Origin of the sequence: Variovorax guangxiensis (genome assembly GCF_003952165.1) — a bacterium.
GTDB classification, from domain to species: Bacteria; Pseudomonadota; Gammaproteobacteria; order Burkholderiales; family Burkholderiaceae_C; genus Variovorax; species Variovorax guangxiensis.
Genome location: NZ_RXFT01000008.1, coordinates 113,187 through 169,644 on the forward strand (window position 1 = coordinate 113,187; position 56,458 = coordinate 169,644).

The window sequence follows — 56,458 nt, forward strand, 5'->3', positions numbered from 1 at the left end:
GGCGTGGCCTATGTGGCTGGCGAGCGGCTCGAGGAGAACCTGGCCGGCTCGATGAGCGTGCTGGAGAACCTGTTTCCCAATTCGACGCTGCGCGGCGACCGCGGCCTGGCCTTCGACCGGCCACGCCGCGAGACCGAGGGCGCGCTCGCGCTCATCCGCCGCTTCGACATCAACCCGCCCGCGCCGTCGGCCGAAGTGCAGCAGCTCTCGGGCGGCAACCAGCAGAAGGTGGTGTTGGCGCGCTGGTTCCATCTCGACAAGCCGCTGGTGGTGCTCGAGGAGCCCACCGCGGGCGTCGACGTGGGCGCCAAGCGGCAGATCTACGGCGTGCTGCGCGAGCGCGCCGAGGCCGGCACCGCGCTGGTCGTCGTCTCCACCGACTTCGAGGAGATCGCGACCGTGTGCACCCGCGTGCTCGTCTTCCGCGACGGGCTGATCGCGGCCGAGCTCACCGGCGAGGCGATCACCGTCGAAAGACTCCTGGCATTGGCAGCAGGCGCGGCGACGCGCGAGGAAGTTTCAGCATGAGCAGCTCTATCAAGTCCACGGCGCTGGAGCCCGACAAGTCCCTCGATGGCGAGGCTGTCTCCCTCGCGCAGAGCCTCGGGCGCGCGATGCCGGTGTACGGCCTCGTCGTGCTCACGGTGGCGCTCGCGCTGCTGTTCTCGGTGCTGCTGCCCGAGACCTTTCCGACGCTGTTCAACCTGCGCGCGATCCTGGCCGACAAGTCGGTGATCGCGCTGCTGGCGCTGGCCGCGACCATCCCGATGATCACCGGCAAGATCGACCTCACCGTGGGCTACGGCATCGTGCTGTGGCACATCCTCGCCATCAGCCTGCAGACGCAGCTGGGCCTGCCGTGGCCGGCGGCGGTGCTGGTGGTGTTGCTGTGCGCGGCGCTGTTCGGGGTGCTCAACGGACTGCTGGTCGAGCTCGCGCAGATCGACTCGTTCATCGCCACGCTGGGTACGGGCACGGTGATCTACGCGGTGGCCATGTGGCACAGCGGCGGGCGGCAGGTGGTGGGCGAGCTGCCCGATGGCTTCGTGGGCATCGCGGGCGGCAGCCTGCTGGGGCTGCCGGTGGGCGCGTTCTACGTGCTGGCGGTGAGCCTCACGCTGTGGGTGGTCACCGAGTTCACGCCGCTGGGCCGGGCGCTGTACGTGATCGGCGCGAACCCGAAGGCGGCGCAGCTCAACGGCATTTCGGTGCGCAGGCATGTGATGGGCGCCTTCGTCGCCTCGGGTCTGCTGTCGGGCTTTGCTGGCGTGCTGCTGGCCTCGCGGCTGCAGATCGGGCAGGCGAGCGTGGGGCTCGAATTCCTGCTGCCGGCGCTGGTGGGCGCCTTTCTCGGCTCCACCACCATCCGGCCCGGCCGCGTGAACGTGTGGGGCACGCTGGTGGGCGTGGCGATTCTCGCCATCGGCATCTCGGGCATCCAGCAGTTCGGCGGTGCCTTCTACGTGGAGCCGCTCTTCAATGGCCTGACGCTGCTGGTCTCCATCGGCATCGCGGGCTGGGCGCAGCAGCGGCGCAACCGCTCGATCAAGCGGCGCATCGCCGAGCGGCAGCTCGATCACGCGCAACCGGTTCCCTCAACGCCGTCGGAATGACGGCCCACTACGACGACTGGAGACAAGCATGAAGAAGAGTGTTCCCGCGCGCGCCGCTGCTGCCGCGGTGCTGGCGCTGTGCACAGCCGCGCTGGCGCCGAAGGCCATGGCCGACGACTTTCTGGACGCCGCGAAGAAGAAGGTCGAGGTCGCAACCATGACCAAGGAGAAGTGGGACGGCCCCACCGCCGGCCCGAAGGCGGCGGCCGGCAAGACCATCGTCTTCGTCGCGGGCGACATGAAGAACGGCGGCATCGTCGGTGTCAGCAAGGGCGTGGAGGAAGCGGGCCGGGCCATCGGCTGGACGGTGCGCGTCATCGACGGGCAGGGGACGGTGAGCGGACGCACCGCCGCACTCAACCAGGCGCTGGCGGTGAAGCCGGCGGGCATCGTGGTCGGCGGCTTCGACACCACCGAGCAGAAGGCCGCGTTCGCGGGTGCCGCCAAGTCGGGCATTCCGCTGGTCGGCTGGCACTCGGGCGAGCAGCCGGGCCCGAACGACAAGGCGGGCCTCTTCGCCAACGTGACCACGGTGACCGACGACGTGGCCGACGTCGCGGCCTCGTGGGTGGTGGCCGACTCCAACGGCAAGGCCGGCGTGGTGATCTTCACCGACTCGCAGTACGCCATCGCGCTCTACAAGGCGAGGGCCATGGAGGCGGTCATCAAGAAGTGCGGCGGCTGCACCGTGCTGAGCTTCGAGGACAGCCCGATCGCCGAAAGCTCCACCCGCATGCCGCAGCTCACCACCGCGCTGCTGCAGCGCTTCGGCGACAAGTGGACGCACTCGCTGGCCATCAACGACCTGTACTTCGACTTCATGGGCCCTTCGCTCACCGCAGCGGGCAAGAAGGGCGACGGCGCGCCCAAGGCTGTGTCGGCCGGCGACGGCTCCGAGGCCGCGTACCAGCGCATCCGCACGCAGCGCTTCCAGGCCGGCACCGTGCCCGAGCCGCTGAACATGCAGGGCTGGCAGATCGTCGACGAGCTCAACCGCGCCTTCGCCAAGGAGAAGTGGTCGGGCTACGTGCCCAAGGTGCACCTGGTGACCGTGGGCAACGTCGGCAAGGACGGCGGGCCGAGGAACGTGTTCGACCCGGACAACGGCTACCGCAACCAGTACAAGGCGATCTGGGGCAAGTAGGCCGCAGCCCGCGGGAAGGCCTTCAGCGGATCTCCTGGTGCATGAAGGTGGCGTTGTCGATGACGTTGTGCATCTCCAGCCCCCGCTTGTCGAACAGCTTGATGTCGGTGCTCCCGGGCGTGTATTCGAGGATGCCGAAGTTCTCGCGCTCGCCCGTGAGGTAGTACTTGGTGACGAAGGCGCCCGACGAGACCACCTCGAACATCTTCGTCTCTCCGGCCGGCGGCAGGAATGCGTTCTCGTGGATGTCGCCGGTCAGGAAGATCGACTTGCGCCCCTGGATGATCGCGCGGAACCTGGCGTAGTCGTCGCGGTAGCGCATCCATCCGTTGCCGGTCGCGCGAATGGGCATGCCGGCGCAGATCAGCACGTAGCCCTGCTCGTCGGCCAGTTCCTGCTTCAGGTAGTCGAGCTGCTTCTGGCCGAGCAGGGGCTTGGAGTCGCCGGGGGCGGTGCTGTACCAGCGGGTGTCGAGGAAGATGGCCTTGCCGATGCGCTGCTGCTGGTGCATCAGCGGAATCGAGTAGTAGATGCCGTCGACGGCCGGGTCGAGATGCGCCGGGTTCTTCAGTTGCTCGATCTGCATGTACTGGGTGAAGAGCCTGCGGGTCTGCTGCTTCACCGGCGCGCTGACGTCCGAGCCCTGCGCGTTGTTCCAGGCGAAGTCGTGGTCGTCCCAGGTGCCGTACACACCGCCGCCGTTGCCCTGCTTCTGGCGCAGCGCGTCGCGCAGGGCCTTGAAGTTCGGCACGCTCCACTGCGCTTCGTACTTGCCCTGCATCACGTCGGCGAACTTCGCCGCGTCCCATCCGGACGGCTCGCCCAGCCTGGGAAAGAAGTCCATGTAGATCTGGTCGCCCAGGAGGAACAGGTAGTCGGGCTGCTCCTGCGCGATGCGGTTCCACACGCGCTGGTAGCCGTCGGGGCCGGGCTTGAAGTTCATGCACGACGTGAAGGCGATCTTCATGGGGGCTCCTCGTTCCGCCGGTCTGGGCGCCGGGGTGAGGCGGATCATAGGCAGCGGCCGCGCGCTGTCCCTCCGCAGAATATGGGATGGCGCCCGGGCTCAGGCCTGCTCTTTCTTCAGCTGGCGCAGCGCGGTCTGGGCATGGGCGACGAAGCGGTTCGCCAGCAGCGAGGCCGCGAAGTTCTCGTTGGTCACGGCGAAGATGTCGAAGGAAGGCGCGTTGCGGATCGGCCGGAAGCTGAGCCTGTCGGTCATGCAGCCGCGCGCGGTGAGGTCGTCGACGATGGCCACGCCCGCGCCCGCCGCCGCCATGGCGCAGGCGCTCTGGCCGGCGCGCACCTCGACGCGGGCGTCGGGCTGCAGCCGGTGCTGCACGCACCAGTCGGCAATGATGCGGCCCTGCGGCGTGTCGGGGCTGAAGGAGATCATGCGTTCCTTCAGGATGTCGGCAGGCGCCAGCGTGCGCCGCGCCTCCAGCGCATGGCCGCGCGGGAACACGCCGGCCAGCGTCCACTGGCCGATGGGGCGGGAGGTGAGCAGCGGGTCGTCGATGGCCAGCGTGGAGATCGCCACGTCGGCCTCGTGCGCCGCGAGGCGCTTGACCATCTCCCTCGCGAGCAGTACCTCGAAGTAGATGCGCGCGGAGGGAAACTCCTCGCCCAGCGCGGTGAGCGCACGCGGCACCATGTCCAGCCCGGTGCTGGGGCTGCACAGCACGCGCAGCGTGAGCATCTTGCCGTCCTTCAGCGCCTGAGCGCAGTCGTCGATGCGGGCCACGCCCCGGTACACCTGCTCGACTTCGGCGAAGAGCGCCTGCGCCTCGGGCGTGGCCAGCAGCCTGCCCTTGCGCCGCTCGAAGAGGCGCAGCCCCAGCTGCAGCTCGATGTGCGAGAGCATGCGGCTGATGCCCGGCTGCGAGACGTGCAGCGAGCGCGCGGCATCGGTGACGGAGCCTGCCAACATGACGGCGCGGAAGACTTCGATCTGTCGGAGGTTCATGACATCGCCCGTTCCATCGGCGTGATTCGATAACGCGATGCTATGGCGTTGCCACATGTTGGTATTTGCCGGGCCGACGGCCGCTTCCTAGCATCGGGCTTCTTTTCAAGAACAACCAGATCAAGAGGCAAACAGGACATGGCTACAGCCACCGCCGCGGCGCGCGGCATCACGCGCAGGCATGCGATCTCCGCAATCTCGGCAGCGACGCTCGCGGCGGCCCTCGGTCGCCGCGCGCATGCCGCCGACGCCTGGCCCACGAAGCCGGTGCGCATCATCGTGCCCTTCGCACCCGGTGGCGGTGCCGATGGCTCGGCCCGCGTGCTGGCCGAGGTGCTGGCGCCGCAGCTCGGCCAGCCGGTGATCGTGGAGAACAAGCCCGGCGCGGGCAGCGCCATCGGCGTGATGGCGGCGTTGCAGAGCCGCGACGGCCATACGCTGCTGATGGGCAGCAACAGCATGGTGATCAACCCCTCGCTCAACCCGAAGCTGAGCTACGACGTGGCGCGCGACTTCGACGCCGTCGGCATGGTCTCGCGGCAGCCGCTGGTGCTGGTGGTGCCGGCCGACTCGAAGGCGAAGACGCTGGCCGATCTCGTCGCGCTGGCCAAGGCGCAGCCAGGCAAGCTCAGCGCAGGCAACAGCGGCACCGGCACGCTGGCGCACCTGACGGCGGAACTGTTCGCGCAGGAGACAGGCACCTCGCTGGTCAGCGTGCCCTACAAGGGAGAGAGCGCGCTGATGCCCGACCTGATCTCGGGGCTGGTGTCGATGGGCTTCCTGAACCTGCCGAGCGTGATCGTGCACATCCGCTCGGGCCGGCTGCGCGCGCTGGCCGTGTCGTCGGCGCAGCCGGTGGCGGAACTGGCCGACGTGCCCACGCTGCGCAGCCTGAAGCTGCAGAGCCTGGAGGTCGAGGGCTGGGCCACGCTGGTGGCGCCCAAGGGCAGCATTCCGGCCGAAGGACTGGCGCGGCTCGAGAAGCTGCTGACCTCGGCGCTGCAGTCCGATGCGGTGAAGAAGCGCTTCGACGCGCTGAGCCTCGAGACCTTCATCCGTGGCCGAGAGGCCACCGCGCAGTACCTCAAGGCCGAAGGCAGCCGATGGGGGCAGGTTGTGAAGAGCCGTGGCATCCAGGTCGAGAACTAGGATGAGCAACGAGAACATCGGAACGAGCCATGCGGTCGAGGCCGACGTGGTGGTGTGCGGCGGCGGCGTCGCGGGCACCATGGCCGCGGTGGCGGCGGCGCGGCAGGGCGCTTCGGTCGTGCTGGTCGAGCGCTATGGCTTCCTGGGCGGCAACGCCACGGCCGGGGCGGTGGCGCAGTTCAACAGCTGGCAGACCGGCAACGGCCGCGCGGTGGTGGCCGGACTGGCCGACGAGGTGGTCCGGCGGCTGCGCGCCTACGGTGGCGCGCGCGCGCACGACCGCTTCGTGATGTCCACCGGCCATCACATGGACCGCGTCGAGTACGAGCCCGAGGTGCTCAAGCTGGTGCTCGACGACATGGTGGCCGAGGCCGGCGTGCGGCCGCTGCTGCATGCCAGCCTGCTGGATGTGCAGTGCGAGGGGCGGCGCATTGCCGGGTTGCGTGTGTTGACGAAGGGCGGCGTGTTGTCTGTGCGCCCCGGCGTGCTGATCGATGCCTCGGGCGACATGGATGCGCTGAAGCAGGCGGGCGCGCGCTTCCTCGAACTGGACGGCGGCGAGGCGCTGCAGCCGGCCACGATGATGTTCCGCTTCGGTCCGATCGATTTCGGGCGCTTCGGCGCGCTTTCGAAAGCCGAGCTTGCCGAACTGGCCGCCAGGGGCTATGCGCAGGGCGGGCTCGCGCGGGCGGCGCTGCATTCGAGCCGCGTGCCGCATTCGGACGATGCGTGGTTCAACATCAGCCGCCTGGCCATCGATGCCACCGATCCGATGGCGCTCGGCGGCGCCGAGATCGAAGGCCGGCGCCAGGCATGGAAGGCGGCGGAGTTCATTGCGGCCCACGTGCCCGGCTGCGGCGACGGGCGGCTGCGCGCCTTCGCCACGCAGGTGGGCGTGCGCGAGACGCGCCGGGTGGAAGGCGACCATGTGCTCACAGCCGCCGAGCTGCTGGAGCCGGTGCAGTTCGCCGACGCGATCGCAGCGGGCGCGTACCCGATCGACATCCACCCCGCGAAGGGCGGCTCGCTGCACTACGTGCCCATGGGCGACGACCACGCCTACCGGATCCCGTACCGCAGCCTGATCCCGTCCACGCTCGACAACGCGCTGGGCGTGGGCCGGGGCATCTCGGCCAGCCACGAGGCGCTGGCGGCCATCCGGGTCATGACGATCTCGATGGCCGTGGGGCATGCGGCCGGCATCGCCGCGGCCATGGCGGCGCGGTCGGCCGGCGAGGGCATGGGGGCGCAGGTGCGGGCGGTTGCCGTGCCGGCGCTGCGCGAGGCGCTGCTGCGCGAGGGCGCAGTGCTCGCCTAGCCGTTCACAGCCAGTTGCCGCTCTGCGGCATCTGCACCTTCTCGGCGGGGTCGCTGCCGGTCACGAACGATCCGATGACCACGCTCAGCAGCGAGATGAAGATGCTCGCGAAGAGCGCGGTCCAGAAGCCGGACACCCTCAAGCCCTTCACCAGCGCGGCCACCAGCAGGATCATCAGCGCGTTGATCACCAGCAGGAAGAGCCCGAAGGTCACCAGCGTCAGCGGCAGCGTGAGCACGATCAGCAGCGGCTTGACGATGGCATTGGCCAGGCCCAGCAGCAGCGCCGAGACGACCAGCGCACCGGTGCTGTCGAACTTGAGCCCGCGGAAAAGATGGCTGGCCACCCACAGCGAGATGCCGGTGATGGCCCAGTGGACGAGGAAGGGAGTCAGGTTGTCGAGCATCGGTTAATTCTTCCGGGTTATCGCCCGCATTTTGGGGGCGGCGATCGATTGTTACCCGGTGAAACATTGCCGGATGGGCCGTTAAGATCGCCGGCTTATGGCCAATGCGTCGATCGCCAGCATGACCCCCGCCCCGGCTTCGGCCGATGAAGCCGAATCGTGGGTACGCGGCGAGCTCATCCGCAGCCTGATGCGCTCGGCGAAGGGCTCGTACTTTGTCTCCGCCGCGCTGATGCCGGCGATGGTCGGCCTGAACTGGGCCTATGTGCCGCGCTGGGAACTGCTGATCTGGCTCCTGGCCGGCGTCATCGCCACCGCCTGCCGTGCCTGGGGGGCGCGCGTCTATGCGCTGCGCTATGCCGGGCGCAGCGCGGCCGCCCAGCAGCAGTTCACCGAGCGCTACGGCTTCGTCTGGAGCACCAGCGCTGTGGTGTGGGGCTTGTCGGTGCTGCTCTTCTTCGAGCGCACGCCGCAGGTCAATCAGTTCATGAGCTGGCTCATCGTGGCCGGCGTGGGCACCTTTCCGCTCAACGGGCTGGCGCTGCATCCGCCGCTGCTCAAGCGCTACGTCAACACGCTGTTCATCACGATGCTGGGCGCGGTGCTGATACGGCTGGTGTCCATCACGCTGCAGCATCCGCAGTTCCAGTACGGCTACCTGATGCCGATATTGCCGATCCTCCACTGGTTCCTGCTGCTGCGGGCCGGGCGGCACATCCACGAGACGGCGCGCAACAGCCTGGAGCTGCTGTTCCACAACCACATCCTCATCAAGTCGCTGACCCAGCAGCGGCAGGCGGCGGTATCGGCCGTGGCCATGAAGAACCGCTTCCTCGCCAGCGCCGCGCACGACATGCGCCAACCCGTGCTGGCACTTTCGTTGTACGCCGACTGGTTGCGCAATGAGCCCGAACTGGTTCTGGAACTCGCGCCGAAGATCGTGCGCGCCACGCACGCGGTGAATGCGCTCTTCGATTCGATGTTCGACCTGGCGCGCATCGATTCGGGCCAGGTGCGCCTGCACGTCGAGCGGGTCGACGTGCCCGAGCTGCTGCACGACCTGGAACTGCAATACCGCCCCGTGGCCGAGAGCCGCGGCCTCGACTTCCGCGTGCACATGTGCGAGGGCTCCTTCCTCACCGACCCGATCCGCGTGCGCCGCATGATCGGCAACCTGCTGGCCAACGCGATCAAGTACACGACCGAAGGCGGCGTGCTGCTGGCCGCCCGCCAGACCCGCGACGGCCTGCGCGTGGAGGTGTGGGACACCGGCATCGGCATCGCGCCCGAGCATCTGCGCGACGTGTTCCTGGAGTTCTACAAGGTCGCCGACCACGCCGGTACCTCGGACGGCTTCGGCCTGGGCCTCGCCATCGTCGCGCGCCTCTCGCACGTGCTGGGGCACCCGGTGAGCGTGCGTTCGCGCCTGGGCAGCGGCAGCGTGTTCCGCGTGGCGCTGCACGATGCCGATGAAGCGGTGGCGCAGGCGCGGGTGACGGCTTCCGGCGGTTAAGGACGAACTGCCGCTGCGTCCATCCCAATGAAAAAACCGCGCCAAGCGCGGTTTTTTCAATTCGGGAACACCGAGGAGCCGGCTTTGCCGGTCCTCAGGTGTTGCCCCCTGCAAGGGGGTTGGCGCAGCGACACGAAGTGCGCGAAGCCTGGGGGTCAGCCGGACAACAAGCCGTTGGTGCGCGCGTAGTGCAGCGCCTGGGTGCGGCTCTTCACGCCCAGCCTGCGGAACAGGCGCCACAGGTGAACCTTCACCGTGTGTTCGCTGATCTCCAGGTCGGTCGCGATGTCGCGGTTGCTCATGCCCTTGTCGAGCATGGCGATCAGCTGCGTCTGGCGCTTGGAGAGCTTGCCGCTGTTGGCGGCCGGCATCTCGTCGGCTTCGTCTTCCGAGCCGGCCATCAGGAGGCCGCGAAGGGCGGCCGCCAGCTCGTTGGAGCTGGCCGACTTCTCGATGTAGGTGTCGGCGCCGGCCTCGATGCAGGCGTCTTCCATGTCGGCGGACGGCGCGGCCGAGTACACGGCGATCGGCACGTTCGGATAAACCTGCTTGACCGCGATCACGCCCGACACGCCGTTGGTGTCCGGCAGCTTCAGGTCCAGGCAGAAAAGCGTAGGCGCACCACGCTGCTGCACGGAGCCTGCGAGCTTGTCGAGGCGTTCGAGCTCGACGATGTTCTCGGCCGGGCGCAAGCGCCGCAGGACCATCACGATCGCGTCGCGCATCAGGGGGTGGTCGTCGATGACATAAATGCTCATGTTTTCTTCCTTTGTGATCGCACCGTCTTCTCTCGTCGTGCTCACCGGCCGATAAGCCGATGGGCGTTGCCGGATCAACTCCCGCTGGTTGTGCCGGGTGTCGCTTCCGTCAGTGCCTCCAGCGCCTCTTCGACGGCGCGTATTCCTTCTGTACCGATGGGCTCCATCTGGCTGGCCAGCGCGGGCAATGCTTCGCCGCGCTGCGCCTGCAGGATTGCGATGGTACGGCCCGCTTCCTGCGGCGAGGCGAATCCACGGCTTTGCAGCAGGGTTTCGCCGCGCGCATCCAACAGCTTGAAATAGAAAAGTCCGTCCGCCTTCTCGCGGTACTGCTTGAAACTGGGTTTGGCGACCTTGGCCGCCTTGGCGACGCCCTTGTCCTTGCCGGCCGCCAGGTTGCGCAGGCCGACCGCGTGGCGCAGGCTGGCCATGAAAGGCTTCGACAGCGCCTGCGCCTTCTCGGCGCCCAGCAGCAGGGTGCGCTCGATCTGGGCCGGGTCGTTCATCAGCGCCTCGTAGCGCTCGCGCAGCGGCGCCACTTCGAGGTCGATGCGCTCGAACAGCATCTGCTTGGCGTCGCCCCAGCCGATGCCATCGGCGTACGCCTTGCGCAGCGTGTCGGTTTCCTCGGCGCTGGCGAAGGCCTGGTAGATCTGGAAGAGCGCCGAGCCTTCGGTTTCCTTGGGCTCGCCGGGGGCGCGCGAGTCGGTCACGATGCTGGAGATCTGCTTTTGCAGCTGCGCGCGCGGCGCGAACAGCGGGATCGTATTGCCGTAGCTCTTGCTCATCTTGCGGCCGTCGAGGCCGGGCAGGGTGGCGACCGCGTCGTCGATCTCGGCCTCGGGCAGCGTGAAATGCTCGCCGTAGAGGTGGTTGAAGCGCTGCGCCATGTCGCGCGCCATCTCGATGTGCTGCACCTGGTCGCGGCCCACGGGCACCTTGTGGGCGTTGAACATCAGGATGTCGGCGCCCATGAGCACCGGGTACATGAAGAGGCCGGCCGTCACGTCGGCGTCGGGGTCCTCGCCCTTGGCCACGTTCTTGTCGAGCTGCGCCTTGTAGGCATGCGCGCGGTTGAGCACGCCTTTGCCGGTCACGCAGGTGAGGAACCAGGTCAGCTCGGGAATCTCGACGATGTCCGACTGGCGGTAGAAGGTGACGCGCTCGGGGTCGAGCCCGCAGGCCAGCCAGCTGGCGGCGATCTCGAGGGTGGAGCGCTGGATCAGGGCCGGCTCCTGCACCTTGATGAGCGCGTGGTAGTCGGCCAGGAAGAAGAAGCTCTGCACGCCGGGCGCGACGCTTTGCCGCACCGAGTGGCGGATCGAGCCGACATAGTTGCCGAGGTGCGGCGTGCCCGAAGGCGTGATGCCGGTCAGGACGCGCAGGGGAGCTTTGGAAGACGGAGCCATGGGACGGAGAGACGAAGAATTACTTAAAGCAATCTAGAGCAGGAGTGCCTTGAGCGGAGTGATCAGCAGGTTGATGACGAAGTAGCCCACGTCCATCAGCGGCCGCAGCCAGTATGTGCTGACGATGCCCGCGAGGACGAGGCCCATCACGATGAAAAAGCCGTATGGCTCGATGCGTGCCAGGAACATCTGGGCCTGGCCGCTGGGAAGAAGGCCGGCCAGCACGCGCCCGCCGTCGAGCGGCGGCAGCGGGAACAGGTTGAAGGCCCACATCACGAGGTTGACCAGGATGCCGCCTTGCGCCATCTTGATGAAAAAGGTTTCAGTGACGCCCGCCGCGACCAGCGCCACCAGCAGCAGAGCCCACAGGATCGCCTGGACGAAATTGGAAAGAGGCCCTGCCAGAGCCACCCAGACCATGTCGCGCTTCGGATGGCGCAGCCGCCCGAAGTTGACCGGCACCGGTTTGGCATAGCCGAACAGGAAGGCACCGGAGGTCGCGAAGTACAGCATCAGCGGCATCAGGATGGTCCCGATGGGATCGATGTGCTTCACCGGGTTGAGCGTGACGCGCCCCATGACCTCGGCCGTGTTGTCGCCGAAGTGGCGAGCGACGTAGCCGTGCGCCGCCTCGTGCACTGTGATCGCGAAGATCACGGGCAGCGCATAGATCAGTACTGTCTGTATGAGGTTGGAAATATCCACTGGGCGATTGTGTCAGACGGGGCGTGTTTCTCTGCCCGATTTCAGAGGCCCAGAACGGCCAGTTGGCCGCGCCCTTGCCGCACCACGACAGGGTCGTCGCCGCTGCCCATGGGCGTGAGGTCGACCACCGTGGTCGGCTGCGAAGGGCAGGCGCCGGCGTCGATGACCGCGGCGATCTGCTTCTCGAAACGCTCGCGGATGGTCTGCGCGTCGTTCAGCGCCTCGGTCTCGCCCGGGGCGATCAGCGTGGTGGCCAGCAACGGCGCGCCGTGCAGCGACAGGAGCTCCAGCAAGACCTTGTGGTCGGGCACGCGCAGGCCGATGGTCTTGCGCTGCGGATGGCTCACGCGGCGCGGCACTTCCTTGGTGGCTTCGAGCAGGAAGGTGTAGGGGCCGGGCGTGGCCGCCTTCAGCAGGCGGTATTGCTTGTTGTCGACGCGCGCGTAGTTGGCCAACTCGCTGAGGTCGCGGCACAGCAGCGTGAGGTGGTGCTTCTCGTCGACCTGGCGGATGCGGCGCAACTGGTCGACCGCGTCCTTGTCGTCGAGGTGGCAGGCCAGCGCGTAGCTGGAGTCGGTGGGCACGGCCACGATATCGCCGCGCTCCAGCAGCGTGACGGCCTGCTTCAGCAGCCGCTGCTGCGGGTTCTCTGGGTGGACTTCGAAGTACTGGGCCATGATGAAGAAAGGTTTCCTGGTCAGGATTCGGCGGGCTCGATGGGCACGCGGCGCTCGCGCACCGTGAGCCACGCGCCGGCCGCGCCGCAGACCGCGATCATCCCCATGCCGATGAGCGAGAAGCGGTCCGGCACGTGGGAAAAGACGATCCAGCCGCCAAGCATGGCGAACGCGATCTGCGCATAGAGATAAGGCGTGAGCGTGGACGCCGGCGCGCGCTGGTAGGCCAGGATCAGCATGAAGTGCCCCACCGTGCCCATGAAGCCCATGAGGCACAGCAGCGCCCACCATTCCCAGGAGGGCAGCGAGGTCCACACGAAGGGCACGACGAGCGAGACGATCAGCGTGCCCACCCAGCCGGTGTAGAAGTGCATGGTCAGCGGGTTCTCGGTCTGCGCCAGCTTGCTCGTGAGCACCTGGAACCAGGCGTTGCTCAGCACCAGCCCCAGCGGCAGCAGAACGGCCCAGCTGAACGCGCCGCCGCCTGGCCGCAGGATGACCAGCGTGCCGATGAAGCCGCCCGCCACCAGCGTCCAGCGCAGCGGCGAGACGTGCTCCTTGAGCGTGGTGGCCGCCAGCAGCGTGATGACTAGCGGCGCGATCAGCACGATCGAGGTGAACTCCGCCAGCGGCATGTAGCGCAGGCTCAGGAAGGCGAAGATGCTCGATGCCAGCAGCAGCGCACCGCGCAGCGCCTGGTAGCGGGGATGCTTCGTGTGCAACAGCGCCGTGCCGCGCAGCGGCAGCAGCACCAGCGTGGTCGCCACCGCCTGGAAGGCATAGCGGAACCACACGCCCATCAGGATGGGCACGCCCAGCGTGGAGTACTTGGTAGCGGTGTCGAGCGTGGCGAAGCAGGCCACGGCCAGTATCACGAGGCCGATGCCGGCGAGGATGCGTTCCGATTCCTTGCCGAGGCTTCGCTGCTGCGCCACGCGAGCGGCTGCCAGCGCAACGGTCGCCGCGTTGTCGTTGCTGGTCCCGGGGCTTGGGCTCACTGCTGGATACGGTCGCCGAGCAGTTCCCACACGGGAGTGAGCGCGCCGGGCAGGGGCGGCAGCTTGCCGAGATCGCAGTGGCTCTCGTCGGGGCTGTGGAAATCGCTGCCGCGCGAGGCGGCGAAATCGAACTCGAGCGCCTTGTCGGCGTACTCGACGAACTCGGCCGGCGTGTGGCTGCCGGTGACGACCTCGATCGCCTTGCCGCCATGTGCCTTGAATTCGAGGAACAGCGCGTACTCCTCGTTGGCCGTGAACTTGTAGCGGCCCGGGTGGGCGATCACGGCCAGGCCCTTGGCGGCGGTGATCCAGTGCACTGCATCTTTCAGCGTGGCCCAGCGGTGCGGCACGTAGCCGGGCTTGCCTTCGGTGAGGAACTTGCGGAACACCTCGGGCGTGTCGCGGCAGTGGCCCTGTTCGACGAGAAAGCGCGCGAAGTGCGTGCGCGAGATGAGTTCGGGATTGCCGACGAACTTGAGCGCGCCTTCATAGGCGCCGTGGATGCCGACCTTGGCCAGCCCCTCGGACATTTCCTGCGCCCGCTTGCCGCGGCCGCCGCGCGTGTCGTACAGGCCCTGCGAGATGGCCGCGTCGTCGGGGTCGAAGCCCAGGCCGACGATGTGCACCGTCTCGCCCGCGAAGGTCACGGAAATCTCGGTGCCGGTGAGGTAGCGCATGCCGTTGGCACGGGCCGCGGCCGCTGCGCGGTGCTGCCCGCCGATCTCGTCATGGTCGGTGAGGGCCCAGAGTTCCACCCCGTTGGCTGCGGCGCGCGCCGCCAGTTCTTCGGGCGTCAGCGTGCCGTCGGAGACCACGGAGTGGCAATGAAGATCGGCATTGAGAATGGAGGACACCCCCGCATTCTATGGGGTCTGGAACCCTGTTGCGGGCGCGTGGATACTGCAAAAGATGCTATTAAATAAATAGCATTAATGCGCCGCTGCATGCGCCTCAGCGCTGCTTGCGGAAAGCCGCCCAGGCCGCCACCGCGGTGAAGGTGGCCACGATCGCCACCACGATCCAGAAGCCGTGCTTGTGGTCCGCCAGCGGGATGCCGCCCACGTTCATGCCGAACAGGCCGGCCAGGATGTTGATCGGCAGCGCAAGCACCGTGACCACCGTCAGAACGAACAGGCTGCGGTTGTTGTCCTCGTTGACGTTGGCGGCGATCTCTTCCTGCAGCAGCTTGATGCGCTCCTGCAGCGCCTGCATGTCGCGCAGCACCACCGAGAACTCCTCGGTCGAGCCGCGCAGCGCCTGCGCGTCAGGCTCGGACATCCAGCCCGGCGGCCCCTGCAGCAGCCGGAACAGCGCCGCCGGCTCGGGCGCCAGCAGCCGCTGCAGCCGCACCAGCAGCCGGCGCAGCACGCCCAGGCGCGCGCGCTTGTGGTCGAGGCGGCCGGCGAGCAGTTCGTCCTCGATGCGGTCGATGCGCGAGGTGACGCCGCGCACGATCTTCACCAGCACATCGGCCTGCGCGCGCAGCAGGTGTTCGAGCAGTTCGGTGCTGGAGCGCGGCGCGTCGCCCGCCTTCACCGCGGTGCGCAGCGCATCGACCGAGCGCAGCGGCTTGGTGCGGGCCGTGACCACGAGGCGCGGGCCGACGCTGATCCACAGCGTGGAGATGTCCGAGGGCTCGAAGCTGAACTCGAAGTGCACGTCGTTGATGACGGCGATCAGCGAGTCGTCGTCGCGCTCGATGCGCGTGGAGGGCAGGCCCTCGTGCAGCGTCTCGTAGAAGGTGTCGGAGAGGTTTGCGTGCCGCACCAGCCAGCGCTCGGCGTGCGCGTGGCTCAGGTTGAAGTGCAGCCAGACGTAGGGCGGGTTCTGCTGCGCGTCCTCGCCTTCGCAGCCGGCCTGGGCCTCGCTGGTTTCGACATCGCGCTGCTCGGCCAGCCAGGCGGCGGCCTGTGCCGAGTCGATGGCCCGTGCGGGCTCGGCCGCGCGGGCGTCGAAGAGGTAGCCGCAGATCAGCCCGGCTTCGTCGCCCCCGTACGACTGGGCTGCGAGATCATGGAATGCCGACAAGATGTTAGGAGCGCGAGTTCAGAAGATGCGGGTGAAGAGCCAGTAGAGCGATCCCGACAGCAGCATGGCCACCGGCAGCGTCAGCACCCAGGCCAGCGCGAGGTTGCGCAGCGTGGACATCTGCAGGCCCGAGCCGCTCGCCGTCATCGTGCCGGCCACGCCCGAAGACAGCACGTGAGTGGTCGACACCGGCAGCCCGTACATGTCGGCCGCGCCGATGGTGACCATGGCCACCACCTCGGCCGATGCCCCCTGCGCGTAGCTCAGGTGCGTCTTGCCGATCTTCTCGCCGACCGTGACCACGATGCGCTTCCAGCCGATCATCGTGCCGAGGCCCAGCGCGATGGCCACCGCCACCTTGACCCACAGCGGGATGAAGCGCGTGGCGCTGTCGAGTTCCTGGCGGAACGTGTTCACGCGCAGCTTCGTCTCGTCGTCAAACCTGGCCGCGCCGCTCTTGTCGAGGTGGCGGATGGCCTCGGAGGCCAGGTACATGTCGTTGCGCACGTTGGCGACGGCCTCCGCCGGAACGCCAGCCAGCGAGCCATGCTGGCGCACCTGCGTGCCGATGCTGCCGGCCGTCGCGGCCAGGGCCGGCACAACGGCCAGCGTGAACTCGCGGGTGCGCACGTAGGTGGAGAGCGTGTCGCGCGCGGCAGCGGGTGCCATGGCCGGCAGCGAAGTCGGCACGCTGCGGTTCAGCGCGTTCTGCGCCATCTCGGCCACGGCCACGAACTTGACGTTCTCGTCGGCGGGCATCGCGCGGTTCAGCGCATAGGCCATCGGCACCGTGCCCACCAGGATCAGCATGATCAGGCCCATGCCCTTCTGTCCATCGTTCGAGCCGTGCGCGAACGACACACCCGTGCAGGTGAGGATCAGCAGGCCGCGGATCCACCACGGCGGCGGCTCGGTTCCCTTGGGCTCTTCATACAGGGCGCGGTTCTTCACGAAGGCGCGCAGCGCCAGCAGCAGCAGGGCGGCGCAGCCGAAGCCGACCATCGGCGACAGCAGCAGCGAGTAGCCCACCTTGGTGGCCTGCGCCCAGTCGACCCCGCTGGTGCCGTCGCGCCCATGCATCAGCGCGTTGGCCACGCCCACGCCGATGATCGAGCCGATCAGCGTGTGCGACGACGATGCCGGCAGGCCCAGCCACCAGGTGCCCAGGTTCCAGATGATGGCGGCGATCAGCAGCGCGAACACCATCGCGAAGCCGGCGCCCGAGCCCACCTGCAGGATGAGCTCCACCGGCAGCAGCGCGATGATGCCGAAGGCCACCGCGCCGCTGGACACCATCACGCCCAGGAAGTTGAAGAAGCCCGACCAGACCACCGCGAAGTTCGGCGGCAGCGAGTGGGTGTAGATGACGGTCGCGACCGCGTTGGCGGTGTCGTGGAAGCCGTTGACGAACTCGAAGCCCAGTGCGATCAGCAGTGCCACGCCAAGAAGTATGTAGGGCACCCAGGTGGTGACGGGCGCGCCGGAGGCGGTGACGTCGCCGACCAGGCTCCAGGCCGTGAAGAGCAGGCCGGCGGCCAGCAGGCCCACGAAGGTGATCAGCGTGAGCGGACCGGGCTTGGCGTCGAGCTTGGGCCGTTGCGCGGCGGACGCCGACGGCAACTCGGCATGCGGGGCTGCGAGCGTGTTCATGGGATTCTGGGGTGTTGGAATGGCTCCAGATGGTGTTCGCCGCGTATGACAACTACATGTCAACGGCGTCAAAACTGTCACGTAGTCGTCATTTGGGGCGAGCAGCATGCTTTTTCGTCTCCCTCTTCAATCCTTTCTCCTGCCGCCCCACCATGCTGACGAGCGCACTTCCCGACCATGAAGACCTGATGCAACGCATCGCCCGCGACCTGATCGACAGCTACGACGAAGAGCTCGAGCTGGAGATCGAGGACCGCAACATCGACGGCCTCGACCCCGCTTCGGTCACCGCGGCATCCTCCGCCGACAAGGCCGCCCGCCAGGCCTACTTCAAGGAGCTGTTCCGCCTGCAGGGCGAGCTGGTCAAGCTGCAGGACTGGGTGCAGCACAGCAAGCAGAAGGTCGTCATCCTGTTCGAAGGCCGCGACGCGGCGGGCAAGGGCGGCGTCATCAAGCGCATCACCCAGCGGCTGAACCCGCGCGTGGCCCGCGTGGCCGCGCTGCCGGCGCCCAACGACCGCGAACGCACCCAGTGGTATTTCCAGCGCTACGTGGCGCACCTGCCGGCGGCCGGCGAGATGGTGCTTTTCGACCGCAGCTGGTACAACCGCGCCGGCGTCGAGCGCGTGATGGGCTTCTGCTCCGACGACGAGTACGAGGAGTTCTTCCGCACCGTTCCCGAGTTCGAGAAGATGCTCGTGCGCTCGGGCATCAAGCTCATCAAGTACTGGTTCTCCATCACCGACGACGAGCAGCACATGCGCTTCCTCGGCCGCATCCACGACCCGCTCAAGCAATGGAAGCTGAGCCCCATGGACCTCGAGAGCCGCCGCCGCTGGGAGGAATACACCAAGGCGAAGGAAATCATGCTGGAGCGCACGCACATTCCGGAGGCGCCGTGGTGGGTGGTGCAGGCGGTCGACAAGAAGAAGGCGCGCCTGAACTGCATCAGCCACCTGCTGGGCCAGCTGCCCTACCAGGAAGTGCCGCATCCCCCGGTCGAGCTGCCCGAGCGCGTGCGCCATGCCGACTACCTGCGCCAGCCCGTGCCGGCGAACATGATCGTTCCTGAAATCTACTGAGGCACGCGCGGTCCTTGCGGCCGGCCAAGGGTAGGCCGGCCGGCGCTTTGCGGTCACACTGCGCGCCATGGCTCGTCGTTCCACAGCTTCAGTCTTTGCCCGCGCCTACGAGCGCAACCTGCGTGCGCTCACCAAGGCCACCCTGAGCAACAGCAAGCGCATTGCGGGACAGGTCCAGCGCGCGACCGCCAAACGGCTCAAGCCGCCGCCCGGCAGGGGCGACTGGCTCAGCGGGGTGGCCGTCGGGCCGGGCGGCGCGCGCGGCTATCACCTGTTCCGGCCGGCCGGTCTCGAACTGAAGCCGGGCGAGCGCCTGCCGCTCATGGTGATGCTGCACGGCTGTGGCCAGACCGGCCGTGACTTCGCCGCGAGTACCCGCATGAACGCACTGGCCGTGCGCCAGCGCTTCCTGGTGCTCTACCCCGAACAGGACCGGATCGCCCATCCGCAGGGCTGCTGGAACTGGTACGAGCGCCGCTCCGGCAAGGCCGATGCCGAGGCCGCCACGCTGATGGCCGCCATCGACCAGGCCTGCCTGCTCTATCCCGTCGACCGCGACCGCGTGGCGCTGGCCGGCCTTTCCGCCGGCGCGAGCATGGCGGCGCTGCTCGCGACGCGCTACCCGAACCGCTTCCGCGCCGTCGTCATGCATTCGGGCGTGGCGCCCGGCGCGGCGAAGTCGCCCGCCACCGCCCTGGGCGCGATGCGCGGCGAGCACGTGCCGCCCATGCCCACCACGGCCGTCGGCAAGGCGATGGGCGCGGCGGCGGTCTTCACCACCCTGCCGCCGATGCTCGTGTTGCACGGCGATGCCGACGCGGTGGTCGCGCCGAGCAATGCCGCCAGCAGCGCTGCTGTATGGGCGACCGCCGTGGGCGCGCGGCCAGGGTTGACGCGCGAGGTGCAGCGCGGCAAGCGCCGTGCGATGCGGGTGACCGACTTCAGGCGCAAGGGGCGCACGCTCGTCACGCTGTGCGAGATCGCGGGACTCGGCCATTCGTGGAGCGGCGGAGCGCCGAAGCTGCTGTTCAGCGACCCCGAGGGGCCCGATGCCACGCGCATGGCCTGGGCGTTTGCCGCCGCGCAATTCAAGGCCGCTGGAGGCCCGAAGAAGGTCTAGCGGAAGGGGCGGCTATGCGGCGACCGCTCCTTCGCGCGCAGCAGCCCGCCACGCGCTGGGCGCCATCCCCTTGCTGCGCTTGAAGGCCTTGCTGAACGCCGCCTCCGACTCGTAGCCCACTGCCGCGGCGATCGCCCCCAGGGCGGCGTTGCCTTGTCCCAGCATGTTGCCGGCCTTGAACATGCGCCATTGCGTGAGGTACTCCAGAGGCGCCTGTCCCACCCGCTCGCGAAAACGCTGTGCGAAGGCCGAGCGCGAGAGGTTCGCGACGGCGGCGAGCGCCTCCACCGTCCAGTCGTGCGCAATCTCCTTGTGCATCGCGCGCAGCGCGGGGCCGATGCGGGCATCGGCCAGAGCGGCCAGCCACCCCGTCTGCGATTCGGCGTTGGCCGCGACGTGCGCGCGCACCGCCTGGACGAACACGATGTCGGCCAGCCGGCTCACGAGCAGGCTCGAACCCAGGCCCGGCTCGCCGGTTTCCATGGCCAGCAGCTGCAGCGTGCCCTGCAGCGCAAGGGCGCGGGCCTGTTCCATCTTCACGTGGAGCAGCACCGGCAGCAGATCGAGCAGCGGCCGCGCGGCGCGCTGGTCGAAGTGGAACCAGCCGCAGATCACCGACGCCGCCGTGCCCGTGCCGCCGAGCTCCACCAGCCCGCCGATGCGGTCGCGCACGACGGAAGCGCAGCTCACGGTCGGCGTATTCGGATGGTCGCGCAGGATGTAAGGCGTGCCGTGCGCCAGCACATAGCAGTCGCCAGCCGCCAGTGCCACCGGCTGCGCCATGCCCTCGACCTCCAGCAGGCAGCCGCCGCGCACCACGAGCCCGAAGCGTGCGCTCTCGCCGCCCGCCAGGCTCACGCCCCAGGGCGCGCCGGCCTCGAGGCGGGCATACAGCGCGCTGCGCACCCTCATGGCGGCAAAGATGTCGTCTAGCGGGTCCATCGAAGGCTCCTTAAGTGGTGGACGAATGGACAAGATTTTCGGCCGCCTGGTCATTCACTGTCCAGTGTAGGCGACAGAAACTGCGGCCTCACTCATTCACGAACCAGCAGGAGCAGGCCATGAACACCAGAACCGCCTTCACCGATTTCTCCGAACTCGCCGACCGCTACGTCGCCGTCTGGAACGAACCCGATGCCGAGGCGAGGCGCGCCGCCATCGCCGGCCTCTGGGTGCCCGACGGCGAGCACTACGTGCGCACGCTGCAGGCCAGGGGCCACGAGGCGCTGCAGCAGCGCGTCACCGGCTCGCATGAGAAGAACGTGCGCGACGCCGGCTTTCGCTTCGTCCGTGCAGGAGACGCCCAGTTCCTGCATGGCGCGGTGATGTTCCATTGGCACATGGTCCCGGCCGCGGGCGGCCCGGTGGCCGCGCTCGGGCTGGAGTTCCTGGTGTTGGCCGAAGACGGCCGCATCGCCACGGACTACCAGTTCATCCTGCCCACGCCCACCGCCTGAGCCCGGCCGATGACCTCCGAGGTCATTGCCTTCACGCCGCTTCCTTCCAACACTCGAATCCATCATGACGCAGTCAAACATCGCTTCGGCAGCATCGCTTTCTTCCACCGGCAGCCAGAGTCCGGACGCGACACGTCCCGGCCGGCTGGGCCTGTGGGTCATGCTCAGCGGCACCTTCCTCGTGGTGCTGGACTTCTTCATCGTCAACGTCGCGCTGCCCTCGATGCAGCGCGAACTGCGGGCGAGCGCGGGCACCCTGCAGCTGGTGGTGGCCGGCTACGGCCTCGCTACCGCCGCGGGCCTGATCACCGGCGGCCGGCTCGGCGACCTGTTCGGGCGCCGTCGCATGTTCATGCTGGGCCTGCTGCTGTTCACGCTCGCTTCGGCCGCCTGCGGCCTGGCGCCGAACGCCGAACTGCTGGTGGCGGCACGCGTGCTGCAGGGACTGGCCGGCGCGCTGCTGCAGCCGCAGGTGCTGGCGATGATCGGCCTGGCCTACACCGGGGAAGACCGGGCGCGCGCCTTCGCGGCCTATGGACTCACGCTGGGGCTGGGCGCCACGCTCGGGCAGCTGGTCGGCGGCCTGTTGATCCATGCCGACCTGGCGGGTCTTGGCTGGCGCAGCTGCTTTCTCATCAACGTGCCGATCGGCCTGTTGGCGCTGACGCTTGCACCGCGCGTCATTGCGCCGCTGGCGAACAGCGGCAACAGCCGCCTCGACCTCGTCGGCATGCTGCTCGTGGCCGCGGGCTCGGCGGCAGTGGTGCTGCCGCTGGTGGAAGGCCGCGAACAGGGCTGGCCGCTCTGGAGCTGGCTGTGCCTTGCTGCGGCGCTGCCGCTGCTCGCAGCCTTTGCACACCAGCAGCGCCGGCTCGCAGTGCGTGGCGGTGCGCCGCTCGTAGCTCCGGTGCTGCTCGCCAACGGCCGCTTCGGCATGGGCCTGCTCACGACGCTGGCCTTCTACGTGGGCAACGCCTCGCTCTACTTCGTGCTCGCGCTCTACCTGCAGCAGGGCCTGGCCCTCGACCCGCTCAGCTCGGGCATCGTCTTCACGGCGCTGGCGGCCGGCTTCTTCGCGACGTCGATGATGGGTGCGCGCCTCGCGCGCCGCTTCGGCGGCAAGCCGCCCATCGCGCTCGGTGCCCTTGTGCTCGCCGCGGGGCATGCGCTGCAGTTCGTCAACGTGGCCGTCTGGCCCGGGCACTCGCACCTCGTGGCGTGCATGGTGCCGTTGCTTCTGGTGCAGGGCGCGGGGCTCGGCATGGTGATGGCGCCGCTGGTGTCCACCGTACTGGCCGGCCTGCCGCCGCAGCATGCGGGCGTGGCCTCGGGCGTGATCTCGATGGTGCAGCAGGCGAGCAACGCGCTGGGCGTGGCGCTGATCGGCATTCTTTTCTACGGGCGGCTCGGCCATGCGCCGGATGCGGGGGCGTATGCGAGCGCCTTCGGGGTGGCGCTGCTGTATCTGACGGTGTCGGCGCTGCTTGTGGCTGTGCTGCATCGGCGCGGAAGCCGGGCAACGCCGGCCCGATCGTGAGTGCCTGCCCAATCCGGGCATTCGCATGCCCAGATTGGGTTTGTTCCCGAAGCCCATGCCACACTCGCCGCACAACGACAGGTGTGCCATGGAATCCGATCTGCAATCGCTCATCCAAGCCCTTCGCGACTTCGCCCAGGCCCGCGACTGGGAGCAGTTCCACTCCCCCAAGAACCTTGCCTGCGCACTTTCGGTGGAGGCCGCCGAGCTGCTCGAACACTTCCAGTGGCTCACCGAGGCCCAGAGCCGCGACCTGCCGGCCGACAAGCGCGCAGAGATCGGCACCGAGGTCGCCGACGTCTTCCTCTACCTGCTGCAGCTCGCCGACAAGCTCGGCATCGACGTGATCGAGGCGGCGCGCAGCAAGATGCTCCTCAACGCCCGCAAGTACCCTGCGCCGCCGGCCTGAGTACGTCCGTGTACGCCACCCGGCGTATTTCCCCTTTGTGGTGCATTCCGCAGACTCCCTCCCACGCCAGCCAAGGCTGTCGAAAAGGTTCAACCAACCCCGGAGCAGGAGTCCACATGCAACGTCGTTTCACCCTCAAGGCGCTCACCGCCGCCGTCGCGCTGGCCAGCATTTCTGCTGCGCCCGCATTCGCAGCCGACACCATCAAGGTCGGCGTGCTGCACTCGCTGTCGGGCACGATGGCCATCTCGGAAACCGTGTTGAAGGACACGGTGCTGATGGCGATCGACGACATCAACAAGAAGGGCGGCGTGCTGGGCAAGCAGCTCGAGCCCGTGGTGGTCGACCCGGCCTCCAACTGGCCGCTGTTCGCCGAGAAGACCAAGCAGCTGCTCGGCCAGGACAAGGTTTCGGTCATCTTCGGCTGCTGGACCTCGGTGTCGCGCAAGTCGGTGCTGCCGGTGGTCGAGGAAATGAACGGCCTGCTGTTCTACCCCGTGCAGTACGAGGGTGAAGAGCTCTCCAAGAACGTGTTCTACACGGGCGCCGCGCCCAACCAGCAGGCCATTCCGGCCGTCGACTACCTGATGAGTAAGGAAGGCGGCGGCGCCAAGCGCTGGGTGCTGCTGGGCACCGACTACGTGTACCCCCGCACCACCAACAAGATCCTGCGCGCCTACCTGAAGAGCAAGGGCGTGAAGGAATCCGACATCGACGAGAAGTACACCCCCTTCGGCCACAGCGACTACCAGACCATCGTGGCCGACATCAAGAAGTTCTCGGCCGGCGGCAAGACGGCGGTGGTCTCGACCATCAACGGCGACTCCAACGTGCCCTTCTACAAGGAACTGGGCAACGCCGGCCTGAAGGCCAAGGACGTGCCGGTGGTCGCCTTCTCGGTGGGCGAGGAAGAACTGCGCGGCGTCGACACCAAGCCGCTGGTGGGCCACCTGGCCGCATGGAACTACTTCATGTCGATCAAGAACCCGACCAACACCGCCTTCATCAAGCAGTGGAGCGAGTACGCCAAGGCCAAGAACATCGCCGGCCACAAGGACAAGCCGCTCACCAACGACCCGATGGAAGCCACCTGGATCGGCATCCACATGTGGAAGCAGGCGGTCGAGAAGGCCAAGTCGACGGACACCGACAAGGTGATCGCCGCCATGGCCGGCCAGACCTTCACGGCGCCTTCGGGCATTGTCTCGAAGATGGACGAGAAGAACCACCACCTGCACAAGAGCGTGTTCATCGGCGAGATCAAGGCCGACGGCCAGTTCAACGTGGTGTGGAAGACGCCGGGTCCGGTCAAGGCCAAGCCGTGGAGCCCGTATATCGAAGGCAACGACAAGAAGCCTGACTATCCGGCTGGCAAATCGATGTAAGTGTGTTTCTCCCTCCCCCGCTGGGGGAGGGCCGGGGTGGGGGCTGACGGCGGTCGATTCGAGCACTGCGCTTGTTCAGACGCCGCGTGCCCCCACCCCAACCCTCCCCCAGCGGGGGAGGGAGCCGATCCAACTTCCAGTTTCATGATGCTTCGACGATCCCTTCACTGCGCACTCGCCGCCATGCTCCTCATGGCATCGGCCGTCCACGCGCTGACCGCCGACGAAGCCCGGGCCATCGCCTCCGGCGATTCCGAAGCCCGCATCGCCGCGCTCAACAAGGCCGTGCTCACGGCAGACGACAAGACGGCAGCCTTCATCCAGGCCATGTCCGACGACGCGGTCAAGTACACCGAAGACAAGGTCTTCGTGATGAAGGACGACAAAGGCTACGACCCGGTCACCGGCACCGAGCTGAAGGTGCCCGACACCGCCGAGGACGTCGTCAACAACAACCTCATGCGCGGCGCGCTCGATGCCGCGCAGGCCGCGCTCAAGCTCACGAGCAAGGACGACGCGGTGCGCGCCGAGGCCGCGCAGGCGCTCTTCAAGGAGCCCGACGAGTCGCGCCTGCCGATGGTCGAGAAGGCGCTGGCCGCCGAGACCAACCCCAAGATCAAGTCCCAGCTGGAGCTGGTGCGCGCCGCCAGCATGCTCGGCAGCGCCGACAAGGCCAAGCGCCTCGCCGCGGCGAAGGAGCTTGGCAACAACCGCAACCCAGACACCAAGCTGCTGCTCAACCAGCGCCTGGCCGACGAGACCGAGGCCGACGTCAAGGCCGCCATCGTCGCGTCCATTTCGAGCATCGACGGCGCGCTGGTCTGGGGCGATCGCATCAACGCCGTGTTCAGCGGCGTCAGCCTGGGCTCGGTGCTGCTGCTGGCCGCGCTGGGCCTGGCCATCACCTACGGGCTGATGGGCGTGATCAACATGGCCCATGGCGAGCTGATGATGATCGGCGCCTACGCCACCTACGTGATGCAGGGCATCTTCCAGAAGTACATGCCCGAGGCGGCGTTCGGCTGGTACCTGGTGGCCGCCATTCCCGTGTCGTTCCTCGCATCGGCGCTTGTCGGCGCGGTGCTGGAGCGCGGCGTGATCCGCTTCCTCTACGGCCGCCCGCTCGAGACGCTGCTGGCCACCTGGGGCATCAGCCTGATGCTGCAGCAGCTGGTGCGCTCCATCTTCGGCGCGCAGAACGTCGGCGTGGAAAACCCGGGCTGGATGAGCGGCGGCTTCACCATGCTGAGCAACGTCACGCTGCCGTGGAACCGCATCTGCATCATCGTCTTCGCCGCGTTGGTGCTGCTGGCCATGGGCTGGCTCATCGGCCGCACGCGGCTGGGCCTGTTCGTGCGCGGCGTCACGCAGAACCGTCCGATCGCCTCGTGCATGGGCGTGAACACAGCGCGCATCGACACCTATGCCTTCGCGCTCGGCTCCGGCATCGCCGGGCTTGCCGGCTGCGCCTTGAGCCAGATCGGCAATGTCGGCCCCGACCTGGGCCAGAGCTACATCGTCGACAGCTTCATGGTGGTCGTGATGGGCGGCGTCGGCCAGCTCGCGGGCACCGTGTACGCGGCGCTGGGGCTGGGCATTCTCAACAAGTTCATCGAGGGCTGGGCGGGCGCGGTGCTCGCGAAGATCGCGGTGCTCGTTTTCATCATCATCTTCATCCAGAAGCGGCCTCAAGGCATCTTCGCAATGAAAGGCCGGAGCGCAGAGGCATGAGCAAGGTCGTACTTCCAACCAAGGGGCCGCTGCTGAGCGGCAAGGGCTGGACGGCCTTCTTCGTCGCGCTCATCGTGGTGTGCGCGCTGGCGCCCGTGCTGAACATGTGGGTGCCCGTCGACAGCCCGCTGCACATGAGCGACTACGCGGTGGCGCTGGTCGGCAAGATCATGTGCTACGCGATCTGCGCGCTGGCCATGGACCTGATCTGGGGCTACACCGGCATCCTCTCGCTGGGCCACGGCCTCTTCTTCGCACTGGGCGGCTACATGATGGGCATGTACCTCATGCGCCAGATCGGCCGCGACGGCAACTACAAGAGCGACCTGCCGGACTTCATGGTGTTCCTCGACTGGAAGACGCTGCCCTGGCACTGGACCTTCAGCGACAGCTTCATCGCCACGCTGGTGCTGATCGTCGCGGTGCCGGGCCTCATCGCCTTCGTGTTCGGCTTCTTCGCGTTCCGCTCGCGCATCAAGGGCGTGTACTTCTCGATCATCACGCAGGCCATGACCTTCGCTGCCATGCTGCTCTTCTTCCGCAACGAGACGGGCTTCGGCGGCAACAACGGCTTCACCGACTTCAAGCGCATCCTGGGCATCCCGATCGCCACGCAGGAAATGCGCATGACGCTCTTCGCGCTCACCGGCGCCACGCTGCTGGGCTTCTTCCTGTTCGCCAAGTGGCTCATCGGCAGCAAGTTCGGCCGCGTGCTGCAGGCCATCCGCGATGCCGAGACGCGCGTGATGTTCTCGGGCTACAACCCGCTGCCGTACAAGCTCACGATCTGGGTGATCTCGGCCGTCATGTGCGGCGTGGCCGGCGCGCTGTACGTGCCGCAGGTCGGCATCATCAATCCGGGTGAGATGAGCGCCGCCAACTCCATCGAGATCGCCATCTGGGCAGCGGTGGGCGGGCGCGCGACGCTGATCGGGCCGATCATCGGTGCCTTCATCGTCAACGGTGCGAAGAGCTGGCTCACGGTGGCCTATCCGGAATACTGGCTGTACTTCCTGGGCGCCTTGTTCATTGCTGTCACGCTGTTCCTGCCGAACGGCATCGTGGGGCTGGTGCGCAAGTGGTTGTCGAGGGAGAAAAAGAAGACCACGCCGCCCGAGCCTGCGCAGGATGCACGCCGCGCCGTCGCGGCGGAGCAGGGCGTAGAGCCCGACGCGCTGGCCTCGCTGCCGGTGGATGCGAAGGGAGCGCGAGCATGACGCCAGACCTGATGGAAGCCGGCGCCGAGCGCGCCGCACGCGCCAGCGGCATCCACTACGTGAGCGGCAGCACCGAGTCGGGTGGGCGCACCGCCGACTTCGGCCGCCACGTCACGCCGGGCGAGGTCGACGTCACGCACGGCCGCATCCTCTACCTCGAAGACGTGAGCGTGAGCTTCGATGGCTTCAAGGCCATCAACAAGCTTTCGCTGGACATCGCGCCGGGCGAGTTGCGCTGCATCATCGGACCGAACGGCGCCGGCAAGACGACGATGATGGACATCATCACCGGCAAGACCCGGCCCGACGAAGGCACGGTGTTCTTCGGCAGCACCATCGACCTGCTGCGCCACCGCGAGGCGGAAATCGCGCAGCTGGGCATCGGGCGCAAGTTCCAGAAGCCGACGGTGTTCGAGCACCTGACCGTGTTCGAGAACCTGGAACTGGCGCTGAAGACCGACAAGGGCGTGCGCTCGTCGATGCTCTTCCGGCTCGACTCTGCGCAGAGCGACCGGCTCGCCGAGGTGCTGGAGACCATCCACCTCGCCGACAGCGTCTCGCGCCTGGCCGGCAACCTGAGCCATGGGCAGAAGCAGTGGCTGGAAATCGGCATGCTGCTGATGCAGGACCCGAAGCTGCTGCTGCTCGACGAGCCCGTGGCCGGCATGACCGACGAGGAAACGGCCCGCACTGCCGAGCTCTTCCTTTCGCTCAAGGGCAAGCACTCGCTGATGGTGGTGGAGCACGACATGAGCTTCATCCGCACCATCTCCGAGATCGTCACCGTGCTGTGCGACGGCTCCGTGCTCGCGCAGGGCACGCTGGACGAGGTGCAGGCCGACGAGCGGGTGATCGAGGTCTACCTGGGCCGCTGAGGGGGAACGAACCATGCTGACAGTCAAGAACATCCACCAGTACTACGGCGGCTCCCACATCCTGCGCGACGTGAGCTTCGAGGCGAAGCTCGGCAAGGTCACCGTGCTGCTGGGCCGCAATGGCGTGGGCAAGACCACGCTGCTGAAGTCGCTCATGGGCCTGGTGCCCATCAAGAGCGGCAGCATCGAGCTCGAAGGCAAGCCGATCCACAAGGCCACGCCCTATGAGCGGGCCAGGGCCGGCATCGGCTTCGTGCCGCAGGGCCGCGAGATCTTCGCGCGGCTCACGGTCGAGGAGAACCTGCGCATGGGCCTGGCCTACAAGAGCGGCGGCACGCCCATACCGGCGGAGCTGTACGAGCTCTTCCCCGTGCTCAGGCAGATGATGAACAGAAGGGGCGGCGACCTCTCCGGCGGCCAGCAGCAGCAGCTGGCGATTGCCCGGGCGCTGGCGCCCAAGCCGCGCCTGCTGATCCTCGACGAGCCCACCGAGGGCATCCAGCCCAGCATCATCAAGGACATCGGCCGCGTCATCCGCATGCTGGCCGACCGGGGCGACATGGCCATCGTGCTGTGCGAGCAGTACTACGACTTCGCCCAGGAACTGGCCGACGACTACCTCGTGATGGAGCGCGGCGAAGTCATTGCGCGCGGCCTCGGCAAGGACATGGAAGCGCAGGGCGTGCGGCAGCTGGTGGCCATCTGAGTCCACGGGCAAGGCCCTCGCGGCCCTGCCAGTACAAGGTCTTCGGCATCTGCGTATCGGTGCGATTTCAGGGTTTACCCTAAAATCGCGCCTTGCCCGCTGCCGCCGGGCACCCCTCCCAGGAGCCTGGCCTTGAACGCCTCCCCACCCGCGCAGGACAGCGCGGCCACCGACATTTCTTCCTTCAAGCTGCCTTCGGGCGCGCCCGCCAACTTCCTGCGCGCGGTGCTCGCGCTCGGGGTCGGCGGCTTCGCCATCGGCACTGGCGAGTTCGTCATCATGGGCCTGCTGCCCGAGGTCGCACGCGACATCGGCGTGAGCATCCCGCAGGCCGGCCACGTCATCAGCGCCTATGCGCTCGGCGTGGTCATCGGCGCTCCGGTGCTCGCGGTGCTGGCCGCCGGCTGGCGCCGCCGCGCGCTGCTGATCGCGCTCATGGCCGTGTTCGCGGCGGGCAACTTCGCCAGCGCCGCCGCTCCCAACTACCTGCTGCTGAACCTGCTGCGCTTCGCGGCGGGGCTGCCGCACGGCACCTACTTCGGCGTGGCCGCGCTGGTGGCCGCCACGCTGGCGCCGCCGGGGCGCCGCGCGCGGGCCGTGGGGCTCGTGATGCTGGGGCTCACCGGCGCCACGCTGGTGGGCGTGCCCATCGCGGCGTGGCTGGGCCAGTTCTTCGGCTGGCGCGCGGCATTCGTGTTCGTGGGCCTCATCGCGCTGGTGGCCATCGCGCTGCTTCGCCGCGACATCCCCGACATGGCGCCCGCCGCCGGCGCCAGCCCCTGGCGCGAACTCGGCGCACTCAAGCGCAAGCAGGTGTGGTTCACGCTCGGCATCGCCGCCATCGGCTTCGGCGGCATGTTCTCGGTGTTCAGCTACATCAAGCCCTCGCTGATCGAGGTGGCCGGCATGCCGGTGGGCGGCGTGCCCATCGTGCTCGCGCTCTTCGGCCTCGGCATGGTGGTGGGCAACCTCGTGGGCTCGCGGCTGGCCGACAAGTCGGTGATGCGCACCATCGGCGGCGTGATGGTCTACGCGGCGCTGGTGCTCGCGGTGTTCACCTTCGCGGCGCACAACGTCGTCGCGGCCGCCGTCAACGTGTTCCTCATCGGCTCGACCGTGGCCATCGGCCCGGCACTGCAGATCCGCCTGATGGACGTGGCGGGCGACGCGCAGACGCTCGCGGCCGCGCTCAACCACTCGGCCTTCAACATGGCCAACGCGCTGGGCGCATGGCTCGGCGGCGTCGCGATCGCGGCAGGCCTGGGCTGGACTTCGACCGGCTGGGTCGGCGCGCTTCTGGCGCTGGCGGGGCTCAGCATCTTCGGCTGGGCGGTGGCCAGCGCACGCGCCGCGGCGCGCCGGCCTGCAGCCGTCGCCTGCTGATCTTCGGGCCGCGGCCGTTTCGCAGGGCCCCGGTTGACAGGGGTGAGCGAAGCGGACGACATTGCCGTGGATGACCTCGCCCATCACCCTGGCATGCGAAGAATGAGCTCGCGGCCTTTCCTGCCCTCGTTCTCGCGCCGGCGTCTGCTGGGCGCCGGCCTTGCGGCCGCATTCGTCGGCCACCCCTTGCTGCGGCTGCATGCACAGCCGGCAGGCGCCACACCAGACTATCCGTTCACGCTGGGCGTCGCCTCTGGCGCGCCCCGTGCCGACGGCTTCGTGCTCTGGACGCGGCTCGCGCCGGAGCCGCTGCACGGCGGCGGCATGGGCGATGCGCCTGTCGAAGTGAACTGGGAGGTCGCCGACGACGAGAGCTTCAGGCGCATCGTCGCCAAGGGCAGGGCCGTCGCGACAGCGGAGCTGGCGCACTCGGTGCACGTCGAGGTGCAAGGCCTGCCGCCGGCGCGCTGGTACTGGTATCGCTTCACCGCTGGCGGTGCGCGCAGCCCTGCCGGCCGCACGCGCACCACGCCGGCCGACAACGACGAAGCCCTGCAACAGCTGTGCTTCGCCTTCGCCTCCTGCCAGCACTACGAGCATGGCTACTACGCCGCCTACCGCGACATGGCCGCGCAGCCGCTCGACTTCGTGGTGCACCTGGGCGACTACATCTACGAAAGCTCCCGCAAGTCGCACCAGGTGCGCCGGCACGAGGGTGGCATTCCCACGCAGCTCGGCGAGTTCCGCGACCGCTACGCGCTCTACAAGGCCGATGCGCAGTTGCAGGCCGCACACGCCGCCTTCCCGTGGCTCGTGACCTGGGACGACCACGAAGTGGCGAACGACTACACGAACGACGAGTCGCCGCGCACGGCGGATCCAGCGCAGTTCCTCGCGATCCGCGCCGCCGCCTACCAGGCCTGGTACGAGCACATGCCCGTGCCCGCCAGCATGCGCCCGCGCGGCCCCGATGCGCTCATCTACGGCCGCCACCGTTTCGGCCGCATGCTCGACCTGCTGCTGACCGACGGGCGCCAGTACCGCTCGCACCACGCCTGCCTTTCGGGTCGCAGCGCCTCGCCGCTGGCCGATTGCGCCGACCGGCTCGCGCCCGGGCGCAGCTTCTTCGGCGCGCAGCAGCAGGCCTGGCTGGAGCGCGAGTTGGCCGCGCCGCCCGCGCGCTGGACCGTGCTCGCCCAGCCCACGCTGCTGGCCGAGGCCGACCGCAAGCGCGGCGCAGAACACGGCTACTGGATGGACGGCTGGGACGGCTATGCCGCCGCCCGCGCGCGCCTGCTCGACGCGCTGGCCGAACACAAGGCGCGCGGCGGCAATGCGCTGGTCGCCAGCGGCGACGTGCACGCCTTTTGGGCCGCCGACCTGCGGCGCGGCGATGCGCAGCAGGGCCCGCTGGTCGCGACCGAGTTCGTCGGCGGCGCCATCACTTCCGAGGGGCCCAGCGCCGCCAGCGTGGCGAACATGCTCGCGAAGAACCCGCAGCTGCGCTATGGCCGGGCCGACAGGCGCGGCTATGCGCTCGCCACGCTCGATGCACGCGGCTGCTCGGTCGAGTTCCGCGCGGTGGAAGACGAGAAGACGGCCGATTCGCCGGTCGGCACCATGGCGCGCTTCTCAGTCGAGCACGGCGCGCCCGGCGTGCACGCCGAAGCCAGCTGAAACGCCCGCCCGCCTGCAGGGTCGCGCGGCCGTGCCTATGATGGCCGCCGCTCCCTCCCTTCCATCTCATCTCCTTCCCTCCAGAGCGAGAACCGAACACCATGAGCATTCCCTCCACCCGTCTCGGCCGCACCGGCCTCACCGTCTCCCGCCTTGCGCTCGGCACCATGACCTTCGGCCTGCAGACCGACGAGGCCGTGTCGCACCAGATCCTCGACAAGGCGGCCGAGGGCGGCATCAACTTCCTCGACACCGCCGACGTCTACCCGCTCGGCGGCACCATCGAGACGGCCGGCCGCACCGAGGAAATCATCGGCAACTGGCTCGAGAAGCAGGGCCCCGCCGGCCGCCGCCGCTTCGTGCTGGCGACCAAGGCGGTCAACAAGGTCGGCCCCAACAGCTGGGACCAAGGCGCATCGCGCAAGCACCTGCTCGACGCCATCGATGCCTCGCTCAAGCGGCTGAAGACCGACCACGTCGACCTCTACCAGCTGCACATGGACGACCGCGAGACGCCGCTCGAAGAGAGCCTGGAGGCGCTCGACACCATCGTGAAGTCGGGCCGCGCGCGCTACATCGGCGTGTCGAACTTCCTGGCCTACCGCCTGGCCCGCGCGCTGGGCAAGTCCGACCTGCTGAGGCTCACGCGCTACGTGTCGGTGCAGCCGCGCTACAGCCTGCTGTTCCGCGAGATCGAGCGCGAGCTGCTCCCGCTGGCAGGCGAAGAGGGCCTGGGCGTGATTCCCTACAACCCGCTGGCCGGCGGCCTGCTGACCGGCAAGTACAAGCCCGGCGGCAAGCCCGAGGAAAACACCCGCTTCACGCTCGGCACCGCCGGCGGCATGTACCAGGACCGCTACTGGAACGAACGCAGCTTCAACACCGTCACGCAGCTGCACAAGCTCGCCGATGAAGCCGGCGTGCCGCTGGCCACCCTGGCCGTGGCCTGGGTGATGGCCAACCCGCTCATCACCGCGCCGCTGCTCGGTGCGAGCCGCCCCGATCAGCTCGACGCGACCATCGCGGCGGCGGAATACAAGCTCGACCCGGCCCTCAAGCAGAAGCTGGACGAGCTGACCGCCGAATACCGCAAGGGAGACGCCCCGCGCTGACAAACTGAAACTGTCAGAACTGTCAGTTAAGCGACAGCGAGGGGTTTGATGGGGGTGCCTAGAGTGCCCTCATCATGGTTTTCTCCGACGCCCCTCATCTCCCGCGCGCAGCCCTCGCGCTGGCCGCCTTGCTCCTCGCGGGCTGCGCCGTCGGCCCCGACTACGTCCGCCCGCAGCTGGACGTGCCCGCCGCCTTCAAAGAAACCGGCGGCCCCTGGAAGACCGCCGCCCCGCAGACCATCGACGCCGACCATCCCTGGTGGGACGCCTTCGGCGACAGCACGCTCAGCGCGCTGATCGTGCAGGCCAACGCGGCCAACCAGAACATCCGCGTGGCCGAGGCTCAGTACCGCCAGGCGCAGGCGCTGGCCGCCGCGGCGCGTGCGGGCTTCTTCCCCACGGTGGGCCTCAACGCCGGCGCCACGCGCGCCCAGACCAACAGCACCGGCACCGTCAAGCTCGGCACCACCGACACCTTGGGCCTCGCCGCGAGCTGGGAGCCCGACATCTGGGGCGCGGTGCGCCGCTCGGTCGAGGCCGGCAATGCCGGCGCGCAGGCCAGCGCCGACGACCTGGCCGGCGCGCGGCTCAGCATCCAGACCACGCTGGCGCAGGACTACCTGCAGATCCGCGTGATCGACCTGCAACGCGAGCTTTACGCCAGCACCACCGCCGCCTACGCCAAGGCGCTCGAGCTCACGCAGCACCAGTACGCGGCCGGCACCGTGCTGCGCTCCGACGTGGCGCTGGCCGAAAGCCAGCTGAAGACCGCGCAGGCGCAGGCGGTCGATCTCGAAGCCCAGCGCAGCCAGCTCGAACACGCCATCGCGGTGCTGACCGGTCAGGCGCCCGCGTCGTTCTCGCTGCCGCCGCTCGAGACCTCTTCGAACCCGCCGACCGCCGAATCGCTTTCGTCAGCCGCCGCGCTGCGCCTGCAACTTCCTGTGACGCCTGCCGGCCTGCCCTCGGAACTGCTGGAGCGCCGCCCCGACATCGCGGGCGCAGAGCGCCGCGTGCAGGCCGCCAACGCCAACATCGGCGTAGCCAAGGCCGCCTACTACCCGCAGATCGTGCTCAGCGCCAGCGGCGGCTTCAGCGCTGCAACGCTGGGCACGTTGTTCAACACGCCCAGCCGCGTGTGGTCGCTGGGCGCGGCGCTGGCGCAGACCGTGTTCGACGGTGGCCTGCGCAAGGCGCACAGCGACCAGGCCGTGGCCGCCTACGACGCTTCGGTTGCGCAATACAAGCAGACCGTGCTCGCGGGATTCCAGCAGGTGGAAGACAACCTCGCCACCCTGCGCGTGCTCGACAACGAATCGGCACTGCAGGCCGACGCGGTGCGCGCTGCCCAGCTCGCCGAGCGCATGGCGCTGAGCCAGTACCGCGCGGGCACCGCCACCTACCTCAGCGTGGTGACGGCGCAGACGCTTTCGCTCACCAACCAGCGCACGGCCGCGCAGGTGCTCGGCCGCCAGCTGGCCGCCAGCGTCTCGCTGATTGCAGCCACGGGCGGCGGCTGGAACGCCGCCACCGCTGCAGACGCCGCACCGAAGACTTCCGGGAATTGATGCCATGACGACGACCGCAGAAACCACCACGCTCCCCCTGTTCCAGCGCCGCTCCACCTGGCTCGCGACCGCCACCCTGGTGCTCGTGCTCGGCGGCGGCGCCTGGGCGCTCACCCACCACGCGGCCAACGCGGCCAAGCCCGACGCGCCGAAGAGCCCGCCCGTGCAGGTGACCACCGCGCGCGTCGCGACCCAGACCGTGCAGGTCTACCGCTCGGGCATCGGCACCGTCGCCTCGATGGCCACCGTGACGGTCAAGGCGCGCATCGACGGCCAGCTCGACAAGGTGGGCTTCGTCGAGGGGCAGGACGTGAAGGCCGGCCAGCTGCTGGCCCAGCTCGACCCGCGCACGCTGCAGGCCCAGCTCGCGCAGGCGCAGGCCGCCAAGGCCAAGGACCAGGCCACGCTGGCGAATGCCCGTGCCGACCTCAAGCGCTACACCACGCTGCTCTCGCAGGACGCCGCCACGCAGCAGCAGGTCGACACGCAGAAGGCCCTGGTCAACCAGCTCGAAGCGGCGGTGCAGAACGACGCGGCCCAGGTGCAGTACGCCGAGGTGCAGCTGAGCTTCACGCGCATTTCCTCGCCCATGAACGGCCGTGTGGGCGCGCGGCTGGTGGACCCGGGCAACATCGTCCACGCAGCCGACGCCAACGGGCTGGTCGTCATCAACCAGATCGACCCGATCGCCGTGCAGTTCACGCTGCCCGAAGAGGCGGTGCAGGACATCAACCGCGTGCAGCAGCAGAGCAGCCAGCCTCTTTCGGTGGTGGCCTACGACCGCAGCGGCACGCAGATGCTGGGCACCGGCAAGCTGATATTGCTGAACAACCAGATCGACACCACCAGCGGCACGGTGCAGCTCAAGGGCAGCTTCGCCAATCCGCAGCACACGCTGTGGCCGGGCCAGTTCGTCAACGTGCGGCTGCAGCTCGACCGCCGGGCCGACTCGCTCACGCTGCCTGCCGCCGCGGTGCAGCGCGGCCAGGACAGCACCTACGTCTGGGCCGTCGATGCAGAGAACAAGGTCGCCAGCGTACCGGTGCACGTGGTGCAGATCGCCGACGGCACGGCCGTGATCGACAAGGGCCTGGAGGCCGGCCAGCGCGTGGTGGTCGACGGCCAGTACAAGCTCAAGCCCGGCGCCACCATCGTCGAGCCGCCGCCCGCCGCCGCTAAGAATGCCGACGGCAAGAAGGTTGCCAGCGGGAGCAGCAATTGAGCATCTCCGCCGCATTCATCAAGCGCCCCATCGGCACCACGCTGCTGGCGCTGGCCATCCTGCTGGTCGGCGCGGCGGTGTTTCCGCTGCTGCCGGTGGCGCCGCTGCCGCAGGTCGACTTTCCGACCATCCAGGTCTCGGCCAACCTGCCGGGCGCCAGCCCCGAGACCATGGCGTCGAACGTGGCGCAGCCGCTGGAGCGGCAGTTCTCGCTGATCGCAGGGCTCTCGCAGATGACATCAACCAGCGGCCTGGGCTCCACCCAGATCACGCTGCAGTTCGACCTCGACCGCAGCATCGACGCGGCCGCGCTCGACGTGCAGGCCGCCATCAATGCATCGACCGGCCAGCTGCCCGCCAACCTGCCGAGCCCGCCCACCTTCCGCAAGGTGAACCCGGCCGACGCGCCCATCCTCATTCTTTCGGTGCAGTCGAAGACGCTGCCGCTGACCGAGGTGAACGACTACGCCGACAACATCCTCGCGCAGCAGATATCGCAGATATCGGGCGTGGGCCTGGTCAACATCGGCGGCGTGCAGAAGCCGGCGGTGCGGGTGCAGGTCGACCCCGCCAAGCTCGCCGCGCTGGGCCTGAGCCTGGAAGACGTGCGCACCGTGCTCGCCTCGGCCACCGTCAACGCGCCCAAGGGCACCATCGACGGACCCAACCAGAGCTTCACCGTCTACACGAACGACCAGCTGCTGAAGGCCAAGCCGTGGAACGACGTGGTGCTGGCCTACCGCAACGGCGCGCCCATCCGCGTGAGCGACCTGGGCGTGGCGGTGGACGGCCCCGAGAACGCCAAGATCGCCGGCTGGGCCTACGCGGGCGCCGCCGCGCCCGAGGGCAGCAACGTGCAGAACGGCCGCTCCATCGTGCTGGCCATCACCAAGCAGCCGGGCGCCAACGTCATCGAGACGGTGGACCGCATCAACGCCGCGCTGCCGAGGCTGAAGGCGTCGATTCCGCCGACGGTGGAGGTCAACGCCATCATCGACCGCACCCAGACCATCCGCGCCTCGGTGAAGGACGTGGAGTTCACCCTGCTGCTGACCATCGCGCTGGTGGTGGCGGTGATCTTCGTGTTCCTGCGCAACGTGCCGGCCACGCTCATCCCCAGCGTGACGGTGCCGCTGGCGCTGCTGGGCACGGTGGCGGTGATGTACCTGCTGGGCTACAGCCTCGACAACCTCTCGCTCATGGCGCTGACCATCGCGGTCGGCTTCGTGGTGGACGACGCCATCGTCATGCTGGAGAACATCTACCGCTACGTCGAAGAAGGCATGTCGGCCGTGGAGGCCGCGTACAAGGGCGCGGGCGAGATCGGCTTCACCATCATCTCCATCTCGGTGTCGCTGGTGGCGGTGTTCATTCCGCTGCTGCTCATGGGCGGCATCGTGGGGCGCCTGTTTCGCGAGTTCGCGGTGACGGTCACGCTCACCATCGTGGTGAGCGTGGTGATCTCGCTCACGCTCACGCCCATGCTGTGCTCGCGCTTCCTGAAGAACGAGCACGGCAGCCAGCACGGGCGGCTCTACCAGCTCTTCGAGCGCGGCTTCGACGCCATGCTCGGCGCCTACAAGCGCGGGCTTCACGTGGTGCTCGACCACCAGTTCATCACGCTCATGACCTTCATCGCCACGGTGGCGGCCACGGGCGTGTTGTTCGTGTTCATTCCCAAGGGCTTCTTCCCGCAGCAGGACACGGGCTTCATCTCGGGCTTTGCAGAGTCGGCGCAGGACGCTTCCTTCGCGTCGATGAACGCCCGCATGGTCGAGCTGGCCGACGTGGTGCGCAAGGACCCGGACGTGACCGGCTTCGGCATGAACGGCAGTTCGTCCACCTACAACACCGGCAACTTCTACATCAGCCTGAAGCCCAAGGACGAGGGCCGCACCGCCAGCGCCGACGAGGTCATCGCGCGGCTGCGACCGCAGCTGGCCAAGGTGCAGGGCGTGAACCTGTTCCTGCAGGCGGGGCAGGACATCCGCGTGGGCGGCCGGGCCTCGCGCACGCAGTACCAGTACACGGTGACCGACGCCAACCTCGACGAGCTCAACACCTGGGCGCCCAGGCTGCTGGAGCGCTTCAGGCAGCTGCCCGAGATCACCGACCTGGCCACCGACCAGCAGAACGCCGCCGCCTCGGCCGTGCTCACCATCGACCGCGACCGCGCGTCGAGCTTCGGCATCTCTCCGGCCACCATCGACGCCACGCTGTACGACGCCATCGGCCAGCGGCAGGTGGCGCAGTACTTCACCCAGCTCAACAGCTACCACGTGGTGCTGGAAGTGACGCCCGCGCTGCAGCAGGACCCGGCGCTCTTCAGCAAGCTGTACCTCAACTCGCCCATCACCGGCCAGCAGGTGCCGCTGTCGACCTTCGTGAAGGTGGACACCAGCAAGACGGCCTATCTCTCGATCAGCCACCAGGGCCAGTTCCCGGCCGTGACCATCTCGTTCAACCTCGCGCCGGGCCATGCGCTGGGCGACGCGGTGAACGCCATCAACAAGGCGCAGGCCGACATGGGGCTGCCGCAGTCGCTCACCGGCTCGTTCCAGGGCACGGCGCAGGCCTTTCAAGATTCGCTGGCTTCGCAGCCCTACCTGATCGCGGCAGCGCTGGTGGCGGTGTACATCGTCCTGGGCCTGCTCTACGAGAGCTACATCCACCCGCTGACCATTCTCTCGACGCTGCCCTCGGCCGGCGTGGGCGCGCTGCTGATATTGATGGCGGGCGGCTACGACCTGAGCGTGATCGCGCTGATCGGCATCATCCTGCTCATCGGCATCGTGAAGAAGAACGGCATCATGATGATCGACTTCGCGCTCAAGGCCGAGCGCGAGCAGGGCATGACGCCGCAGGAAGCCATCTACCAGGCCTGCCTGCTGCGCTTCCGCCCGATCATGATGACCACCATGTGCGCGCTGCTCTCTGGCCTGCCGCTGATGCTGGGCCACGGCTCGGGCTCCGAGCTGCGGCGGCCGCTGGGCTACGCGATGGTCGGCGGGCTGATACTCTCGCAGGCGCTCACGCTGTTCACGACCCCCGTGGTCTACCTGTACCTCGACCGCGCCCACTACTGGTACATGCGCCGCAAGGAAGCGCGCAAGGCCAGGAAGGCCGGCAAGGCCGAGGTAGCCGCCGAGGTGCAGCACGGATGAGCGCCACCGGTTGACGCAGCGCAAGCCCATGCCATGAAGATCCTGATTGTCGAAGACGAACTGAGAACCGCGGACTACCTCTCCAAGGGGCTGACCGAGCAGGGCTGCGCGGTCGACATGGCGCACAACGGCATCGACGGCCAGCACCTCGCGCTCACGCACGAGTACGACGTGATCGTGCTCGACGTGATGCTGCCGGGCCAGGACGGCTTCTCGGTGTTGCGCGCGCTGCGCGCCGTGAAGCAGACGCCGGTCATCATGCTCACCGCGCGCGACCGCGTGGAAGACCGCATCAAGGGCCTGCACGAAGGGGCCGACGACTACCTCGTCAAGCCCTTCTCCTTTCTCGAACTGCTGGCGCGGCTGCAGGCGCTCAACCGCCGCGGCCGCAAGCAGGAGCCGATGCAGCTGCGCATTGCCGACCTGCAGATCGACCTGCTGGCGCGCAAGGCATTCCGTGGCAGCGCCCGCATCGACCTCACCGCCAAGGAGTTCGCGCTGCTGGCCGTGCTGGCGCGCCGCCAGGGCGAGATCCTTTCGAAGACCGCGATCGCCGAGTTGGTGTGGGACATGAACTTCGACAGCAACACCAACGTGGTGGAGGTGGCCATCAAGCGGCTGCGCGACAAGATCGACGCGCCCTTCAGCCCGAAGCTGCTGCACACCATCCGCGGCATGGGCTACGTGATGGAACTGCGCGAGGGAGCAGGGGAGGGCGCCGCCTCGTGAAGCGCTCCATCACCGCGCGGCTGGTGCTGATGTTCGCGGCCGTGGCGCTCGCCACCTTCGCGCTGGCCGGCTTCGCGCTGCACAACGTGCTGGCGCGAGAGCTGGAGCGGCACCAGTACGAGGAGCTCGACACCACCCTCAAGAGCCTGCAGTTCTGGATCAAGGCCATCGGCAGCCCCGAGCGCTGGTCGCGCGTGCAGGCGCGCATGGACGCGCTTACCCCCGAAGACGGCAGCGTGCGCTTCTGGGTGCTCAGCGACGACCCGCGCTTCCAGTACGGCAAGGGCCTGGCCGAGATCGACGGGCTCACCCGCGAGGCCAACGGCCACACCAGCGTGATCGAGCTGCCGGGGCAGGAGCGGCCGTTCCGTACCCTGTCGGTGCACATCGATCCCTTCGAGCAGCGGCCGGCGGTGCGGCTGATCGTCGGGCGCAACACCGAGCCCTATGCGCGCACGCGCCAGGCTTTCCTGAGTGCGCTGGTCGCGCTCGGGCTGGGCGCGGTGCTGGTGGTGGCCTTCTCGGGCTACTGGATCGCCCGCGTGGGGTTGCGGCCGCTGGAGCGGCTGTCGAAGGAGGCGCAGGCGCTGCGGCCCAAGACGCTGTCGCAGCGGCTGCGCGCGGAGCCGCTGCCCGTGGAACTCTCGGCGCTGGCCGAAGCATTCAACGGCGCGCTGAGCCGGCTCGAAGAAGCCTACGGCCAGCTCGAAGCCTTCAACGCCGACGTGGCGCACGAGCTGCGCACGCCGCTGGCCAACCTCATCGGCAGCACGCAGGTGGCGCTCTCGCGCCAGCGCAGCGCCAGCGAGTTCCAGGAGGTGCTGCAGGCCAACCTCGAAGACCTGGAGCGGGTGCGTTCCATCGTCAACGACATGCTGTTCCTCGCGCGCGCCGACCGTGGCGAGGTGGCCACCGGGCTGGTGCTCACCCCCGTGGCGCAGGAAGTGCGCAAGACCATCGAGTTCTTCGAGTTCGTGCTCGACGAGACGCGTGCGCAGGTCGTCATCGAGGGCGACGTGCAGGCCGAGGCGCGGCTGGAGAGCGCGCTCTTCCGCCGCGCGATGTCGAACCTGCTGCAGAACGCCATCGAGCATTCGAAGCCCGGCGCACAGATCGCCGTGAGGCTGCGCGAAGAGGCTGCAGCCACCTGGATCACCGTGTCGAACCCCGGCGAGCCCATCGACGCGCAGCACCTGCAGCACCTGTTCGACCGGTTCTACCGCGTCGACGAGGCCCGCAACGACGGCGGCGAGCACCACGGCCATGGCCTGGGCCTGGCCATCGTGAAAGCGGTGGCGAGCATGCATGGCGGGCAGGTCAGCGCTTCGAGCGAAGAAGGCTGGAATACCTTCGGCTTCAGCGTAGGGAATTAGCTCTCCCCCAGGCTTGCCCACTTCGTGTGGCCGCCAACCCCCTCACCGGGGGCGATGCCTGCGGCCCGGCAAAGCCGGTTCCGCGGCATCCCGCGAATGTCCGCAGGGCAGTACGTTCTTGGGCCATGCCGGAGAATCGCTGCCGGCATGAACAGCACGCAACCACCGCAAATTCTTCCGGCATCCGGGCAAGGGCAGCCATGGCGCAGCTGATGTCCCTGCTCGTGCAGAACGCGATCCTGGTGGTGTTCGCCGCCAGTTTTGCCGCGCGCCTCGGGCTGCCCGTGCCGGCTGCGGCAGTGCTGGTGCTCACGGGCGCGCTGCTGGCGGCGGGCGATGTCTCGGTGGCCGGCGTGGTGGTGGCGGCCGTCATCGCCAACCTGCTGGGCGACGGCGCGTGGTTCTACGCCGGCCGGCGCTTCGGCTACCGCTTCATGCGCATGTTGTGCCGCATCTCGCTGTCGCCGGATTCGTGCGTGCGGCGCGGCGAATCCCTCATCTCCGACTGGGGCGGCCTTTCGCTGGTCGCCGCCAAGTTCGTGCCGGGCGTGTCGGTGGTGGCGCCGCCGATGGCCGGGGCGCTGGGCATGTCGGTGCGGCGCTTCATCGGCTTCGACGTGGGCGCGGCGCTGGTGTGGACCGGGCTCTTCCTCGGGCTGGGCTGGGTGTTCCGCAACCAGATCCAGGAGGTGCTGGCCATCATGGCGCAGGCCGGCGGCATTGCCACGGCAGCGGTGGCCGTGCTGCTGGCGGTGATTCTCGCGGTGCGCTACTGGCGCCGCCGCGCCTTCATGCGGCTCACGGGCATGCCGCGCATCTCGGTGGAAGAGCTGCACGAGCTGCTCAGCGGCGAGGAGCCCCCGCTGGTGATCGACGTGCGCGGCAAGGCCGGCGTGCAGGTCGACCCGCGCCGCATTCCGGGGGCGCAGTCGTACACCCTCAAGGCGTTGCAGCAGCGCAGCCTCGACCTGTCGCACGCGGCGGGGCGCGACGTGGTTCTGTACTGCAACTGCCCCAACGAGGTGTCGGCCGCGCAGGCCGCGCGCGTGCTGCTGGCGCGCGGTGCGCGGCGGGCGCTGCCGCTGACGGGCGGGCTCGACGCCTGGGTGGCCTCGGGCCGGCCGACCACGGTCGACTGAACGTCTCCAAGTGGCGCTGGCCCGTGGCCTCAACGCCGACCTCGTTCTCAGGTGGCGCCGCATGGTCGACGCGAGAGGCATCACCTCGAAGGCCGGCCACCCGCAAGCCGAGTTCGTCTCGCTCACGTTGGCGCCAGGCCCTGCGGTCGGCCAGTCGCGTCGGAGAGTTACTGCCGCATCGCTGCCAGCCAACCGCAGTGCGCTGATCGAAGGGCCGTCGTCAAGACGGGATCACCGCGCGCCTTCCTCCTCGGCGCCCGCCGACGATGACGCGCACGACACATCGTTTCCTAGCTAAAAGACGCGCATCCAGGCATAATTTCATCAATTCTTTGAACTATTCAACCAATAATTCATTCAGCGCCACACCAACCTGGAAGCAGGCAACTAGATGAACCGTACCTCCATTGTTCGACAGGCCTTGGCTCAGGGGGCGAGGCCAACTAACGATCTTTTGGCGCTTCTCGGTACAAGCCAGCCCACCCTGTCTCGAACTATTCAGGAATTAGGACGCGAAGTCATCCGTTTCAGAGAACCGGGTGTGCGAACCCCACGCTACGCGCTTGTCCGCAGTGACCCGGTTCCTTCGCCTCAACCGGTGTTTCGGGTGGACGAAGAGGGCCGGGTGACGGAATTGGGAAAGGTCAATTTTCTTTCTGGAGGCGGTACCTGGGTTGACCTGGATGGCCCGGACAGTCGCCTCCACCAAGGACTGCCGCCTGCCATGGCGTTCGCGGCGCCATCGGGCTACCTGGGCGCACGGATCGCAAAGGTGGTTGCCGCGGAGCTGAGGGTGCCTGCATCCTTGCGGGACTGGTCCGACGATCACCGCGTGAAGTTTCTTTGCTCCATGGGCTCGGACGTACCGGGATCCCTCATGTGGGGAGCCAATTCGTTCGCCACGCACATGGCATCCCGACAGGTCGCGCCGATCGCGAGCGCAGACATTGCCCGGGTCTATCCACAACTTGCGACCTCCACGACCCAAACAGGCGCTGGCAGCAGCGCAGGCGGCGAGCAACCCAAGTTCACATGCGAAACCGAAACGCGCGGCCATCTCATTGTGAAGTTCGCCCGCGTCGGGACCAGATCATCGGAGCTGCTTGTCCTGGAGGAGCTGGCGTTGCGTGCGCTGCAAGAGGCCGGCATCGAGGCCGCGTCAGCGCACTATTTCGAGAGCGACGGGTATGGGTTTCTCGAAGTCGAGCGTTTTGATCGAGTGGGCCGCTTTGGACGACGGGGCATGATTTCCGCCGGCGCGATCGACGACGAACTGTTCGGCATGCGGGACAACTGGCCGGCATTCGCTCAGCGATGCGAAGAGGCGGCGATTCTCGGGGCGGACTCCGTACGCAAGGTCCTTGTCCTGACAGCCTTCTCGGAGCTGATTGGCAACGGCGATCGCCATTTCGAAAATCTCTCCCTCATGACCGATGCGCACGGCCAGCCCCGTGACGTGTCTCCGGCCTATGACATGCTCCCGATGATGTATGCGCCCGTAGGCGGCGGCATCGAGCCGGAGTTGAGGCTGGTCACCCCGTCGTTCCAATCCCTGGGAGCCAGGTCCGACGTGTGGGAGCAGGCGTTCCGTGCCTCGCACGCCTTCTGGTTGTCAGCCGCCGCAGACACGCGGCTGTCCAGCCCGATGCGCGAGATCGGCATCGGCAACGCCCAGCGGGTTACCGAGATAGTGACGCCCCTGCTGCCTGCGCTCGAATCTTCCACGCACGAGGATTCATCAGGCGCCATGGACCAACCGCGCTGAACGCACAAGGGACTGCGGCTGCACAGTGACCGCGGGTTGTTGAGTTCCATGCAATCCTGACTCTTGGCGGACACCACCGTCATGGACTCTGGGGCCGGCTCAAGACGGGATCACCGCGCGCCTACGGCCCAAGGCCCGCGCCTGCAGAAACCCGCCCCGCGTGCTATGGTGCCCGGCCTTCGGGTTAACCCTGAAGCAAGCCCTCTCGCAAACCGGGATCCCTCCGTGTCCTCTCCATCCTCGACGGCGCAAGCCGCTGATTCCGCTCATTCCGCCCACCCCGCCGCGCCCGGCCTCAGCCCGGCCCTCACGCTGGTCTTCGCCGTCGCCTGCGGCCTGTGCGTGGCCAACATCTACTACGCCCAGCCGCTCATCGGCCCCATCTCCGACACGCTGCAGCTGCACGCCGGCCTGGCCGGGCTCATCATGACGCTCACCCAGCTCGGCTACGGCGCCGGCCTGCTGCTGCTGGTGCCGCTGGCCGACGTGGTCGAGAACCGCCGGCTCATCGTGGGCGCGCTTTTTGGCGCGGTGATCGGGCTGGTGGGCATCGCGCTGTCGAACTCGGCCATCACCTTCCTCGCCGCTTCCTTCGTGGTTGGCACCTGCGCAGTCGCGGCCCAGGTGCTGCTGCCCTTTGCCTCGCACCTCGCGCCCGAGGCCACGCGCGGCAAGGTGGTCGGCAACATCATGGCCGGCCTGCTGGGCGGGATCATGCTGGCGCGGCCTTTCGCCAGCGTGGTGGCTTCCGCGCTGGGCTGGCGCGCGGTGTTCTGGGTGTCGGCCGTGCTGATGGCCACCCTCATCGCCGTGCTGTGGCGTGCGCTGCCGCGGCGCCACCCGCATGCCTCGGTGGGCTATGCGCGCACCATGGCCTCGCTGCCCGGCATCGTGCTGAACACGCCGCTGCTGCGCCGCCGCGGCTTCTACCAGGGAATGATGTTCTCCGCCTTCCAGGCCTTCTGGACGGCCGTGCCGCTCGCGCTGGTGCACGAGTTCGGCATGGGCCAGCGCGGCATCGCGCTCTTCGCGCTGGCCGGCGCGGCGGGCGCGCTGCTGGCACCGGTGGCAGGCCGGCTGGCCGACCGGGGTTGGACGCGCCCTGCCACCGGCGGAGCCATCGCGGTCGCGCTGTTCTCCTTCGTGCTGGGCGCCGTCTCCATGCACTACCGCTCGCTGGCCGGCCTGGTCGCGGCCGGCATCCTGCTCGACGGCGCTGTGCAGTTGTGCCAGGTGCTGAACTTCCGCAGCCTCTTCATGCTCGCGCCCGAACTGCGCGGCCGGCTCAACGGCCTGTTCATGACCTTCATCTTCATCTGCGCGGCGGTGGCCTCGGGCATCGCGGCCGCGGTGTATGCCTTCCATGGGTGGAGCGGGCTGTGCCTGCTGGGTGGCGGGTATGTGGTGCTGGCGCTGCTTTACTACGCGACGGAGTTCAAGCGGGTAGCCGCTCCGGCAGCCGTGGGCGGCTGATCCGACCCCCGGAGGCGCGGTGGTAGCCTTGCCACCCGATGAACCTCCGCACCAAGATCGTCGCCCTGGCCGTCGCACCATTGCTCATCGCACTGGTGCTGGTGGCGCTGGCGGTGCGCCACCAGGAGCACGACTTGGCCGAGCGCGAGCGTGCTCTCATCGAGCGCAGCTACATGGCCCAGCGCCGCAGCGAGCTGCGCAGTTATGTCGATCTGGCCGTGAGCAACCTGCTGCCGCTGTACGAATCGGGCCAGGACGACGAAGCCACCCGCAACGAGGCGCTGCGCCGGCTGGCCGCGCTCAACTACGGCGACGACGGCTACTTCTTCGTCTACGACCTGGAGGGCAACTCCCTCATGCATTCGCGCCAGCCCGAGCTGGTGGGCCAGAACCTGTGGGAGCTGCGCGATTCGCACGGGCGCTACACCATCCAGGAGCTGATCAAGGGCGCGAAAGAAAAAGGCGGCGGCTACGTCGAGTACGAATGGCGCAAGCCTTCGAGCGCGCAGATGGCGCCAAAGCTCGGCTACGTGACCGCTATGCCGCGCTGGAACTGGATGGTCGGCACCGGCCTGTACCTCGACGACATCCAGTCGACCATGGACACCCTCGACCGGCAGATGAACGCCAACGTCACGGCCACGCTGCTGTGGATTGCGGGCATTGCCGCGCTGTGCCTCGGCGTGGTCAGCGCCGCCGGCCTGCTGCTGAACCTGAGCGAGCACCGCACGGCAGAGGCCAAGCTGCGGCTGCTCGCGCGCCGCGTGGTGCAGTCGCAGGAAGAAGAGCGCGGCCACCTCGCGCGCGAGCTGCACGACGGCACCAGCCAGACGCTGGTGTCGGCCAAGCTGTTGATCGAATCGGCCGTCGAATCGCTCGACCGCCAGCAGCAGCCTACGCCGCCTGCGCTGGTGAAGGCGCTGCAGCGGCTCAACGATTCGCTGATAGAAGTGCGCCGCATATCGCACCGCCTGCGCCCCGCGTTGCTCGACACCCTGGGCCTGCCCGCCGCGCTGGAGCGGCTGGTCGACGAGTTCAGGGAAGAGGGCGGCGGCGTCGATGCCTCGATGATGATCGGCGGCGAATCCTTCGAGCTGCAGCCCGAGGTGAAGACCGCGCTCTTCCGCCTCACGCAGGAGGCGCTGACCAACGTGCGCAAGCATGCCAAGGCGCAGCACGTGCACATTGCGCTGAGCTTCGACGAAGAGGAAGGCGTGCGCCTCGAAGTGAGCGACGACGGCACCGGCTTCGACATTCAGGCCGTGCAGCTCGACCCCCGGCGCGGCATCGGCCTGCGCAACATGCGCGAGCGCATGGAAGCCATCGGCGGGCGGCTCACCATGTGCAGCAACGCCGGGCGCACATCCATCGAAGCCGAAGTGCCCGCCCGCAGCGCGAAGGCGCAAACAGCAGCAGCATGACGACCGCACCCAAGCCCACGACGCCCCCTTCGACACCCGCGACAACGGTCCGCCTCTTCCTGGTGGACGACCACCCGCTGGTGCGCGACGGCCTGCGCGCAAGGCTCGGCTCCATGCCCAACCTCGAGATCGTCGGCGAGGCCGGCAGCGCCGCCGAAGCGCTGGAGCTGGTGGAAAGCGTGCGGCCCGACCTCATGCTGATGGACGTCGGCATGAAGGACATGAACGGCATCGAGCTCGCGGCATTGCTACTGCAGCGCCAGGGCGCGCCGCACATCGTGATGCTCAGCATGTACGACAACCCCGAGTACGTGCAGAAGGCCCTGCAGGTGGGCGCGCGCGGCTACGTGCTGAAAGACGCGCCTGCGGCAGAGATCGTCGCGGCCATCGAGGCCGTGTCGGCCGGCGGCACCTTCCTGAGCCCGGCCGTGTCGAAGAAACTCTTCCGCACGCAGGAGCCCAGGCCGCTGCTCACCCCGCGCGAGAGCGAGATTCTTTCAGCGCTGGGCCGAGGCGAATCGAGCAAGCAGATCGCGCGCGACCTGGGCCTGAGCGTGCGCACCGTGGAGGCGCACCGGCAGAGCATCAAGCGCCGCCTGGGCATCGAAGGGCAGGCCGAGCTCATCAAGTACGCGGTGGAACATGCGCGCGAATTCGGGCGCGATTCCTGAATTGATGCAGCCGCTCCCGCAGCCTCTTTTTCGCTGATCGATCCCGCGACTGTCAGCGCTTTGTGGACTGGCGCCGCCGCCTCGCGATCAAGCGAAGGAATCGGCAAGTTCTGGGCAGAAAGTCACTTCTGCCCTGCCTGGTCTTCTATACAGTGAATGCCCCTGTGGTTGAACGACCCACCAAGTGGGCATGGAGGGCAGAGCACACAGAGACTTCTCTTGAGTGAAACCGCATTGCCTTGCGGTGGGCTGTCGGTGCGACCTGCATCGACGCGAACGTGAGGCGCAAAAGGCGACGGCCAAGGTGCGCGAACACCTCAGCCGTCTAACCAAGTGACGTGCATTACTTTGGAAAGCGAGCACACCAAATGGCTAAACGAATTATGGCCGGCGCAGCAAAGCCGGCTTCCGCGGACGCGACCACCACGACACGGGACCCGGCCGGTCTTCTGGAGAACAAGCTGGAGCAGCTGAACTCGCTGCTCTGGTGCTTCTACGGCGCCGGGGACGGATGGTTCCAGGATGCGGGGGAGGCGCATCGGGAGAATCTGCTTTGGATTGCTTCGGATTTGGCGCGGGAGGCTGTGGCGCTTTATCAGGAGATTAGTCCGGCTGGGTAAACGACTCGGGGCGCCGAGTCGCCGGAGGTGGCTTGGCGCTATCGTTCGATGCGTGACGGTCTGAAGGCACGCACTTGGGTAGCCGCCAACGAGAGGCTGTATAGCGTTAAGAGAGATTGTTTTTAGATCCACGTAGCTATGTCGATCTGCGATCGATAGCCAAATGCAGTCACGCCGTAGTACGTCAGTACATACCGGTCAATTGCTCAACCGAGTAGCGTTTTCCAACTCGATGCACGTCCAGTGTTGTCCTTGCATAGGATTGACAGTTGTCTCGATGCTGCGACAGTGACCGCTCGCGAGAGAGCTTCACCTTGCGAGGATTCGGTGAAAAGTGCTCGGGCTCTAGCAGGGCTGAAAGCGGCCCACTTATTGGTTTGATGCGGTCGAACAGTAATGAAGTCGACATCGTTGGCAGTCAGCGCGGACGGCGGAAGCCCTGTCGCAATTCTCGAGCTGCTTAGACGGGCTGTTGCGGCTGATACCAATACATCGAAAGCTAATGCCAATACAAGTGCTTCGGGTAGCGCAGAAGTCAATCGGTTATGAGAGACTGAATAAGAGGAGGCATGAGCCGCCTTATGCCTGTCTAGGGCAAGCTGCTTAAAAATTTCGTCGAGATTCCCAACTATTGGTGCTCCGATCTTGGCGCATATCGCTCGCGCCGCGTTCCAGAAATTTTCTACTCCAAAGCCTTTCGCAATTTTTGAAATATCATCGGCAGTGATATTCGATTTGTCGCGAGCGAACGAATATTCGGTAAAGTTGTATGGAGCACCCAATGCTCCGCTTGCGACCGCGACCGAGGCTTTCTCAAATGCGGTGAGCCTATCCGTGAAAGACATTTGACGCGACAAATTCATCAGCCCTTCAAAGGTGGAAATAAGAGATGCTGCCTTTAATGAAGCGGGGAGATGGCTGTATGGGACAGATGTTTGATTTATTGCGCGAGCACACTCCAAGCTCCGGTCACGGATAAAACCTTCCAGCGCGCAAAATAACATCACCATCGCACCATTACGAATGACGACAGCTGGACTATTCGCTTGCGGAACCGGTGAGGCATCGATGGCCAAGTGACTGGCTAATATGCTCCCAATAGCCTCTATACGACCCAAAAGGTATTCGCGGGCGGCTGACATTCAGAGCCTACGCAATTTTTTCGAGCATGTTTTTGATCGCTTTTATGCGGCCTTCGACACTGGACTTCGTATTGGTTCCAGATCTAACCCAGGATTCAAATTGTCCTTCCTCGAAGAGTTTTTTTGTTTCTCGATGAATGATTTGGGTTTTTAGGCTCAGCTTATTGGCTTTAGTGGGAGGGAGCTGCGAAACCGCCACCATTTGAGCATCGTACATCCCCGCGAGGAATTGATTTCTGAAAACTCCGCCTTCATATCTTTTGAATGCATTTGTTCCCCAGAATGCTTGGCATCGAGCAAGAGAAACGGAAAAGCTCTTTTTTATAACTTCTAGTTGCGATCCGGCGATGTCGCGATTCTCTTCCATAAATTTATCCATTGAGCGCCGATAATCGCCGGAAAAATCTTCCCAATTTGCTTTCATTGTAAGAAAGCGGAGAACGTATTCAACATCCTGCATTTGAAGATAGGCGGGCTCGTTATCCTTAGATATTTTTAATTGTTGTCTAAGGAATGGAGTTTCAGAAAGCTTCATAATCGCATCATTCAGTGATCCGCGAAATGCTGCATTTCGTATTTCCTGTGGAAACAATGCTTCTCCGCCTGTGTTCAGGCGCTCGAAGACTTCATATTTCAATTCAGGATCTGATTGTTTGAGAAGTGTAATGACCCGCACGTATGGTCGGATTTCCAATGCATTTCGCGGTTCGTTTGGTAGCTCCCTAAATTTAAGGCCTTCTAGGGCTTTAAATTTTTCTAATTCGCAAAGAGATAAATCATCGCGCATGAAGCGCGTAATTGTCGATAGTCTTTGCTTCCCATCGATAACGGTGTATTTCCCGTACGCTTCTTCGGCAAGGTAGACTGGCGGGATAGGAATGTTGAGTAGAAAAGACTCAATAAGTGCGGATTGTCTCTTTGCGCTCCAACGCTCGCGGCGCTGATATTTCGGCTGAGTGTCGATCGCGCCTTTTTCTACCATTGCTGCGACAGTCTCCAAGGACATGTCGGAAGCCTGAAGGACAAGACGGTCCTGCGCGGCGTTAAACACCTTCGTGATTTCGGCTTCTTTACTTACTTTCGTTGGGGGGGCCACTTGATCTCCTGTGAGTCTTGGCAGCGTAACACGCTGTATCTATGATCTTTGCGCTTTCGTTTTTGTCACGCAACGGGGAATTCGACAGGTCGAGGCATGAGAACTACAGCTGAGAAGCCTCGGGCCTGATGCCGCTCGGTTACCGGCGCAAAGCGCTGTCCACGCCCGAGTTGATCGACTGCATCACTCGTCTATCCGGGCCGCCCTCCGTCAGCAATTCAGGACACACAACTGCTCCTATCCCCACCCAACAAGGCACTTCGACCCTCGAAAACCTGAACTGGCACGTCGACATCGCCGCGAACCGCAAAGGCTCATTACCCGGAATCCGGGCCTTCTTCCTCATCGACGATGTAGCCCCAGGAGGCGGCACAACGCTGGGACGGTCGGCTCGCGTCGCATCGGCGCACAGGGAATGCCCACATCCTCACGACTGCGCGAAGTGCTGAAGACCCCCGGCGACCTGAAGAGCGATCTCCATCAACTGGGCATCGAAATCATCGCAATGTCCGGCCGCGCAGGCGATGTGTTCCTGATGGACTTGCGCGTGCTGCACACCCCGTCGGTCAACTCGACGAAGAACGTGCGGATGATGGCCACTAAGCGCTTCTTCTTCCAGGGGCCTTCGCGCTAGGCCCTTCCGCTTCACGACGTTGAGCAGGGCACGCCAACTCTGCCGGCCCTCTCAACGCAAACCCTCAATACCCCCGCCCCGGATCAACCACATCCGTAGGCTCCTCCCCATCCGCCACACGCAGGATATTCGCCGCAATCTGCCGCGCAGACGAGGATGGAATGGCAACCGAAGCCAGATGCGGCGTAATCAGCACCTGCGGCATGCCCCACAGCGGATCACCGGCCGGTAGCGGCTCGCGCTCGAACACATCCAGCGTCGCGCTACCGATGTGCCCGCTCTGAAGCAGCGCAGTCAGCGCCGCCTGATCGACCAACGCCCCGCGGGCCACGTTCACGAAGGCGGCGCCGGGCCGCAGGCGCTCCAGCCGTGCGCGGTCGAAAAGGCCTTTGGTGTGCGGCGTGAGCGGCAGCATCAGCACGACGATGTCGGCCTGGCCGAGCACGGTGTCCAGCGTCTCCATGCCCGAGAAGCATTCCACGCCTTCGATCAGCCGCTGGCTGCGCGACCAGCCTAGCGTTCTGAAGCCCTGGCGCTGCACTTCGGTCGCGGCCATGGCGCCGAGATGGCCCAGGCCGAGCACGGCCACCGTGATTTCCTCGGGCGAGCGCGGGTGGCGGTAGGCCCATTCGCCGCGCCGTTGGGCCTGCTCGAAGTGGGGAATGTCGCGCGCATGGCGCAGCACGGCGAACAGCACGTAGCCGGCCATCATGCGAGACATGTTCGGATCGGTGATGCGCGTGATGGGGATGCCGGCCGGCAGGTCGCTGCGCGAGACCAGCGCGTCGACGCCGGCGCCCAGGTTGACGATGAGCCGCAGGTTCGGCATCTGCTGGAAGAAGCCCTCGGGCGGCTTCCACACCATCGCGTAGTGCACGTCCTCGGGCCGCTCGAGGGCGCTGGAGTGGACCACCTGCAGGTCGGGCAGTTGCGCCCGCAGTGCCTTCTGCCAGGCGCCGAAATCGTCGAAGTCGCTGTAGAAGACCAGGGTGCCGAGGCGCTGCTGCTGTGCCATCTTCAGGCGCTCTTCTGCTGCTGTTCGCTGGCGCTGCGAACCAGCCGTGCCACGGCCTCGATGGCGAACTCGTAGCCGTCGCCGCCCAGGCCCGCGATCACGCCATGGGCCGCCTTGGAGATGAAGGAGTGGTGGCGGAAAGGCTCGCGCTTCCAGATGTTGCTCATGTGGGCTTCGATGATCTTGCCGGGGAAGGCCAGCAGTGCGTCGAGTATGGCGATCGATGTGTAGGTGAGCCCGGCCGCGTTGATGACGATGCCGTCGGCCACGCCGCGCGCCTCCTGGATCCAGTCGATCAGCTGGCCTTCGTGGTTGCTCTGCAGAAAGCGCAAGCTCACGCCCAGCGACGCTGCCTTCTGCTCGCAGCGCGACTGCAGCACCGGAAAGCTGTCGCTGCCGTAGGTCTTGTTGGCATCCAGGCCGTAGAGATTGGCGTTGGGCCCGTTGAGGAACCAGACCGTGAGGGGAGGGAGCGTGGTGGTGTTGCTCATGGTGGGTGCTCTCAGGCTTCGTGGGGAAGGGTGGCCTGCATGGCGGGCAGCTGCGCGAACTCGGCATACCAGCGCGTTGCGGCTGGATGGCTGGCGCGCCAGTCCAGTTCGGGAAAACGGAAGTCGAGGTAGCCGAGGCCGCAGCCGATGGCGACTTCGCCAATGGTGGGGTCGGCCGTTGCCAGCTCCGGCGCGATGGCCTCGATGGTGCCCAGGCAGGCCGTGACCTTGGTCAGCAGCGCCTGCCGCCAGACGGGCCACTGCATTTCGGTGGGCCGTGCGGTGAGTTCGTAGCGCGCAAGCAGCGCGGCGTCGAGCAGGCCGTCGCCCATGGACTGTCGGGTGAGCGCCTTCCAGCGCGCGGGGCCGGCCGGAGGAAAGATGCCGGCGCTGCCCAGGCTGTCGATGTATTCGCAGATCACGCGGCTGTCGTAGAGCGACTCGCCGTCGTCCAGGATCAGCGTGGGCACCTTGGCCAGCGGGTTGTGTGCCGCGATGCGGCTGTCGCGGCGCACCGGATGCGCGGCGCTGTCGAGCCACTCGATGCGTTCGGCCTGGCCGCTCAGGTGGGCGCAGACCATGACCTTGCGCACGAAGGGCGAGGTGGGGGCATACAGCAGTCGCATGATGCTCAAGGCTCCAGGACGAGTTTGCCGAACACCTGGCCGCTCTCCAGCAGCGCGTGGGCTTGCGCGGCCTGGGCCAGCGGCAGCCGCGCATGCAGGCGCGGCGCGATGCGTCCGCTGGCGAGCAGCGGCAGCACATGGCGCGCGATGGCGTGGGCCATGCGCGTCTTCTCGGCATGGGTCTGCGGGCGCATGGTGGAGGAATGCAGGCTCAGCTGTCGTTGCATCAGCGTGAGCAGCTCCACCGTGACGGCGGACCCCTGCATGAAAGAAAGGCTCACGTGCCGGCCGCCGAAGGCCATGGCCTGCAGGTTGCGGCGCACGTAGTCGCCGCCGACGATGTCGAGCACTACGTCCACGCCGCGCCCGCCGCTGAAGTCCATGCAGGCCTGCACGAAGTCGGTGGTGGGCCAGCAGATTGCGAGGTCGGCGCCCATGGCTTTCAGCTCTGCGAAGCAGGCCTCGTCGCTCGCGGTCGCGATGACGGTGCAGCCGGCCGCATGCGCCATCTGCACCGCGAGCGAGCCGATGCCGCCCGTGGCGCCGTGGATCAGCACGGTCTCGCCCATGGCCAGCCGGCCCAGCTCGAAGAGGTTGTGCCAGACGGTGAACAGTCCTTCAGGCAAGGCCGCGGCCTCGGCGTCGGACAGGCGGGCGGGCACTGCGAACGAATGGTCCACCGCGGCCACGCACCAGGGCGCATAGCCGCCGCCGGGCACGAGCGCCATGCGCCGCGTGCCGCGCAGTGCAGGGTCGACGCCCGGTCCGCAGGCGACGACCTCGCCGCAGACTTCGAGGCCCAGCACGTCGGTGACGCCGGGCGCAGGCTTGGCGATGCCCTGGCGCTGCATGATGTCGGGCCGGTTGATGCCGGCGGCCAGCACGCGCAGCAGCACCTCGCCGGGGCCGGATTGCGGCACGGGCCGCTCGGTCAGCACCAGCACGCTGGCATCGCCCGGTTCGCGGGCCACGATGGCCTGCATGGTAGAGGGCAGAGCTTCGGTCACCGCTTCAGTCATGGCACTCACGGCGCTCATGGCTGCGGGCTGAAGACGCTCACGCCTTCAGGGGCCAGCGCCAGTCCCGCGACCGAGCCGATCGGCCACTGCCGCATGGCTGTGAGGCCCGGGCTGCGCACGGTGACGATCTGGCGTGCCGTTATCGGCAGATCGACGTCGACGAAGGTGTTGATGTGGTCGCCCTGGAACACATGGTTGACCACGGTGCCGCTGAGCACCGAGGCCGGGTGCAGGTTCTCCAGCCGCAGGTGCTCGGGCCGCACGTAGACGTCGAGCCGCTCGCCTTCATGCGAGGCATGCACCAGCCGGTCCTGGGACAGGCTGATGAGCCCCGAGCCCAGGCGCAGCTGCACGTCGCCCGCGCCCTTGCCGTGGTAGTGGGCCGGCAGGATGTTCACGTCGCCGAGGAAGGACGCGACGAACGGGTCCTGCGGGCTCTGGTAGAGCTCGGCCGGCGGCGCGATCTGGCGGATCACGCCCGCCGACATCACCGCGATACGGTCGGACATGGCCAGCGCCTCGCCCTGGTCGTGCGTGACGAACACGGTGGTCAGGCCCAGGCGGCGCTGGATCTCGCGGATCTCCACCTGCATGGAGCCGCGCAGGCTCTTGTCCAGGGCCGAGAAGGGTTCGTCGAGCAGCAGCACCTTGGGCTGGATGACGAGCGCGCGCGCCAGTGCCACGCGCTGCTGCTGGCCGCCCGAGAGTTCGCGCGGCTTGCGGTGGCCCAGGCCGTCGAGCTTGACCATGGCCATGGCATCGCGAATGCGCCTGGCGGCTTCGTCCGTGGGCACGCCCTGCATGCGCAGGCCGTAGCCGATGTTGCGCTCCACCGTCATGTGCGGAAACAGCGCGTAGTTCTGGAACACGAGGCCGATCTTGCGCAGGTGCGGCGGGTCGCTGGTGACGGGTCGGCCTTCGATGAAGACCTCGCCGCTGTCGGCCTCGGCAAAGCCTGCGATGAGGTTCAGCAGCGTGGTCTTGCCGCAGCCCGAAGGCCCCAGCAGGGTGAGGAACTCGCCGCGCCGGATCTTCAGCGAGACATCGCGCAGCACGGTCTGGTCGTGGTACTTCTTGACCACGCCTTCGATGCTGACGGCCACGTCGGACACATTGGCCACATTTGCGGCAGCAGGGCCGAGCTCGGAAGGGACAGGATTCATGGGCCGAAACGATAAGCCCATCGGCTGCCATCGGGCCTTTGCAGATATTGAGGCCGCCCCTCGGAAAAAACGAAACAGGCGATCTCTACAGCGTGAGCGCAGCGCCTTCGCAGCGTGGCGGCCGCGCTTCGCTTTTTCCTAAGCCTTGCGTCTGAAAAACATGATTTTCAAACGCGGTGCCCTTCATCAGACTCGCCCCCCAATCGGTGCATGGCAGTGCCGGCCCGCCCGGCCGAAAGCGCCGGCGCCGATCATCCTGAGGAACATCAAATGTCAGTGGAGTCAGTGGAGAAAATCAACACCCTCGTGGTCGGCGCAGGCCAGGCCGGCATCGCGATGAGCGAGCATCTGGCGGCCATGGGTGTTCCGCACCTCGTGCTCGAACGCAATCGCATCGCGGAGCGCTGGCGCTCGGAGCGCTGGGATTCGCTGGTCGCCAACGGCCCGGCCTGGCACGACCGCTTTCCGGGGCTGAAGTTCGAAGGCATCTCGCCCGAAGCCTTTCCGCCCAAGGAGCGCATGGCGCAGTACTTCGAGGACTATGCGGCCATGCTGAAGGCACCCGTGCGCACCGGCGTGGAGGTGCAGCGCGTCGAGCGCCATGTCGGCCGCCCGGGTTTCAAGGTGACGACTTCGCAGGGCGTGATCGAGGCGATGAACGTGGTCGCGGCCACCGGGCCGTTCCAGATTCCGGCCTATCCCTCCATCGTGCCGGCCGATGCGCCGGTCGCGCAGCTGCATTCGTCGGCCTACAAGAACCCGGGTCAGCTGGCCGATGGTGCCGTGTTGGTGGTGGGGGCGGGCGCTTCGGGCTCGCAGATCGCGGAAGAACTGCGCCAGGCTGGCCGCAAGGTGTATCTCTCGGTGGGCGAGCATTACCGCCCGCCGCGCGCCTACCGTGGGCGCGACTACTGCTGGTGGCTGGGCGCGCTCGGCCTGTGGGACGAGGTGCGCATCAAGCCCAAGAAGAAGCACGTGGCCTTTGCCGTGAGCGGCTACGAGGGCGGCCGCACGGTGGACTTCCGGCGCCTTGCGCACGCGGGCATCGAACTGGTGGGCCTGACCGAGTCCTACGAGGGCGGCGTGATGCGCTTCGCCGAAG

At 67.2% G+C, this 56,458-nt stretch carries 51 protein-coding genes (2 of these 51 only partly in view); 32 read left to right on the plus strand and 19 right to left on the minus strand.

What is annotated here, in order from left to right:
• The 3 genes in view from EJP67_RS19465 to EJP67_RS19475 are tightly spaced (at most 28 nt apart) and all read left to right on the plus strand, a layout consistent with a single transcriptional unit that may run on beyond the window.
• Positions 1-528, plus strand: partial view of a sugar ABC transporter ATP-binding protein gene (locus EJP67_RS19465; protein WP_126023350.1) — the 3' end only. 987 nt of this gene lie to the left of the window's left edge; only the last 528 of its 1,515 coding nucleotides appear in the window; its start codon lies off the left edge, out of view; its stop codon occupies positions 526-528.
• Positions 525-1,613, plus strand: a complete 1,089-nt coding sequence (locus tag EJP67_RS19470; protein ID WP_126023351.1) for an ABC transporter permease — start codon at positions 525-527, stop codon at positions 1,611-1,613. Before EJP67_RS19465 ends, EJP67_RS19470 begins: the two co-directional genes overlap by 4 nt.
• 28 nt (positions 1,614-1,641) lie before the next feature.
• A complete protein-coding gene (locus EJP67_RS19475; RefSeq protein ID WP_126023352.1) occupies positions 1,642-2,757 on the plus strand; it encodes an ABC transporter substrate-binding protein in 1,116 nt (371 codons plus the stop codon).
• A 22-nt stretch (positions 2,758-2,779) separates the two neighbouring features.
• On the opposite strand, the gene EJP67_RS19480 is transcribed toward EJP67_RS19475, so the two are convergent.
• Together EJP67_RS19480 and EJP67_RS19485 are read right to left on the minus strand one after the other, a co-directional pair.
• On the minus strand, positions 2,780-3,724 hold the full coding sequence (locus tag EJP67_RS19480) for an alkaline phosphatase D family protein (RefSeq protein WP_165909653.1): 945 nt from the start codon (positions 3,722-3,724) through the stop codon (positions 2,780-2,782).
• A 99-nt stretch (positions 3,725-3,823) separates the two neighbouring features.
• Positions 3,824-4,723 (minus strand): LysR family transcriptional regulator, encoded by a 900-nt coding sequence (locus tag EJP67_RS19485; RefSeq protein ID WP_165909654.1) that lies wholly within the window; start codon positions 4,721-4,723, stop codon positions 3,824-3,826.
• A 138-nt stretch (positions 4,724-4,861) separates the two neighbouring features.
• On the opposite strand from EJP67_RS19485, the gene EJP67_RS19490 reads away from it, so the two are divergent.
• Entirely contained in the window at positions 4,862-5,872 is a 1,011-nt protein-coding gene (locus tag EJP67_RS19490; protein WP_126023355.1) for a Bug family tripartite tricarboxylate transporter substrate binding protein, read from the plus strand.
• Position 5,873: 1 nt separating this feature from the next.
• Positions 5,874-7,190, plus strand: a complete 1,317-nt coding sequence (locus EJP67_RS19495) for an FAD-dependent oxidoreductase (RefSeq protein WP_126023356.1) — start codon at positions 5,874-5,876, stop codon at positions 7,188-7,190.
• A gap of 4 nt (positions 7,191-7,194) precedes the next feature.
• Here the strand turns inward: EJP67_RS19495 and EJP67_RS19500 are convergent, their stop codons facing one another.
• Entirely contained in the window at positions 7,195-7,596 is a 402-nt protein-coding gene (locus EJP67_RS19500; RefSeq protein ID WP_126023357.1) for a phage holin family protein, read from the minus strand.
• Positions 7,597-7,693: 97 nt separating this feature from the next.
• Here EJP67_RS19500 and shkS point away from each other — a divergent pair, with 97 nt between their 5' ends.
• Positions 7,694-9,109: a surface-behavior sensor histidine kinase ShkS gene (shkS, locus tag EJP67_RS19505; protein WP_126023358.1), complete on the plus strand. Its 1,416-nt coding sequence runs from the start codon at positions 7,694-7,696 to the stop codon at positions 9,107-9,109.
• Positions 9,110-9,264: 155 nt separating this feature from the next.
• Here the strand turns inward: shkS and EJP67_RS19510 are convergent, their stop codons facing one another.
• The 8 genes from EJP67_RS19510 to EJP67_RS19545 form a co-directional block, all read right to left on the minus strand.
• Complete coding sequence (locus tag EJP67_RS19510) at positions 9,265-9,867, minus strand: LuxR C-terminal-related transcriptional regulator (RefSeq protein WP_007837193.1); 603 nt, start codon at positions 9,865-9,867, stop codon at positions 9,265-9,267.
• A gap of 74 nt (positions 9,868-9,941) precedes the next feature.
• Positions 9,942-11,276, minus strand: a complete 1,335-nt coding sequence (locus EJP67_RS19515) for a tryptophan--tRNA ligase (RefSeq protein WP_126023359.1) — start codon at positions 11,274-11,276, stop codon at positions 9,942-9,944.
• 33 nt (positions 11,277-11,309) lie between these two features.
• Positions 11,310-11,981 (minus strand): site-2 protease family protein, encoded by a 672-nt coding sequence (locus tag EJP67_RS19520; protein ID WP_126023360.1) that lies wholly within the window; start codon positions 11,979-11,981, stop codon positions 11,310-11,312.
• A 41-nt stretch (positions 11,982-12,022) separates the two neighbouring features.
• Positions 12,023-12,658: an L-threonylcarbamoyladenylate synthase gene (locus EJP67_RS19525; protein WP_126023361.1), complete on the minus strand. Its 636-nt coding sequence runs from the start codon at positions 12,656-12,658 to the stop codon at positions 12,023-12,025.
• Positions 12,659-12,678: 20 nt separating this feature from the next.
• Entirely contained in the window at positions 12,679-13,656 is a 978-nt protein-coding gene (locus EJP67_RS19530; RefSeq protein ID WP_126023362.1) for a DMT family transporter, read from the minus strand.
• A complete protein-coding gene (locus EJP67_RS19535) occupies positions 13,653-14,510 on the minus strand; it encodes a 3',5'-nucleoside bisphosphate phosphatase (protein WP_019657848.1) in 858 nt (285 codons plus the stop codon). The genes EJP67_RS19530 and EJP67_RS19535 overlap by 4 nt, the downstream gene beginning before the upstream one ends.
• Before the next feature lie 97 nt (positions 14,511-14,607).
• A complete protein-coding gene (locus tag EJP67_RS19540) occupies positions 14,608-15,684 on the minus strand; it encodes a transporter (protein ID WP_126023363.1) in 1,077 nt (358 codons plus the stop codon).
• 18 nt (positions 15,685-15,702) lie between these two features.
• Positions 15,703-17,334, minus strand: a complete 1,632-nt coding sequence (locus EJP67_RS19545) for an inorganic phosphate transporter (protein WP_126023364.1) — start codon at positions 17,332-17,334, stop codon at positions 15,703-15,705.
• Positions 17,335-17,486: 152 nt separating this feature from the next.
• Here EJP67_RS19545 and ppk2 point away from each other — a divergent pair, with 152 nt between their 5' ends.
• The gene (gene ppk2, locus EJP67_RS19550) at positions 17,487-18,416 is read left to right on the plus strand and encodes a polyphosphate kinase 2 (protein ID WP_126023365.1); all 930 of its coding nucleotides are present in this window, start codon (positions 17,487-17,489) and stop codon (positions 18,414-18,416) included.
• Positions 18,417-18,483: 67 nt separating this feature from the next.
• Positions 18,484-19,536 (plus strand): extracellular catalytic domain type 1 short-chain-length polyhydroxyalkanoate depolymerase, encoded by a 1,053-nt coding sequence (locus tag EJP67_RS19555; RefSeq protein WP_126023366.1) that lies wholly within the window; start codon positions 18,484-18,486, stop codon positions 19,534-19,536.
• A 12-nt stretch (positions 19,537-19,548) separates the two neighbouring features.
• On the opposite strand, the gene EJP67_RS19560 is transcribed toward EJP67_RS19555, so the two are convergent.
• Positions 19,549-20,478 carry an AraC family transcriptional regulator gene (locus EJP67_RS19560; protein ID WP_126023367.1) on the minus strand — a complete coding sequence of 310 codons (930 nt, stop codon included), beginning with the start codon at positions 20,476-20,478 and terminating at the stop codon, positions 19,549-19,551.
• A gap of 119 nt (positions 20,479-20,597) precedes the next feature.
• Between EJP67_RS19560 and EJP67_RS19565 the strand changes: the two genes are divergently transcribed.
• The 22 genes from EJP67_RS19565 (at position 20,598) to EJP67_RS19670 (ending at position 48,170) form a co-directional block, all read left to right on the plus strand.
• A complete protein-coding gene (locus EJP67_RS19565; RefSeq protein ID WP_126023368.1) occupies positions 20,598-20,993 on the plus strand; it encodes a nuclear transport factor 2 family protein in 396 nt (131 codons plus the stop codon).
• Positions 20,994-21,057: 64 nt separating this feature from the next.
• Positions 21,058-22,530 carry an MFS transporter gene (locus EJP67_RS19570; protein WP_126023369.1) on the plus strand — a complete coding sequence of 491 codons (1,473 nt, stop codon included), beginning with the start codon at positions 21,058-21,060 and terminating at the stop codon, positions 22,528-22,530.
• Positions 22,531-22,618: 88 nt separating this feature from the next.
• Entirely contained in the window at positions 22,619-22,939 is a 321-nt protein-coding gene (locus EJP67_RS19575) for a nucleotide pyrophosphohydrolase (RefSeq protein WP_126023370.1), read from the plus strand.
• Positions 22,940-23,055: 116 nt separating this feature from the next.
• Positions 23,056-24,324 carry an urea ABC transporter substrate-binding protein gene (gene urtA, locus EJP67_RS19580; protein WP_019657838.1) on the plus strand — a complete coding sequence of 423 codons (1,269 nt, stop codon included), beginning with the start codon at positions 23,056-23,058 and terminating at the stop codon, positions 24,322-24,324.
• A gap of 183 nt (positions 24,325-24,507) precedes the next feature.
• Positions 24,508-26,055, plus strand: coding sequence for an urea ABC transporter permease subunit UrtB (gene urtB, locus EJP67_RS19585; protein WP_126023371.1), 1,548 nt, complete (start codon positions 24,508-24,510; stop codon positions 26,053-26,055).
• A complete protein-coding gene (urtC, locus tag EJP67_RS19590) occupies positions 26,052-27,272 on the plus strand; it encodes an urea ABC transporter permease subunit UrtC (RefSeq protein ID WP_126023372.1) in 1,221 nt (406 codons plus the stop codon). Before urtB ends, urtC begins: the two co-directional genes overlap by 4 nt.
• Entirely contained in the window at positions 27,269-28,147 is an 879-nt protein-coding gene (urtD, locus tag EJP67_RS19595) for an urea ABC transporter ATP-binding protein UrtD (protein ID WP_126023373.1), read from the plus strand. The genes urtC and urtD overlap by 4 nt, the downstream gene beginning before the upstream one ends.
• A 13-nt stretch (positions 28,148-28,160) precedes the next feature.
• Positions 28,161-28,853, plus strand: coding sequence for an urea ABC transporter ATP-binding subunit UrtE (gene urtE / locus EJP67_RS19600; RefSeq protein ID WP_093197661.1), 693 nt, complete (start codon positions 28,161-28,163; stop codon positions 28,851-28,853).
• Positions 28,854-28,985: 132 nt separating this feature from the next.
• On the plus strand, positions 28,986-30,236 hold the full coding sequence (locus EJP67_RS19605; RefSeq protein ID WP_126023374.1) for an MFS transporter: 1,251 nt from the start codon (positions 28,986-28,988) through the stop codon (positions 30,234-30,236).
• Positions 30,237-30,338: 102 nt separating this feature from the next.
• Positions 30,339-31,913 (plus strand): alkaline phosphatase D family protein, encoded by a 1,575-nt coding sequence (locus tag EJP67_RS19610; protein WP_126023375.1) that lies wholly within the window; start codon positions 30,339-30,341, stop codon positions 31,911-31,913.
• A gap of 101 nt (positions 31,914-32,014) precedes the next feature.
• Positions 32,015-33,025, plus strand: a complete 1,011-nt coding sequence (locus EJP67_RS19615; RefSeq protein WP_126023376.1) for an aldo/keto reductase — start codon at positions 32,015-32,017, stop codon at positions 33,023-33,025.
• Positions 33,026-33,099: 74 nt separating this feature from the next.
• Complete coding sequence (locus EJP67_RS19620; protein ID WP_126023377.1) at positions 33,100-34,593, plus strand: efflux transporter outer membrane subunit; 1,494 nt, start codon at positions 33,100-33,102, stop codon at positions 34,591-34,593.
• Between the two features lie 4 nt (positions 34,594-34,597).
• Positions 34,598-35,815 carry an efflux RND transporter periplasmic adaptor subunit gene (locus EJP67_RS19625; RefSeq protein ID WP_126023378.1) on the plus strand — a complete coding sequence of 406 codons (1,218 nt, stop codon included), beginning with the start codon at positions 34,598-34,600 and terminating at the stop codon, positions 35,813-35,815.
• Positions 35,812-38,979, plus strand: a complete 3,168-nt coding sequence (locus tag EJP67_RS19630) for an efflux RND transporter permease subunit (protein ID WP_126023379.1) — start codon at positions 35,812-35,814, stop codon at positions 38,977-38,979. The genes EJP67_RS19625 and EJP67_RS19630 overlap by 4 nt, the downstream gene beginning before the upstream one ends.
• A gap of 33 nt (positions 38,980-39,012) precedes the next feature.
• Complete coding sequence (locus EJP67_RS19635) at positions 39,013-39,708, plus strand: heavy metal response regulator transcription factor (protein ID WP_126023380.1); 696 nt, start codon at positions 39,013-39,015, stop codon at positions 39,706-39,708.
• Complete coding sequence (locus tag EJP67_RS19640) at positions 39,705-41,081, plus strand: heavy metal sensor histidine kinase (protein WP_126023381.1); 1,377 nt, start codon at positions 39,705-39,707, stop codon at positions 41,079-41,081. Before EJP67_RS19635 ends, EJP67_RS19640 begins: the two co-directional genes overlap by 4 nt.
• Before the next feature lie 212 nt (positions 41,082-41,293).
• Positions 41,294-42,220 carry a DedA family protein/thiosulfate sulfurtransferase GlpE gene (locus EJP67_RS19645; protein ID WP_240650707.1) on the plus strand — a complete coding sequence of 309 codons (927 nt, stop codon included), beginning with the start codon at positions 41,294-41,296 and terminating at the stop codon, positions 42,218-42,220.
• 391 nt (positions 42,221-42,611) lie between these two features.
• Positions 42,612-43,985 carry a HipA domain-containing protein gene (locus EJP67_RS19650; RefSeq protein ID WP_126023383.1) on the plus strand — a complete coding sequence of 458 codons (1,374 nt, stop codon included), beginning with the start codon at positions 42,612-42,614 and terminating at the stop codon, positions 43,983-43,985.
• 225 nt (positions 43,986-44,210) lie between these two features.
• Positions 44,211-45,458 carry an MFS transporter gene (locus EJP67_RS19655; protein WP_126023384.1) on the plus strand — a complete coding sequence of 416 codons (1,248 nt, stop codon included), beginning with the start codon at positions 44,211-44,213 and terminating at the stop codon, positions 45,456-45,458.
• 38 nt (positions 45,459-45,496) lie between these two features.
• Positions 45,497-46,879 carry a cache domain-containing protein gene (locus EJP67_RS19660; protein ID WP_126023385.1) on the plus strand — a complete coding sequence of 461 codons (1,383 nt, stop codon included), beginning with the start codon at positions 45,497-45,499 and terminating at the stop codon, positions 46,877-46,879.
• Positions 46,876-47,550 carry a response regulator transcription factor gene (locus tag EJP67_RS19665; RefSeq protein ID WP_126023386.1) on the plus strand — a complete coding sequence of 225 codons (675 nt, stop codon included), beginning with the start codon at positions 46,876-46,878 and terminating at the stop codon, positions 47,548-47,550. Before EJP67_RS19660 ends, EJP67_RS19665 begins: the two co-directional genes overlap by 4 nt.
• 368 nt (positions 47,551-47,918) lie before the next feature.
• On the plus strand, positions 47,919-48,170 hold the full coding sequence (locus EJP67_RS19670) for a hypothetical protein (protein WP_240650708.1): 252 nt from the start codon (positions 47,919-47,921) through the stop codon (positions 48,168-48,170).
• 206 nt (positions 48,171-48,376) lie between these two features.
• On the opposite strand, the gene EJP67_RS19675 is transcribed toward EJP67_RS19670, so the two are convergent.
• Complete coding sequence (locus EJP67_RS19675; RefSeq protein ID WP_206169528.1) at positions 48,377-49,246, minus strand: HEPN domain-containing protein; 870 nt, start codon at positions 49,244-49,246, stop codon at positions 48,377-48,379.
• 73 nt (positions 49,247-49,319) lie between these two features.
• Complete coding sequence (locus EJP67_RS19680; RefSeq protein ID WP_206169529.1) at positions 49,320-50,408, minus strand: DUF262 domain-containing protein; 1,089 nt, start codon at positions 50,406-50,408, stop codon at positions 49,320-49,322.
• A gap of 415 nt (positions 50,409-50,823) precedes the next feature.
• Here EJP67_RS19680 and EJP67_RS19685 point away from each other — a divergent pair, with 415 nt between their 5' ends.
• A complete protein-coding gene (locus EJP67_RS19685; RefSeq protein ID WP_126023388.1) occupies positions 50,824-51,042 on the plus strand; it encodes a hypothetical protein in 219 nt (72 codons plus the stop codon).
• Positions 51,043-51,106: 64 nt separating this feature from the next.
• Here the strand turns inward: EJP67_RS19685 and EJP67_RS19690 are convergent, their stop codons facing one another.
• Genes EJP67_RS19690 through EJP67_RS19710 form a run of 5 tightly spaced genes read right to left on the minus strand, consistent with a single transcriptional unit; the run spans position 51,107 to position 55,356 of the window.
• Positions 51,107-52,063: a 2-hydroxyacid dehydrogenase gene (locus tag EJP67_RS19690; RefSeq protein WP_420824276.1), complete on the minus strand. Its 957-nt coding sequence runs from the start codon at positions 52,061-52,063 to the stop codon at positions 51,107-51,109.
• Positions 52,060-52,548, minus strand: a complete 489-nt coding sequence (locus EJP67_RS19695) for a type II 3-dehydroquinate dehydratase (protein WP_126023390.1) — start codon at positions 52,546-52,548, stop codon at positions 52,060-52,062. The genes EJP67_RS19690 and EJP67_RS19695 overlap by 4 nt, the downstream gene beginning before the upstream one ends.
• An 11-nt stretch (positions 52,549-52,559) precedes the next feature.
• Positions 52,560-53,174 (minus strand): glutathione S-transferase, encoded by a 615-nt coding sequence (locus EJP67_RS19700; RefSeq protein WP_126023391.1) that lies wholly within the window; start codon positions 53,172-53,174, stop codon positions 52,560-52,562.
• A gap of 5 nt (positions 53,175-53,179) precedes the next feature.
• A complete protein-coding gene (locus tag EJP67_RS19705; RefSeq protein WP_240650709.1) occupies positions 53,180-54,211 on the minus strand; it encodes an NAD(P)H-quinone oxidoreductase in 1,032 nt (343 codons plus the stop codon).
• Positions 54,208-55,356, minus strand: a complete 1,149-nt coding sequence (locus tag EJP67_RS19710; RefSeq protein ID WP_126023392.1) for an ABC transporter ATP-binding protein — start codon at positions 55,354-55,356, stop codon at positions 54,208-54,210. Before EJP67_RS19710 ends, EJP67_RS19705 begins: the two co-directional genes overlap by 4 nt.
• Before the next feature lie 270 nt (positions 55,357-55,626).
• On the opposite strand from EJP67_RS19710, the gene EJP67_RS19715 reads away from it, so the two are divergent.
• On the plus strand, positions 55,627-56,458 hold the 5' portion of the coding sequence (locus EJP67_RS19715; RefSeq protein ID WP_126023393.1) for a flavin-containing monooxygenase. Its footprint extends 428 nt past the window's final position; the window shows 832 of its 1,260 coding nt (coding positions 1-832); its start codon is at positions 55,627-55,629; the stop codon falls past the right edge of the window.

What these genes read in the sequence shown, in the direction of transcription:
- EJP67_RS19645 (WP_240650707.1), top strand. Translation starts at nt 41,294, where the DNA reads ATGTCCCTGCTCGTGCAGAACGCGATCCTGGTGGTGTTCGCCGCCAGT.
- EJP67_RS19515 (WP_126023359.1), bottom strand. Translation starts at nt 11,276, where the DNA reads ATGGCTCCGTCTTCCAAAGCTCCCCTGCGCGTCCTGACCGGCATCACG.
- shkS (WP_126023358.1), top strand. Translation starts at nt 7,694, where the DNA reads ATGGCCAATGCGTCGATCGCCAGCATGACCCCCGCCCCGGCTTCGGCC.
- EJP67_RS19525 (WP_126023361.1), bottom strand. Translation starts at nt 12,658, where the DNA reads ATGGCCCAGTACTTCGAAGTCCACCCAGAGAACCCGCAGCAGCGGCTG.
- EJP67_RS19545 (WP_126023364.1), bottom strand. Translation starts at nt 17,334, where the DNA reads ATGAACACGCTCGCAGCCCCGCATGCCGAGTTGCCGTCGGCGTCCGCC.
- EJP67_RS19670 (WP_240650708.1), top strand. Translation starts at nt 47,919, where the DNA reads ATGGCTAAACGAATTATGGCCGGCGCAGCAAAGCCGGCTTCCGCGGAC.
- EJP67_RS19700 (WP_126023391.1), bottom strand. Translation starts at nt 53,174, where the DNA reads ATGCGACTGCTGTATGCCCCCACCTCGCCCTTCGTGCGCAAGGTCATG.
- EJP67_RS19615 (WP_126023376.1), top strand. Translation starts at nt 32,015, where the DNA reads ATGAGCATTCCCTCCACCCGTCTCGGCCGCACCGGCCTCACCGTCTCC.
- EJP67_RS19660 (WP_126023385.1), top strand. Translation starts at nt 45,497, where the DNA reads ATGAACCTCCGCACCAAGATCGTCGCCCTGGCCGTCGCACCATTGCTC.
- EJP67_RS19480 (WP_165909653.1), bottom strand. Translation starts at nt 3,724, where the DNA reads ATGAAGATCGCCTTCACGTCGTGCATGAACTTCAAGCCCGGCCCCGAC.
- EJP67_RS19665 (WP_126023386.1), top strand. Translation starts at nt 46,876, where the DNA reads ATGACGACCGCACCCAAGCCCACGACGCCCCCTTCGACACCCGCGACA.
- EJP67_RS19620 (WP_126023377.1), top strand. Translation starts at nt 33,100, where the DNA reads ATGGTTTTCTCCGACGCCCCTCATCTCCCGCGCGCAGCCCTCGCGCTG.
- urtC (WP_126023372.1), top strand. Translation starts at nt 26,052, where the DNA reads ATGAGCAAGGTCGTACTTCCAACCAAGGGGCCGCTGCTGAGCGGCAAG.
- EJP67_RS19565 (WP_126023368.1), top strand. Translation starts at nt 20,598, where the DNA reads ATGAACACCAGAACCGCCTTCACCGATTTCTCCGAACTCGCCGACCGC.
- EJP67_RS19570 (WP_126023369.1), top strand. Translation starts at nt 21,058, where the DNA reads ATGACGCAGTCAAACATCGCTTCGGCAGCATCGCTTTCTTCCACCGGC.
- EJP67_RS19575 (WP_126023370.1), top strand. Translation starts at nt 22,619, where the DNA reads ATGGAATCCGATCTGCAATCGCTCATCCAAGCCCTTCGCGACTTCGCC.
- EJP67_RS19495 (WP_126023356.1), top strand. Translation starts at nt 5,874, where the DNA reads ATGAGCAACGAGAACATCGGAACGAGCCATGCGGTCGAGGCCGACGTG.
- EJP67_RS19555 (WP_126023366.1), top strand. Translation starts at nt 18,484, where the DNA reads ATGGCTCGTCGTTCCACAGCTTCAGTCTTTGCCCGCGCCTACGAGCGC.
- EJP67_RS19500 (WP_126023357.1), bottom strand. Translation starts at nt 7,596, where the DNA reads ATGCTCGACAACCTGACTCCCTTCCTCGTCCACTGGGCCATCACCGGC.
- EJP67_RS19650 (WP_126023383.1), top strand. Translation starts at nt 42,612, where the DNA reads ATGAACCGTACCTCCATTGTTCGACAGGCCTTGGCTCAGGGGGCGAGG.
- EJP67_RS19625 (WP_126023378.1), top strand. Translation starts at nt 34,598, where the DNA reads ATGACGACGACCGCAGAAACCACCACGCTCCCCCTGTTCCAGCGCCGC.
- ppk2 (WP_126023365.1), top strand. Translation starts at nt 17,487, where the DNA reads ATGCTGACGAGCGCACTTCCCGACCATGAAGACCTGATGCAACGCATC.
- EJP67_RS19610 (WP_126023375.1), top strand. Translation starts at nt 30,339, where the DNA reads ATGAGCTCGCGGCCTTTCCTGCCCTCGTTCTCGCGCCGGCGTCTGCTG.
- EJP67_RS19510 (WP_007837193.1), bottom strand. Translation starts at nt 9,867, where the DNA reads ATGAGCATTTATGTCATCGACGACCACCCCCTGATGCGCGACGCGATC.
- EJP67_RS19490 (WP_126023355.1), top strand. Translation starts at nt 4,862, where the DNA reads ATGGCTACAGCCACCGCCGCGGCGCGCGGCATCACGCGCAGGCATGCG.
- EJP67_RS19475 (WP_126023352.1), top strand. Translation starts at nt 1,642, where the DNA reads ATGAAGAAGAGTGTTCCCGCGCGCGCCGCTGCTGCCGCGGTGCTGGCG.
- EJP67_RS19705 (WP_240650709.1), bottom strand. Translation starts at nt 54,211, where the DNA reads ATGAGCGCCGTGAGTGCCATGACTGAAGCGGTGACCGAAGCTCTGCCC.
- EJP67_RS19635 (WP_126023380.1), top strand. Translation starts at nt 39,013, where the DNA reads ATGAAGATCCTGATTGTCGAAGACGAACTGAGAACCGCGGACTACCTC.
- EJP67_RS19695 (WP_126023390.1), bottom strand. Translation starts at nt 52,548, where the DNA reads ATGAGCAACACCACCACGCTCCCTCCCCTCACGGTCTGGTTCCTCAAC.
- EJP67_RS19710 (WP_126023392.1), bottom strand. Translation starts at nt 55,356, where the DNA reads ATGAATCCTGTCCCTTCCGAGCTCGGCCCTGCTGCCGCAAATGTGGCC.
- EJP67_RS19560 (WP_126023367.1), bottom strand. Translation starts at nt 20,478, where the DNA reads ATGGACCCGCTAGACGACATCTTTGCCGCCATGAGGGTGCGCAGCGCG.
- urtA (WP_019657838.1), top strand. Translation starts at nt 23,056, where the DNA reads ATGCAACGTCGTTTCACCCTCAAGGCGCTCACCGCCGCCGTCGCGCTG.
- urtD (WP_126023373.1), top strand. Translation starts at nt 27,269, where the DNA reads ATGACGCCAGACCTGATGGAAGCCGGCGCCGAGCGCGCCGCACGCGCC.
- urtE (WP_093197661.1), top strand. Translation starts at nt 28,161, where the DNA reads ATGCTGACAGTCAAGAACATCCACCAGTACTACGGCGGCTCCCACATC.
- EJP67_RS19470 (WP_126023351.1), top strand. Translation starts at nt 525, where the DNA reads ATGAGCAGCTCTATCAAGTCCACGGCGCTGGAGCCCGACAAGTCCCTC.
- EJP67_RS19485 (WP_165909654.1), bottom strand. Translation starts at nt 4,723, where the DNA reads ATGAACCTCCGACAGATCGAAGTCTTCCGCGCCGTCATGTTGGCAGGC.
- EJP67_RS19685 (WP_126023388.1), top strand. Translation starts at nt 50,824, where the DNA reads ATGCCCACATCCTCACGACTGCGCGAAGTGCTGAAGACCCCCGGCGAC.
- urtB (WP_126023371.1), top strand. Translation starts at nt 24,508, where the DNA reads ATGCTCCTCATGGCATCGGCCGTCCACGCGCTGACCGCCGACGAAGCC.